Genomic DNA, 54,546 nt, shown 5'->3' on the forward strand with positions numbered 1-54,546 from the left:
CGTGCGGCTCCTTCTTGCCGCTGGCGCTGCGCCGGACACCGAAAGCGGGCACGGCCGGGAGGGCACGCCCCTCTGCGCTGCGGCGGCCTGGGGACATACCGACGTCGTGCAAGAGCTTCTCGCCCACGACGCAGACCCGAACCTTCGCGAAGACCGAGGAACCGGCTACTCACCCCTGGACTGGGCGCTACGAGGCGACCACTCACAGACAGCCAATCTGCTCTTGGCCGCTGGCGCCTACTCCGCCGCCGCTGACATCTGAAACGCGCCCTAGTGCTGCCGCCGACACGTCGACTCCCACGCCACGCCAGACGAACGGTCGGCGCCCCTGGGCCGCCAATGAGCGTAGGGGTCCCGGATGGCGGCCCTGTGCGGGAATGCTCACCGGACGGGTCCTGCCGCGCACAGGCCATCTGAGCTGTGGCGTCCCGTATGAGGTTCCTTGGTCCCGATGGCGCAGACCGGGCACCGCTAACGGACTGGACCTCAATTGCGGTTGAGGTTTTAGGGTGTGGGTCATGCCAAGTGCCGAGATGGGAACGCGTTTATCCATGGGTCGCGATACTTTCGGCCACCAGGGATTCGGCGCGATGAGGTTGCGCGATGGAACCGCCGACGGCACCGACCGTGACCCGGTGGCGGTCGTCCACGCCGCCCTTGATGCGGGCGTCACGATGGTGGACACCGCAGATGCCTACCAGAATGAAGAGCTGGTCGGCCGGGCAATCCGAGGGCGCCGTGATGAGGTGCTGCTGGCCAGCAAATTCGGGTTGGTATGGCGAGGTGAACTCGCCGGTGGCTTCGACGTACGGGCTGACCGGTCGTACGTGCGGCAGGCGAGCGAGGCGAGCCTGCGACGGCTCGGTGTCGACGTCATCGACCTCTATTACCTGCACCATCGCAGTGAAACGGTCCCGATCGAGGAGACCGTCGAAGCCATGGCCGAACTGGTCAACCAGGGGAAGATACGCGCCCTTGGCCTGTCCAACGTGACGGCGGACGACCTACGCCGCGCACACGCCGTCCACCCGATCGCGGCGCTACAGGAGCAGTGGTCACTGGTGCAGAGCGACATCGAGCAGGAGCTGCTGCCTACCGCGGTTGACCTCGGGGTGGTCATCGTGGCCCACTCCCCAAACGGTCATGGACTCCTCCACCAGCCTCCGAGCACAGCCGACGAGCAAGTAGCGAGCGGCCTACGCGCCGCACTGGGCGAAATCGCCAGTAGACACGACACTACGAGCGGGCAAGTCGCACTGGCCTGGGTGCACCACCGGCAGCAGGCACACGGTGTGCCGGTCATCCCGATCCCGGGGACCACCAGCGTCCGCCACCTGCGTTCCAACGTCGCCGCGGCCGACCTAAGCCTGTCCGACGACGACCTGCGCCGGCTCGATACCCTCCGAGCTGCGTCGTGAACCGCACACCGTGTCCGGTAGCGGATCGTCTTAAGGGGCGGGTTGGACGGGCTTCATGCTCAACATCGCCAGGCTCCCAACTCACCGGGAACCCAGCCGCGCTATCGCCCACGCTGCCCCGGACTGAATGAGGATGCAGTCCAATGTCGGCATTGAACATCCGGTCATGCCGCAGACAACGGGCGGGGCGGCTTCGATCGCCGCTCGTAGCACCATCGCCGACTACGTGCGGTAACCGAGAGCAGCGACAGTCAACCCGTGTTGGGACAGGTTATTGCCGTCCCGGTGGAGCCGATCTCGTCTGCCATAGCCGCGAAGGTGTAGCGCAGCATGTGTACGCATCCTCAGCACCCGGATTCCTGCGGGCTGGGCCAGGTGCTTACGCGGGTGCGAGGCGGTTTGCCGGTCCATCCGCACGCCGTTGGGTTCATTCAGCTCGTCCGGCTTGGCAGCGAAGTGCGATGGGTGGCCAGGGCGGTGGCGGTTTCGACGGCTGACACGGGCACCCCGCTGCGCAAGCCGCACGCTGGAGCAACGGACGGACGAGAACGCTGCCGACGCCAGACGGCGCGTCATGCAGTCCGGCCGGCTGCTGCGGATGCGCGCCGACGCCGCCGGCCTCCTGGACGACTTCAGCCACCAGGTACGAACCCGCTACCCGCACCCCGTCGCCTACCGCTGGAGCAGGGCACAGGTCCTGCTCTCAAACGGCGCCGACGGGTCGGCGTACTACGCCATCCTGGAAACGGCCGAGGTCCTGCTCTGCTATTGCGCGCTCGTCGCTCTGGCACTCGCTCAGGAAGCCGGCCTGCGGATCGGCGCGATCGCCGACCTCCGCAAGCGCCTGTCCCGCGGAGGCACGAACGGTCCCGGCTTCGGGGACTGGACGGCGATCCTCCAGGAAGTCGCGACAGGGAAGGCGTTCAGAAATCTGGACGACGGCGATCAGCTGACGGAGTTCCGTGACGCCTTCACCGGCACCGAGGTGATCGCGGCACGCCAAGGCCTGGCGCTTCGCCGCAACGACGAGGCGCACCTGCGCGGGGTCGAGGTCGAGGATCCGCCCGCCGCCATCGCCGACGCCCACGCCGACCTGACCACCCTCCTGCAACGGGCGTCGTTCCTCGCCGATCTTCCCCTCGTCCATGTCAATCGCATTCACTGGGACTCTCTCCGCAAGGTCGCACGGGTGGAGTTCGAGGAACTGACCGGAGACAACGTGCTGGTCCCGGTGCGGGAGCGGACCTACGGGTCTAGTGACCTGGAAGCCGGAAGCCTCTACCTGGCGACCGACGACGGCCGTCTGCATCTGCTTCGCCCGTTCCTTATCCGCCAGCGATGCGCGAAGTGTGCCGCGGCTGGGAGACCCTCCACATCGACAACTTGCCCCACATCGCCACCGTCCGATCAAGAGTCTAGAACGCGGCCACACCATTCAGGATCCACAACTGTGGGACGCCTTCGAGCATGTCGGGCTCGTCGAGCGGCCGGGCAGCTGAGCCCCAGCCGCCCGCCGGCGTTCCCTGAGACATGATCGATCCCTAGTCGACGACAACGAGAGCGGCAAGCGCACGCCACTGGGCGAAGGGCAGGCCGTCCTGCCAGTTGTCGGTCGTCGCCGTAGGCGTCGTCACCGGCGACCCATTAACAAGACAGTCCACCGGCCCACCGCGGGGCGCTACCCAGCGCGTCAGCTGCGGTTTCGCCGAAGCCAACGCTGTCGGGCGGGCGTCCCGGCCACATCCGGTGACGTCCTGCCGAGAGATTGTCACTTGGGCCCATCCGGCGAATCTGCGAATGCACTGTCATCGGCATGACAGCGCACGGCTCCAGGCGCTACCAACGCGCGACAGCGGCAGATAAGGACCGTGCAGAGCGAGCGCTCCACCAGCTAGAGGGCGGAGATGGAGGTGGGAGCTCGTTCTTGCCGAGCTAGCGCGCGTATCACGTTCAGGGAGCCGTGTCGCCAGGCCGCGAGGCTGCTCAGCAGGTGGATTGTCGCTTCAGTCGCTGTCTGCGGCATCGGTGGGGTCGGCAAGCCGAGGCTGACTGCTAGGTCGTCGGTGTGCACGACCAGCTCCATGACCCGGGTCAGCAGGAAGTCGTCGACTTCCAGGCCCCAGTCGCCGAGGTCCACGATGCGGTCGGGCGGTTGCGCTGTCACCGTGGCACCCAGGTCGGTCAATGCCGTATCGACCGCGTCCGCCAGTTCCCTGGGGCTCGTCGCTGTAGCTGTCTGCTCGCTGCGGCGCCGGATGTCGATGTTGTCGGCACTGTCCATGCCTGAAGTCAACGAGGCGTTGCCGGTGAAGTGCTCCAGCACCGAGATCGCCGATTTTCCTGGTGGCGCGGCGGCATCGGGGTCGGGCGAGTGCTCGGCCAGGTATCGGGCTAGTTGCGCCGCGGCGAGGAGGTAGTTGTACCAAGTCGTCTCCGGGTAGTTGCCCGCCCGCAGCGTCCGGTCCCAGTCCCGGAGGTATCCCGCCCAGGTCGAGGACAGGTCGGTGGTGAGCTTGTTCAGGTCCAGTAGAGCCATGTCGGTCACCCGTCGAGTCAAGGGGTCGATAAGCGGCGTGCTCGACCTCGACGAACCACCATGAACACGAAAAAGAGGGTTTCCACAGGCTCTGACCTGTGGAAACCCTCTCGCTGTCGGGACGGCCGGATTCGAACCGACGACCCCTTGACCCCCAGAGATCGGCAATGGGGTCTCGTTCGATCCGCTGCGCTGGCCGACAGTGCATAGACACCTTGTGCGGTCCCGTCAGGTGCCGTCGGTTGCTGTACTTCCCTGCTGTACTGGACTCTGGCTCGGATGCCTACTTGAAGAGTCCGACGACACTCACGACGGTCCCGACAACGAAGCTGAGAGTGGCCATCTTGGCCTGGCCTCCCGTCCAAAGTCCTTCGCTCTTCTGACGCCAACCGAGAGACCACCAGTCCCGCCCAAACTTCTGCCACTTGTGCTGGCGGAGGTGGCAGCCCAAGATCAGTCCGGTCGAGTTGTTCCGGCAGAACTCGACCAGACTGCCTCATCAGGGGGCAGCAAACCTTCCGCGTCAAAGGTGCGCACCAACGGTTTGATGCACATACCATGCCATGGCCGGTCCGTCAAGTTCTACCCAGCTCACCCACCTGCAGTGCTCGAACATGCATTACGTTGGGTACACAGTTGGCCTCACAAGGTCCAACCAATATCGACTTCCCGGCGTGAGTCTCCACGCCAAACGGCGGGAGGGAAGACCGGTTTGGACACCATCGCGCTCTTTCTTTCGCTGAGCGTGAACGCTAAATTTCACTCCGTGAGCAACGGACAGGCAGGCACGTGGAAGGCGGAATCGTGGCAGAAGGAGCAAATCAGCCGCGCGTACCTCCATGCCGTCGCCACGCGTGAAGGCTGCACCCTGGGTGACTGGGCCGTCGACATTGATGGAGTGGACACCACGCTGCGCCGCAAGGGCCGCATGGTCGACGTCCAGCTGAAATGCACTCAAAAGCTGCGCGAGCTGGATGGATCGTACGCCTTTGACCTCGACGTCAAGACATACGACAAGCTACGGGAAGCTGATCGATCAGCGCCCGGTTACCTCATAGTCATGGTGGTCCCGGAAGACCCACAGGACTGGATCCAACTGCACGCCGACAAATACATTCTATTGAAATGCACGTCCTACTATGCGTGCATCCAAGACAGGCCGGCCGTCAGCACTAAGTCGACAACGATTCATCTGCCGCATGCCAACAGGCTCAATAGCATGGCAATAAGATTGATGTTTGAGCATTCGAGGCGCCATGCTCTTGGCGAACGTACCGGTTTGGCGGCGTGATGAATCATGCGCAGCAACCGCCTTCAGTCGCCCTTACAGTCGGCCCTTCGGAGATAACCAGTTACCTGCATCGATCGGGATGGGTTCGTGCAGACGCCGGACGGGTTGCAGAGATTTGGCAACCATCCAGAGTCGCTGATGTCGATCCAGAGATAGAGTTGCTGGTACCTAGGATCGGGACGGCGCCCGATTTCGAGAAGCGGGTGAACATCCTCATCCAGGATCTTCAGGTCTACGAGCGTCGACCGAGCGAGCTAATCCGGGATGAGATCTGCCGCCAGTTTGTTGACGTGACCAACGTTAAAGCGACTCACGAGTACGACAGTTCCGTCTTTCCGCTAGACGCTAGTCAAAAATTGTTCTACTCAGCCAAAAAGATGGTAATAGCGGCTGCTGCGGCGACGTTGAAACGAAGAGGGTATTTCGGTAAGTCCGTCCCACTCAGAGCTAGGGAGCAGGCTCGTGCGGTCCTCGTTGGCCACACCAGGCCTGGCTCATATGTTGTTCCAGTCGTCAGTCGAGCACAGTTGCCCGACGTCTCGTGGGACGACAAAGCCCCGCGTCTTGTTGAGAACGTCGAGGAAGCCTCGTTCGATAGGAGAATGGTTGTAACGCTGGCTCGTTCCCTGACCGTGCTCCACGAACTCGTCGTTGCGCGTGAGGCGGAACCAACCAAGCGTGAGGTTCATGATGGAGTCGGAGAGGGGCTGTCGTACGAACTTTGCGACGGAGTCATTCGCTCGCTGAACGACCCGGTGATTGAAGAATTCAAGGTCGGCTTCGAATGGGCGCCGGCGATTGCTCGACCACCCGGCCTCGACACAAATATGGAGTTCCCGTCTGAGTCACTGGAGCGCATCCGCCGAATCGCTCGCGGTCTGCGCAAGGAGACCGAAGACCGGGAACAGGTTGTCTATGGTTGGGTCGAAGTTCTAGCAAGCAAGGCCGAGGACGTTGGTGGGTGGGTACGTGTCCACGCCATGGTTAATGGTCGTCATCGCGTGATTCGGATGACGCTTGATAGCGAGGACTACGAGAAGGCGCACGCGAGTCACAAGAAGTGCCCAGTGATTGTTCGAGGCGACCTCCATCTTGAAGCTGGGAAGCTGGCAACGATGGAGGTTCACTCCTTCGCCTTAGAGCAGTCAATCCCCGGCGTTTAGTGAGACACGAGTCCTCCAGCCATCCCGTCGGCCTTCGTCCGCACCCTGGTGGAGTGGATGGGGCCTGCCTGGCCAAGGTGGAGCACCCCACTGTCTGAACGACCTTGGCCAGGCAGGCCCCATCTGCTCGGCTGAGCCCGGACGAAGGTTGTCGGGATGGCGCCAACCATCCCAGAGCGCCCGAGCGCCCCCGCCGGAGGCACGCCCTGGTCGTCGCCTTCAACATCGAAGCCCCGGATCTGCCATCCACTCATGGCGGCCCGGGGCTTCTTCGTGTGTCGCGCCGCCGGCGGGGCTGCAACCGTTCGGGGTGCGCCCGTGCGCTTGCGCTAAGGGCGCGGGGTCCCCGATCGGCGACCCGTGTGGGTCGGCCCCTGGTCGGCGGCGCGAGCGGCCTGCGAAGCGGGCCGCCTTGATCACGTACAGAAAGTTCTCACAGAAGCCTTCACCCAACCGTCGCCACCCGACTGCTGCGCTCCGTCGACCGAGTCAGAGCAGCCATCCGTTGCCTGATCTGCGACGGCTCAGCGCGTTGATCGCGGTAGATTGCGCCCCGTGGTAGAAAATGGAGCATGGCTTGGGACTGGGTAGTACCGGTCGCTGCGAGCGGCTTTGGTGCGCTTGTTGGCGTCTCGGGCATCGTCGCATCCTTTAAAACAAGTGAGAAGAGTCGTCAGCATGCCGAGAACCTCGCAAAAGAGAGACATCGGCACGAGCTGGAGCTAGCAAAGCAGAAAAGCGAACACGACCTTCGTTTAGCTCGCGAGCAGCGACGGCAGGAACGACAATCCGTCGCTTATGCCGAGATCTTGAAAGAGGTCCAACGTGTTTCTTTCTGGGCAAATGCCAGTCACCCGAAGGAGGCGCTGGACAAGGATGACGCCCCCAAGCATCTTCACCTCGTAACCGACCCTGCTGCTGACGCACTGCTTCGAACGTATGGCTCCAATGAGGTAATCGACCTATTCGACACTTGGCGCACGAGCGTGCAGGATATCTTAAAGTCTTTCCATCTTTTGAAGATCGACCTCAACGCGGACCCTGTATCCAGACAGCTGAACGGAAAACAAACCTCGCAGGAATGGAGTCGGCTCTACAATGAGTTAGTGCCGGCCGAGAACGCAGCAAAAGACACATTGACCAAGCGAATACAGCAAGAGTTGCAAACAGTGGAGTAAAAGTTGCTCTTGATGGCGAATTATGATGCCCGTGACGGCTAGCCTTCCCTCTAGATCACCCGGACCTGTCGCAGATCACATGGCAAAGATTGCGCCAGCCTCTACAACTTTGAGCATTAGAGCCGTAGCCTGGCACGGTGAACCGTCTATCTGACCGAGCGGCTCAAGTTTCTGAGCGATGCCTGTCTGCGGCTCTCCCTCGTCGGTGGAAGCACGTGCAGGCCGTCGGAGCGAAGGCTGAGAGCCTCGGCCAACTCGTCGGCGATGACGCGGAACTGCTCGCTGCCGCTGGATGGCTGCATGACATCGGCTACGCCCCGAACATCGCTGACACCGGCTTCCATGCGCTGGACGGCGCTAGGTGGCTGCTCCGGCAGGGCTTCCAGCCACGTCTGGCAAGCCTGGTCGCCCACCACTCGTGCGCCTCTTACGAAGCTGAGGAACGGGGATTGAAGCCAGCACTCATGACGGAGTTCCCCCTCGAACAGTCACCGACGTCCGACGCTCTTTGGTTCGCCGACATGACTACGGGGCCTGACGGTCAAGACCTGACCGTGGGTGAGCGGCTGGCGGAGATCCGTGAGCGGTACGGCCCGGAGGATCTAGTGACGCGCTTCTGGGTGAAGGCGGAAGCGCCGCTGCTGGAAGCGATCCGTCGAACAGAAGAACGACTGACCGCTTAACCGATATACGGCTGCTGCCGGTTCTCAAAGCCGTGGTCGATCCGTAGCCGCATCGACGGGTGGATCGTGAGGTCGTCCAGTTCACCGTGTGCGACCCACTGCACCTCCGAGGACTCATCGCTCGGCGTCGGCTGGCCACTGACGTAGCGCCCTCGGAAGCAGATTGAGAACTGCTGCCGCACCTCGCCGTCGCTGTACTCGACCACGTGATGCGGGTTGGTGTAGATCCCGACGACGCTGGTCACCTCGATCTCTACACCGGTTTCCTCCCGTGTCTCACGGACGGCCGTCTCGGCAATGTACTCCCCAAAATCCTGAGCGCCACCCGGCAGCGCCCAGAGTCCGTTGTCGGTCCGTTGGATCAGGAGCAACCGGCCCTGTTCGTCCTGCACGAAGACGGTGACCGCAACAACGATGCTGTTCGGCTTCGGGGCGTTCGGGTCGTTAAAATGCTCGGTCCGGGCCATGGCCCTAGCCTCTCACTGCCGCCGGCTCAGTGCTCAGGCCAGACGGCTCGCTTCTTTCCGAGTACCTGCTTGAAGCTGGCGACGTAGTTGTCGAATAGTTCCCCTCCGCCGATGCGCCGGAGGTGCAACACCGGGGCGTAGGCGGCCGGCGTGCCGTAGAGGTGGGTGTTGACCAGCATCTCGTCGTCGAAGCGGTAGATGGAGTTGTAGAGGATCGTGTCGTGGTAGTAGATCCCGACGGTGTCCAGGTCTCGCAGGTCCTTGTAGAAGGCGAGTGCGTTCAGAATCTTGCTCGACATGGCCGCGCCGATGCCCTCGTCATCTCCCCGTTCGGCGATGTGCTTACCCTCCGGGTCACCGAATAGCAGCTCAATCTGGGCGCCCGCGAGCGCCTTCTCTCGGAGCGTTGGCACCCAGCGGTGGTTGAACTCGGGAAGGAACAGCCCGCCGTAGACCAGAACGCCGACCTGCCGGGTGGCCTTCTCCAGGAGCTGTTGCCACAGGTCGGTCGGGACGGCTCCGCGTCGCGGGTAGATATGGACGACCTCGGACTGACTGACCTGCACCGCTCGCTGAGTCGGCAAGGCTTTAGGCCACAGGTACGACTCGCTCTCGTCCAGCAACTCCGCGATGGTATGGCGGTAGCGGGGGTACGGGTTCCGGTCCTGGGTCATCCACCGCTCGACGGTCTTCGGGTCGACGCCGAGCCTGTCCGCCAGCACGGCGGGCGTGAGTCCCTTCGTCAGCATCCCGTTACGTAGGCGGTCGTTCGGCATCGCGACTCCTGCTCGTAGACAACGGGACGACTCTGGGGGACGACTCACCCTAACAAAGACGTCCCCAGTCGTCCATATCTCGTGGTGAAGTTGTCACTACTGATCGACGCATCCTGATTCCAGACGAGCTGCCGTCCAAGAAGGACGTAACTGGCCCGACGGTGCGGGCTCAGCTCACGAGATGAAGGAGTCAGTCATGGGACGTCTGCTGCTGGACACCTCGCGGGTGTCGTACGAGGTCGCGGTGAACCCGGTTCCGAAGCTGGACCAGTCGGGTCAGCAGAAGTTCGACCGGGAGACGAAGGCCCCGATGTGGGCGGTGCAGCTCTACGCCCTCGCGGACGGTAGCGCTGAGGTCATCAACGTGACCGTGGTCAGCCCGGTGATGCCGGCTGTCACGGTTCGTCAGCCGGTCGTGCCGGTGAACCTGGAGGCGCTGCCCTGGGTCAACGACCGCGACGGCAAGGTCCGCTCGGGTGTCGCGTTCCGGGCGTCGGCGCTGACCGCGATGGACACCGCCGCCGTCTAGGGCGGCGTTCCTGTCCGGCTCAACAGAAGCGAAGAGGTGGATACGGGGTCGCCGTTGATTGGCGTCGTCTGCGACCCCGCGTCCTGTCCAACAAGGTCCCTAGGTAGGGAGGACTTGTCGTGTCCAAGTCTAGCCAGAGGTCCCCGTTCGGCTGGTCGAACCGTGGGGGGCAAGTCACTGTCATCGAAGCGCCGGTTGCCCGCTCGTACCGTCGTCGGGCCACCATCGCGTTCTGGGTCGCCCTCGGTGTGGTCGGCCTGCTGGCCGCCACGGTGGCCTCTGAGTACATGCACCCGATCCTGGGTGGGCTGCTCGGCGTCGTCCTCGGCGCGGTGCTCGGCGCGGTGCTGTTCGCGCTAATCGTGGCGTGGCCCGTGTTGCGGGTGTTCTGGCACTGGCTGCCGGAGATCCTGCTTGGCCTGGCCGCTGTTTACGGCTGGACCACGCTGATGCAGTCGACCCCGCTGTGGGGCTCGCTGCTCATCGTCGCCCTGGTCGTCGGCCTCCCGGCCGCGATCAGTCCGATCCGCCGTCGGGTCATGGCCTGGATCTGGTGCCTGATCGTGCGGCACCGGCTGCGGTTGTGCTTCGCGGCGTTCATCGCCACGAACCGGCACGGTTCACTGCCGCTGATCCTGCTCGCCAAGCCGACCCCGGCCGGTGAACGGGTCTGGGTGTGGCTGCGCCCTGGCCTGTCTCTGCGGGATCTGGAGCAGGACGGGCAGGTGCAGAAGCTGGCTGTGGCGTGCTGGGCCAACGAGGTCCGTGTCATGCGCGCCGGCCGCAAGTACGCGGCGTTCATCCGGCTGGACATCACCCGTCGCGAGCCTCTGGCGCACACCGTTGTGTCGCCGCTGCCGGACTACGTCCCCACGGACATCCCGGCCAACGCCCCCACCTCACCGGGCATGCCGCCTGTCGGCCTCGACCTGCCCGACGTGCCGGACCGGCCGGCCACTGCATCACCCGATGCGCCCCGCCAGCGCAAGCCGCGCAACCCCACCACCACTACCGCGAGCCCGAACGGGTTCGACCCCTCCGACTACGCCTAACCACCGGGACGGCGCGGACCAAGCACCCCTGACGGGTCGAGCGTCCGCGCCCCTTCCCTCCCCCACCCGCTTTGACACGTAGGTGTCAACCGACCCCGGGAGCCATCCATGGACCTCACGGACACCATCGAACTGCCCCCGCAGCCAGACGCGCCGCAGACGGTGCCGGTCGGCGCGGGCCTGTCCATCTTCGACCCGGTCTTCCTCGGCATCGACGAGTTCGGCCACCCGGCCTACCTGCCGATGATCTACCGCAACATCCTCATCGGCGGTGAACCCGGCGCGGGCAAATCTTCGCTGCTCAACACCATCGTCGGACACGCCGCGCTGTGCCCGGACGTCAGGTTGTGCCTGCTCGACGGCAAGCAGGTCGAACTCGGTCTGTGGAAGGACGCCGCCGACGTGTTCGTCGGCCCCGACATCGACCACGCCATCCGCACCCTGCGCCGCGTCCAGACCGTGATGGACAACCGGTACGCGTTCCTGCTGTCGCACCGCCGCCGGAAGATCGGCCCGAACGACCTGTTCGGTCAGATCCTCGTGGCCTGCGACGAAATCGCCTACTTCTCCGCCACCGCCGGAGACAAGAAGGACCAGGACCTGTTCGCCGCGCTGCTGCGCGACATCGTCGCCCGTGGCCGCGCCGTCGGCATCATCGTCGCCGCCGCCACCCAGCGCCCGTCCTCGGACATCATCCCGCCGTCACTGCGGGACCTGTTCGCGTGGCGGTTCGCCGGCCGCTGCACCAACGACGTGTCGTCGGACATCGTGCTCGGGCACGGCTGGTACGCCCGCGGCTTCTCCTCCAACAGCATCGACCCGAACAACCAGGGCGAGGGCTACCTCATCGCCGAAGGCGGCACCCCCAACCGTGTGAAGGCCGCCTACATGACCGACGCCGACATCATCCGCGTCGCCGACTACGCCACCTGGACCCGCCGCCGCAGCGGCCTCGTCGCCCCCGCCGACCTGCGGACAGCGGCATGAGCACCACGACCGCCACCCCGACCCGCGTCCTGGACCTCGTGCTCGTCGGGACCGGCGAAGACATCGCCGCCCTGACCGCCATCGCCCGCCACGCGGGCGCCCTGGTCTTCCGCTCCGCACCCGCTCTTGTCAGCGACGGCAGGCAACGGGTGATTCTCCGGCTCCACCTGCACCACCGATAGAAGACGGCCGACGAACCGGGACCAGCCCTGAGAAGCAACCCCGGCTCGCCGACCCAACCACCGCCCACGAAAGGACGTGGCCGCCATGAACCCTACCCAAAAACAGCCCACCACCCCCGGCGCGCTGGCCGACCTGACCCCGGCCGACACCCTGCGCTGCGCCGCCCGCTACCTCGAAATCCGAGGCTGGACCCAGGGCACCTACTACGCCTCGACCGAGGACAACCCCTACCCGCCGGCCTGCGTGTCCGGCGCCATCGGCATGGCCGCACACGGCCACCGCCTGTCCATCCCTCACCACTGCACGACGCGCGGCGGAGCCCGCGACTACACCCACGCCATCGACGCCCTGGCCGCCTACCTCGACTTCCACCAGCCCCAGCCACGGGCCACCGAGGACGACGACCCCACCTGCCCACTGGCCTGGAATGACCTCCCCGGGCAGACCGCCGAGCAGGTCATCTCCACACTGCGCGACGCGGCCGATGACTACGACTGGACGCACGCCACCGAGGACGACCTCGAAACCTACGCCGAACACGAGTACAGCCAGGAACGGCTGCCGACCCGTGCCGGTTTCCTCGTCTGGCGGGCTGCCCGATGAGCACCGTCTCCGCTCTGCCGACCGGCAACGTTCACGCCGTCCTCGACCGCGCCGCCCTCTACCTGGGCCGCTACGGCTGGACCCCGACCGGCCTCTACGACGCCCACGACGCCTGCCCCGCCAAGTGCGCCTGCCACCGCACCGGCACCTACCCGGCGTCGATCCTCGGCGCGATCCGGGCCGCCGTGTTCGGCCGGCCCCGCTGGTACCTAACCGGCATCACCGACGCCGACCAGCACGCCTACAGCGCCGCCGTCGAGTGGTTCAACACCTACCTCATCGCCGTCGGCCACGCCGGCCTTCACGCCCCGGTCTTCGACTGGGAAACCCTGCCCGGCCGCAAACCGGCCGACGTCATCGAGGCGCTGTGCGCCGCCGCCATCGCCTACCGCCGACACACCATCCGGAGGGCCGCATGAGCACCGCCGCCCACACCCCCGACGTGACACGTACGTGTCAAAACGACATCTCCACTGCCGCGCTGATCAGTGCGCTTGAGTCCGCCTGGGCCGCGATCCGCGCCCAGCACTCCGAGGTTCCGGCCGCTGTTCTCGTGGTCGGCTCGGGCTCTCCCACCAAGCCCAGTCAGGGCATGAAGTGGGGCCACTTCGCCGCCCTGCGCTGGCAAGCCGGCGAACAGCAACTGCCCGAAATCCTCATCTCCGGTGAAGGGCTCTCCCGCGAACCGGAAGCCGTGTTCACCACGCTCCTGCACGAAGCAACCCACGCCCTCGCCGACGTGCGAGGCGTCCAAGACACCTCACGGCAGGGCCGCTGGCACAACAAGAAGTTCGCCACCCTCGCCGCCGAACTCGGCCTGGCAACGACCAAGGACGACAAGCTCGGCTACTCACCCTGCACCCTGACCGACCTCACCCGCGCCCGCTACCGGACGACCATCGCCGGTCTCACTGAGGCGCTGCGGTTCTACCGCCACCCCGAACCGACCGGGGAAGGCAAAACCCGCACGAACAACAACAACGGCGTCTCGTGCGAGTGCGAGTGCCCCCGCAAGCTGCGCATCTCCACCGCCGCCTTCGAGGAAGGCCCGATCGTCTGCGCGGTCTGCTCGGCGGCGTTCCTGCCCGAGGACATCGACCGCGACACCTACGAACACCCCATCTTCGCCACCGGCAGCCCTGCCGGCGACGACGACCAGGACCAGGCCGACGACTCGGAGGACCCGATGGTCTTTTACGACCCGACCGGCGCCCACTACGGCCTGCCGACCTACCCCTACAAATTCGCCCCCGGCGACCTGCTGACGCGCCGGCAACTCCGTGCCCGCGACCTGCGGCCCGGTGGCCAAGACCCCGCCGCGCAGATTCTCTGGCGTCGCGGCAAGCGCGTCGCCTACCTCTACCGGCTCGACCTCGCCGTCCCGAAGCGGACCGCGACTCCCGCCCAGTTGGCGGCCATCGACAAGGCGCTCACCGCCCGGCGCACCTGCCCCGACTGCGGCCAGGTCAAGCCCTACTACATCCCCCGCCGTACCGGCTCCTGCTTCGACTGCACCCCTGGAGGTTCCCTGTGACCACGACGACTCCTGTCACCTACACCCACCCGAGTGTCCTGGCCGGTATCGCTGCCGGCGCTGACTGGGCCGATCCCACCATGGATCCCACCCTCATCGACTGGACGACCCGGCAGGCCCACGCCGCCATCCCGTTCACCGTCATTGACGGTCGACCCGTCAACCCCTGCCAGCAGACCACCGTCCGCTACGGCCGCAACGAACTCGGCCACTGGGGCGAACAGCTCTGCGCCGACGCCCTCGTCTCCCTTACCGACACCAGCGGTCACCGCTGGATCCTCCTGATCGAACGCGCCGACGGCCACGGTTGGGCACTGCCCGGCGGATACGTCGACCCCGGCGAAACCCCCGGCCACGCTGCCGCCCGTGAACTGGCCGAAGAAACCGGCCTCACGATCCCCCACGCCACCTGGGCTATCCAGCCGCCGCGCTACGTGCCCGACCCGCGCGCCTCCGACGAGGCATGGATGGTCACCGTCCTTGCCCGCACCTACCTCGGCACCTACCCCACCGACGCCTTCCCGGCCATCGCCCACGCCGACGACGCGGCACAAGCCGCCTGGGTCCGCGCCGACACCTACGACGCGCTCGCCACCCACCTGCCCTGCTGCGACATCTTCGCCGCCCACCGACCCCTACTCGCCTCGGCCCTCAACCCGGCCGACCACTAATCCGAAAGGACACGACATGCGCTACTACGTCACCTTCACCCACACCACCGCCAACGGCGACACCCTCGAATTCTTCGAGTACCAGCCCGCCAGCCCCATCGCCGGCTACGACGACATCGACAAGCTCACCACCATGATTCGCGGCTGGGGCCGCACCAACGTCACCGTCATCGCCTTCTCCCCCCTCGCTGACCCCGCCCCCACCTCGCAGGCGGCGTCATGACGACGCCTACGCCTACGCCCAAGTCCCCGTTCATCGCACGTCTCCAGGACGGCGTCCTGGTCCTCATCGTGCTGCTCGTCGGCGCCATGGCCGGAGCAGCCTCCTTCAACCACGTCCACGACTGGACCATCAGCAACAGCCCGACCGGAACCGCTGACTGGTTCGGCTGGGCCAACGCGGTCATCACCGAACTCATCCCGATCGCCGCAATGATCGTCATCATCCGCCGCCGCAAAACTGGCGGCCCGATCGGCTACCCGATGTTCCTGCTCATCGCCGCCGTCGGACTGTCCCTGACCGCACAGTTGGCCGTCGCCAAGCCGACCGTCTTCGGCTGGATGGTCTCCGCGCTGCCCGCGCTGGCCTTCTTCGCCCTGTCCAAGCTCGTCTTCACCGCAACCCGGCCCACCAACCACGTCCCGGCACCCGAGCCGGCCACCTCCGCCCCGGCGTCGTCACCCGACACCACCGCCGACGCGAAGGTCAGCCCGGCAGCCGCGACCACCACGGCCACCGCACCCATCGAAGAGATCACAACCGACGAGCCCGCGATTCCGGCGAAGAAAACCACCCCCGCGATCGCAGCACCACAGACCACTCCGACCGAGGACACCCCGGCCACGGCGACCCCGCCGGCTGCACCCGCCAATCCAGCGGTCAAGCCCGCCCCGGCAATGCTGTCCAACGCCCGCATCGTCGCCACGGCCCACGAGAAAGCCCACGGTGAACCCATCACCCCAGGCCAACTCGCCGTGCGACTGCGCGTCCCCACCCAAACGGCCGCCGACATCCTGACGGCCCTCACCACCCAACCGACCATCAACGACAAGCACCACAACGGCACCGCTGTTGGAGCCACCGCGTGACCTCCTCGACGCTGCCTCTCGCGCCCGAAACCACCACGGTTTCGGGCACGGGAGCCTCCGCTGTAGCAGGAAACGACTACTGGCCCTGGGCTACACCGACCCGCACCACCCGCAACCCCGCCGCCGACGGGTGGGTACGCGGCCACGACCCCCGCACCGTCGCATCCGGCCGTGCCCGCGCCCAAGACCCCGACTACCCCGAATGGCTCGGCCACGTCCGCGCCGCCTCAGCGTGCAAGCACCCCATCCGCCTCGCCGGGCAGATCCACGTCAACGACGCCGACGGCAACCGCATGGCCACCGTCGACACCGAGGACATGCCCGACGGGGCGATCTACACCCCCTGCGGCAACCGCCGCGCCAACGTCTGCCCGTCCTGCGCGGAGCTGTACCGCCGCGACACCTACCACCTCATCAAAGCTGGGCTGCAAGGCGACCGGTGGGGACTGCCGCCGCTCAACGAGCACATCGCAATCTTCCTGACCGCCACCGCCCCATCGTTCGGGCCAGTGCACCACCGGGTCGTGAAGGTGCACTCCGCGGACTGCCGGAAGAAGGACGGCTGCACCTGCCGGCCCTCGGTCTGCCACCCCTTCGGCCGCACCTGCCCGCACGGTGTGGAGCTGCGCTGCGGGCAACGCCACAAAGCCGCAGAGGCAAACCTCGGGCAGCCGTTGTGCCTGGACTGCTACGACCATGCCGGCCAGGTCGTGTGGAACCACGAAGCACCTGAGCTGTGGCGCCGCACCATCCAGCAAGCCGACCGGGAGCTACGCCGTCTCGGCCGGGCACACGGCGTTGACCTGCGTCGCCGCTACATCAAGGTCTACGAATTCCAGGTACGCGGCGTCATCCACTACCACGCCCTGATCCGCCTCGACGGCTACAACCCCGACTGCCCTGAGGCGATCGTGCCGCCGCCCCGCGTCATCACCCGGGACGTGTTCGAGGCTGCCGTCCGCGCCGCGTTCGTGAAGACCTCCTACACCTCCGCACCGCACCCCGCCAACGGGCGGCAGGGCTGGCACATCGCGTGGGGTGACAAGGGCCTGGACCTCAAGCACGTCAACGCACCCGGCCACGAAGTCAACCTCGCGCAAATCACGGGCTACATCGCCAAGTACGTCACCAAGAGCACCGAGGTAACCGGCCTGAGTCTGCGCCGCGTCGACGACCTCTCCGTGGAAGTCCACGGCGACCCGGGCACGCACCTCGGCCGGCTGATCCGGGCGTGTTGGGACCTTGGGGAGCACCCCGACTACGCCCGGCTGCGGCGGTGGGCGCACCAGTTCGGCTACGGCGGACACATCGCCACCAAGAGCCGCGCCTTCTCCGTCACCCTCGGCTTCCTCCGGTTGCAGCGCACCATCTGGCGTCGCACCGAAGGCCACCCGCACACCTGGGACGACGAGCAGACCGAACGCGTCATTTACGAACTCGGCTACCAGGCAACCGGCTGGATCACCACCGGCGACGCCCTGCTCGCCAACACCGCCGCCGCCATGGCCCGCGCACAACACCTCGCCGGCATCGACGCCCTGGCCGACGAACTCGCCGCCGCTCGCGCGATTCAACCCCTGGCCGCTTGACACGTACGTGTCAACACCAGTGAAGCCGTTCCTTGACAACTCCACAGCGCACGCAACACCCACCACCCAACCGACCCGGAAGGAGCGCCATGCCCACACGCCCCCGCCCCCTGGTCGCGGTCCGACTCATTGGCCCGACCGCTGCCGTCACCGTCCACGCCGCGACCATCGCGGCCCAACTCACCGCCTACTACGGCCGTGAACGGGTCACCTGCCGCACCAGCACCCGACCCGCCGGCTACAGCGGCGAAAGCCGTACCTACATCACCATCACTTCGAAGGAGGCACCACATGGCTAGGAGCGCGGCTCCGATCGTTCCGAAGTGGCATTCCCCGGCAGAGGTCGCCGCGATCCTCGGCTACGGCTTGTCCAAGGTGAAGATGAAGATTGCCACCGGGGAACTGCGCTCGGTAAAGGACGGCAAGTATCGCCGCATCCTGCCGGAGTGGATCGATGAATACATCCAGACCCAGATCGATCGCCAGGACGCGGCCTGATGTCCGGCAAACGGGCCAACGGCGAAGGCTCCATCTTCCCGTACCGCAACGGGTTCGCCGCCTACGTCTGGGTCACCAAGCCCGATGGCAAACGGGACCGCAAATACGTCTACGGAAAGACCCGCGACGAGGTCCACGACAAGTGGGTGAAGCTGCACCAGCAAGCCAAGGCCGGCCCGGTCGCCACCAACGTCCCCACGGTGGCGAGTTACATGACCTACTGGCTCGCCGAGGTCGTAGAGCCGAACCTGGCCCCGCTGACCTACGCCACGTACGAGACGCTGAGCCGGCTGTACATCGTGCCCGGCATCGGCGCCAAGCGGCTCGACGGGCGGCTGTCGGTACGAGACGTTCAGACCTGGCTCAACAAGGTCGCAAAGACCTGCCAGTGCTGTGCTCAAGGGAAAGACGACCGTCGGCCACCGAAGAGCCGCAAATGCTGCGCGGTTGGCCGATGCTGCCAGGACTTGCCCGCGGCTCGCACCGTCAAGGGAATCCGCGCTGTCCTCCGCTCGGCGCTCTCTCAGGCCGAAGTGGAGGAACTGGTCGCAAAGAACGTCGCAGCCTTGGTGAAGCTCCCACCGATCCGCAGCCGCAAGGGCAAATCGTGGAGCAGTGAGGAAGCTCGGGCGTTCCTGGAAGCGTCCCGCGACGACGACGATTACCTCTACGCGGCCTACGTCCTGGTCCTCGTGCTCGGCTTACGTAAGGGAGAAGTTCTCGGCCTCACCTGGGAGCACATCAACTGGGACGGCTGGCAGGAACCCTGCATCACCCACGGCGAGAAGTTCTGCGAGCACTGCCGCGACAACCACGACATCAGCCTCGTCATCGACAAGCAGCTCCAGCGGGTACGCGGCCAACTGCTGCACCGGGCCACCAAGACCGAAGAGTCCGACGCTCCCCTACCGCTGCCAGCCATCTGCGTCGCCGCACTGCGGCACCGTCACCAACAACAGCAGGCCGCACGAGAGAAGGCCGGCGACGCCTGGCACGACACCGGCATGATCTTCACGACCCGCTACGGACTACCGGTCGAACCCCGCAACTTCAACCGCTCCTACGACAGCCGCATAGCCCGCGCCGGCATTCGGAAGATCACCGTTCACGACGCCCGACGCACCTGCGGTTCGCTGCTGGTCGACCTGGACGTGCACCCCCGGGTCGCGATGGCGATCCTGCGGCACGCGGACTTCTCGATCACGATGGAGATCTACAGCCAGGTCTCGTCCAAGACGACCCGCGAAGCCCTGCGGAGGCTCGGCGAAAGCCTCGATCAATGAGCCGTTGCTGTACTTCGCTGCTGTACAAGATCAGAAATGGCCATCCGGAAGAATCCGAATGGCCTCTGACCTGCGTCGGGACGGCCGGATTCGAACCGACGACCCCTTGACCCCCAGTCAAGTGCGCTACCAAGCTGCGCCACGTCCCGCCCCCGCGTGGTTTCCCCCGCGGCAGCCGGTACAGCTTAGCGCAGCAGCTCCGGCTCGTCCGCACAGGCCCCACCGGCATCGCGACGAAGCCGAACCATCCCACAGGGAGCCACCGCACAACCCCTAAAGCGTCCTAGGAGGGTGGGGTTGGATAACGAAATGCCGGATGGGCAGGGGCGCCCATCCGGCATTTGGCAGAACCGGATCGCGTCAGCCGTGCGCCTTGCCTCGGCCGCCGGGGCCGAGCTTCTTGCGCGGGCGGACCGAGATCTCGATCGGGCTGCCCTCGTACCCGAATTCCTCGCGGAGCTTGCGCTCGACGAAGCGCTGGTAGCCGGCGTCCAGCGGACCGGTGGTGAAGAGCACGAACCGGGGCGGCGCCACACCGGCCTGCGTCGCGAACAGGATCCGCGGCGCCCGCCCACCACGCACCGGGTGCGGGGTGGCCTGCACCAGCGCGGTCAGCCACTGGTTGAGGTGCGCGGTCGGCACCCGGGTTTCCCAGCTGGCCAGCGCCTTGTTCAGTGCCGGTGCCAGCTTGTCCACGGCGCGGCCGGTCATCGCCGACAGGTTCAGCCTGATCGCCCAGGGGATGCGGCGCAACTCCCGGTCGATTTCCTTGTCCAGGTAGTACCGACGGTCGGCGTCGACCAGGTCCCACTTGTTGAACGCGATGACCAGCGCGCGGCCCGACTCGGTCACCATCGACAGGATCCGCTGGTCCTGCTCGCTGATCGGTTCGCTGGAGTCCAGCAGCACCACGGCCACCTCGGCGGCCTCGATCGCGCCGGCGGTACGCAGGCTGGCGTAGTACTCGGTGCCGCTGGCCTTGCCGACCCGCTTGCGCAGACCGGCCGTGTCGACGAGTTGCCAGGTCTGACCGCCGATCTCGACCAGGCTGTCCACCGGGTCCACAGTGGTGCCCGCCACCGAGTCGACGACCGCCCGCTCCTCGCCGGAGAACCGGTTGAGCAGGCTGGACTTGCCGACGTTCGGCCGCCCGACCAGCGCCACCCGGCGCGGTCCGCGCGGACGGTTCTCCACGATCGCCGGTGCCTCCGGCAGCGCGGCGAGGATTGCGTCCAGCAGGTCGCCGGAGCCGCGTCCGTGCAGCGCGGAGACCGGGAACGGCTCACCGAGGCCGAGTGACCACAGCGAGGTGGCCTCCATCTCGATGGAGTTGTTGTCGGCCTTGTTGGCCACCAGGATCACCGGCTTGGCGCTGCGCCGCAGCATCTTCACCGCTGCCTCGTCCACGTCGGTGGAGCCCACCATCGCGTCGACCACGAAGAGCACCACGTCGGCGGTGACGACCGCCGTCTCGGCCTGCGCCGCGATGGCCGCGGCCCGGTCCTTCGCGTCCGGTTCCCAACCACCGGTGTCCACCACTGTGAACGCCCGGCCGTTCCACTGCGCGTCGTACGGGACCCGGTCGCGGGTCACGCCAGGGACGTCCTCGACGACCGCCTGCCGGCGACCGATGATCCGGTTGACCAACGTCGACTTGCCCACGTTGGGGCGACCGACCACGGCCACCACCGGCTGCGGGCCGCTCGGTTCCTCGACGGCGACCTCAGGCTCCCGCAGCTCGACCCACCCAGCACCCTCGCTCATGCCGCTCCTCCGCTTCGCTCCGGAGCGTCCTGAGACACAACCGCACTGATCCCGATGATTCGCTCGCTGCGCTCGCTCATGCCACGCCCCGCTCGGTGAGCATCTCGCGCAGCCGCGCCACGACCTCGTCGATGCCCAGCTCGGTGGTGTCCAGCACCACCGCGTCGGGCGCCTGGGCCAGCGGGTTGACCTTGCGGGTCGAGTCGAGGCGGTCCCGCCGGGCCAGATCCGCGGCCGTGGCCGCCACGTCGGCGGCGTCCTCGGCGCTGCGCCGGGCGGCACGGGCCGCCTCGGAGGCGGTCAGGAAGACCTTCAGGTCAGCGTCCGGCGCGACGACCGAGCCGATGTCGCGACCCTCGACCACCATCCGACGAGCGTTGGCGATCATCTCGCGTTGCCGGGCGACGAGCAGCTCGCGGACAGCCGGCACGGCGGCGACGGCGGATACCGCCCCGGTCACCTCCGGGCCCCGGATATCCGCGTCCACGCCCACGCCGTCGACGGTCACGGCGTACCCCTGCGGGTGGGTGCCGATGTGCAGCTTGACCTCGCTGGCGACCTTGGCCACCGACGCGGCGTCGGCGAGGTCCACGCCGGAGCGCAACACGGCAAACGTGATCGCCCGGTACATCGCCCCGGTGTCCAGGTAGCGCGCACCGATCGCGACGGCGAGCCGCCGCGACACGGTGGACTTACCCGAGCCGGACGGCCCGTCCACAGCGACCACACATCGCCCGGTCCGTACGTTTTCCTCCACCGTGTCCTCCTCAGCCCGTACCTCACGGATCGCCCGGTGATCTGGCGCCGCAAGCGGTTGTCAATCGTCATCAATCATGCCCGGGCCCATTGGCGGACCCGCGCGCGACGCCGCCGGAGGCGACCCACGCCACCCGGGCGGCCGCGTCCCGGCCATCGGTGGAGCCTACCGGCTGCCGTACCCCGAACTCGGGGGTCAGTCACCCACCACGTTGAACAGGGCGGCGACCTCGGCGTTGGTCAGCCGCCGGATCCGTCCGGTCCGCAGGTCACCGAGCCGAATCGGCCCGATCGAGGTACGGACCAGCCGGGTGACCGGGTGACCGACCTCATCCATCAGCCGCCGGACGATGTGCTTGCGCCCCTCGTGCAGGCTCAGTTCCACCTGGGCGGATTTGCCGAGAGTGTCGACCACCTTGAACGAGTCGACTTTGACCGGCCCGTCCTCCAGCTCGACGCCGGCCAGCAGCCGCTTGCTCAGGTTGCGCGGGATCGGCCCGACCACCTCGGCGAGGTACGTCTTGAGCACCTGGTACGAGGGGTGCATGAGCTTGTGCGCGAGGGTGCCGTCGTTGGTGAGCAGCAGCAGGCCCTCACTGTCCGCGTCGAGCCGACCGACGTGGTAGACCCGCTGCTCCAGCCGGGCGCCGATGAAGTCGGCCAGCTCGTTACGTCCCTTTTCGTCCGCCATGGTGGTAACCACCCCACGCGGCTTGTTCATCGCCACGTAGACCAGGCGAATGTCGACCTGGAGGCGCTCCCCGTCCACGTGGATCACGGAGGTGGCCGGGTCGACCTTGTCACCGAGCTTGGCGACCCGCCCGTCCACCGTGACCCGGCGGCGGAAGATCAGGTCTTCGCAGGCACGCCGGGAACCCACGCCGGCGGCGGCGAGCACCTTCTGCAGGCGCTCAGCCCCCTCGTAGACGGGCGCGTCGGCTTTGGGGGAACGGTTATCGGGTCGCATCAGCAAGCTCTTCTACGTCGTCGGGCAGGAAGGGTGCGAGGGGCGGCAGCTCGTCGACAGTGTTCAGCCCGAGCTTCTCCAGGAACAACGTGGTGGTCCGGTAGAGGAACGCCCCGCTGTCCGTTTCGGTGCCGCACTCCTCGATGAGGCCACGGGTGACCAGCGTACGGATGACCCCGTCGCAGTTCACACCCCGGATGGCTGAGATTCGCGAACGGGTCACCGGCTGCTTGTACGCAACCACGGCGAGCGTCTCCAGCGCCGCCTGGGTCAGCCGCACGGACTGCCCGTCCAACACGAACCGCTCAACGTACGTAGCGTATTCCGGCCGGGTGTACAGCCGCCACCCGCCGGCCGCCCGGCGCAGCTCGAACCCGTGCCCGGCCGCTGTGTAACCGGCGGCGATCTCGTCGAGCATCGGCCCGACCCGTTCGGCGGGTTGCTCCAGCACCTGCGCCAGCACCAGCTCGCTGACCGGCTCGTCGACGACCAGCAGGATCGCCTCCAACGCGCCGCGCAACTCGGGGTCGGACAGCTCGGGCGCGGGCTCCGGCGCGACAGGCGCCCGCCGCCGCCCCGCCAGCTGCCGCCGGGGTACGCCCCCAGCGCCACCCGACTCCCCCACCGTGGCGTCCGTCACCCCACCGAGGTCCGGCCCCACCCCGTCCGGGGTCGCCTCACCGCGATCTGGCTCACCCTGGCCCACCTCGTCCGAGGCCACCTCAACGGGATCGGACCCACCCGGGGCCACCTCGGCAGGCTCTGGCCCGCCGGCAGCGACCTCGACAGGGCCTGGCCCGTCTGCGGCCACCTCGACAGGGCCTGCTCCACCCGGGCTCACGCCGTCTGGGCCCCGCTCATCCGGGTCACCCTGCGCGGAAGCCGACGCGACCACGTCCGACTCGGCGAAGTTGGCGGCAGCGTCGGATTCCGGTCGGGGCGCTGCCGCTTTGGGTTCTTCGGTCTCCGGTGGTGCGGCTGACTCGTCCGGCTCCGTGGGGGTGTCGGTGGCGGACGGGCGGGGGCGGTCCCACGGGGGCACCCAGGCGGCGGCCTGGTCGGCCAGCGAGTCCCGACGTTGCTCGTCACTCATCCCGCGCACCCTCCGTCGTTCCCGTCCCGTCCGACCCGCCGGCCTCCCGCGTCGGCACAGGGTCAGCCCCCGCCGGCCCAGGTTCTGCCCCCACCGGCTCAGGCGCACTCCCCGCAGGCTCGGCCCCCGCAGGCTCAGCCCTCGCCGGCTCAAGCTCAGCCCCCGCCAGTTCAGGTTCAGGCCCAGGTGACTCCGGGTCGGCCGGGGTGCCGGCGTACTCGTCGACGTGCAGCTCGGTGTCGGCGTCGACCGGGCCGGTCCAGCGCACTGTCAGCTCCTCCAGGGCCTGCTCCTGCACGAACGACACCAGGCCCTCCCGGTACAGCTCCAGCAACGCGAGGAACCGGGCCACCACCTCCAGGGTGGCCTCGCAGTCCGCGCAGAGCAGCGAAAACGTGGCGGTGCCGGCCCGGCGCAGCCGGGCGGCGAGGATCGCCGCGTGTTCCCGGACACTGACCCGGACCATGTGCACGTGGGCGATGGAGACCTCCGGCACCGGCTTCGGGGTCATCGCCTTCACGGCCAGCTTCAGCAGCCGCTGGGGGCCGATGCCGAGCACCAGATCGGGCAGCGCCTCGGCGTAGCGGGCCTCCAGGCTGACCGCACGCGGATAGCGTCGGCCGCCCACGGCCTCCAGCTCGGCGATGTGCGCCGCCGCCTCCTTGTACGCCTTGTACTGCAACAGCCGGGCGAAGAGCAGGTCCCGTGCCTCCAGCAGGGCGAGGTCGGCCTCGTCCTCCACCTCGGCGGCGGGCAGCAGCCGGGCCGCCTTCAGGTCGAGCAGGGTCGCGGCGATGAGCAGGAACTCGCTGGCCTCGTCCAGGTCCCAGTTGTCGCCCATCGCCCTGATGTAGGCGATGAACTCGTCGGTGACCGTGTGCAGGGCCACCTCGGTGACGTCGAGTTTGTGCTTGCCGATCAGTTGCAGCAGCAGGTCGAACGGGCCGGTGAAGTTGGCCAGCCGCACCGTGAAGCCGGTGGCAGCCGGGTCAGCGGGCTGCACACCGTCGACCACTGCCGCGTCGGCGGTCTGGGGCGGGTCGAGGGGTGGCGCGGTCACCGGACGACCGTAGTCCACGAGGCGGGCAATGGGCGTTCCGGCTACCGCTCCGACTGGGCGGCGATCACCTCGCGGGCCAGTTGACGGTAGTTACGTGCCCCGGAGGAGGCCGGGTCCATCGTCGTGATGGGGGCACCGGCCACGGTGGACTCGGGGAACTTCACCGTCTTGGTGATGACCGTCTGGTAGACCTTGTCGCCGAACGCCTCCACCACCCGTTGGAGGACCTGGCGGCAGTGCGTGGTGCGGCTGTCGTACATGGTGGCGAGGATGCCTTCGAGCTCCAGGTCGAAGTTGAGTCGCTCGCGCACCTTGTCGATGGTGTCCAGCAGCAGTGCCACACCGCGCAGGCTGAAGAACTCGCACTCCAGAGGGATGAGCACGCCGTGCGCGACGGTCAGCGCGTTGATCGCCAGCAGGCCGAGTGACGGCTGGCAGTCGATCAGGATGTAGTCGTACTCCTTGCGGACCGTGCGCAGGACCCGGGCGAGGGCCATCTCCCGGGCGACCTCGTTGACGAGCTGGATCTCGGCGGCGGAGAGGTCGATGTTGGCCGGCAGCAGGTGCAACCCCGCGACGTCGGTCTTGATGACGACGTCCTCGGCGATGATGTCGTCCTGCATGAGCAGGTTGTAGATGGACAGGTCGAGGTTGTGCGGGTTGACGCCCAGGCCCACCGAGAGCGCGCCCTGCGGGTCGAAGTCGACGAGCAGCACCTTGCGGCCGTACTCCGCGAGCGCGGCGCCCAGGTTGATGGTGGTGGTCGTCTTACCGACGCCACCCTTCTGGTTGGCCATCGCGATGATGCGCGCGGGGCCGTGCCGATCGGTGGGCATCGGCTCCGGGATGGGCTTGCGCATCGTGTAGGCAGCCGGGTCCGCAGGACCCAGGTCCGCGCCGAGCGTGGCCTGCTGCTCGCGGAGCTCCGACGTCCAGGTCTCGGCACGGTCACCGTTGCCAGCCATGTGCTCGTTGCCCCCTCCCGACGACCCACCCGGCGTCGGAGCCGTCCGACGTCCTTCGCGGCGCCGCTGCGCACCCCGGTCGTGTCGCTCCAGGAGGTCCGCGCCGATGCCGACTGTACGCCACCGACCAGCAGGGGGTTCGGCACCGGCCCGGCGTGTCGGCGTCGACAGCGACCGGTTCAACCCTGGGCGCGGGGATGCGCGGTCGCGTACACCTCGCGCAACCGCTCCACGGTGACCAACGTGTAGACCTGGGTGGTGGTCACCGACGCGTGGCCGAGCAGCTCCTGGACCACCCGGACGTCGGCGCCGCCGTCGAGCAGATGGGTGGCGTAGGAGTGGCGCAGGGTGTGCGGGGAGACCGCTGCCGGCCCGTCGACGGGCAGCCCGGCCCGGTCGGCGGCGCGGCGCAGGATGCCCCAGGCGCCCTGGCGGGACAACGCGCCGCCGCGGGCGTTGAGGAACACCGCCGGGGTGCCGCGGCCGGCGGCGGCCAGCCCGGGACGGGCCCGGACCAGGTAGGCGCGCACGGCGTCGACGGCGTACCCGCCGATGGGCACCAGCCGCACCCGGCCGCCCTTGCCGCGCAGCAGCGCCGTGCCGTCGTCGGTGTCGAGGTCGTCCACGGCGGCGCCGACCGCTTCGGAGATGCGCGCGCCGGTGCCGTACAGGAACTCCAGCAGCGCCCGGTCGCGCAGCGCGAGGGGCGCGTCGTCGCCGGTCGCGGTGATCGGGCCGGCGGTCTCCAACAGCCGGACCACGTCGTCGACAGGGAGCGCCCGGGGCAGCCGCCGGGGCGGCGTGGGCGGGCGGACGTCGCGGCTCGGGTCGACGCCGGCCAGGCCCTCGCGCAAGGCGAAGCGGTGCAGGCCCCGCACCGCGCTGGCCGCGCGGGCGGCGGAGGAGACGGCGAGGGGCGGGTGCGCGTCGTCGCCGGCGCGCAGCCGCGCCAGGTGCGACTCGACGAGGCCGGCGCCGACCGACGCGAGGTCGGTGACGCCGGCATCGGCCAGGGTGGCGAGATAGCGGTCCAGATCCCGACGGTACGAGGCGAGCGTGTTCGCGGAGAGGCCACGTTCGACGGTCAGGTGGTCGAGGTAACCGCGAACGGCACGGCGCAGCGCCGGCGTGGGTGCGGTGCCCACGCCGGCGGAGTCCGTGCCGCTGGTCAGCCCGCCACCGTTCAGGCCAGTGCGTCGGCCAGCGGGAGCACGTCCATGCCGTGCGCCTCGGCGACCGGGCCGTAGGTGACCTGCCCGGCGTGGGTGTTGAGGCCCAGCGCCAGCGCCGGGTCGTTGCGCAGCGCGTCGCGCCAGCCCTGGTTGGCCAGCTCGAGGGCGTACGGCAGTGTGACGTTGGTCAGCGCGTACGTGCTGGTGTTCGGCACCGCGCCGGGCATGTTCGCGACGCAGTAGAAGATCGACTCGTGCACCTTGTAGACCGGGTCGGCGTGCGTGGTGGGGCGCGAGTCCTCGAAGCAGCCGCCCTGGTCGATGGCGATGTCGACGAGCACGCTGCCCGGCTTCATCCGGGAGACCAGCTCGTTGGAGATCAGCGTCGGGGCCTTCGTGCCGGGCACCAGCACCGCGCCGATGACCAGGTCGGCGTCGAGCACGGCGCGCTCGACCTCGTAGGCGTTGGACGCGACGGTCTGCAGGTGGCCCCGGTAGATGGCGTCGGCCTGCCGCAGCCGGGCGACGTTCTTGTCCAGCAGCAGCACCTCGGACTGTAGGCCCAGTGCGATGGCGGCGGCGTTCATGCCGGAGACGCCGGCGCCGATGACCACGGTCTTGGCCGCGTACACGCCGGAGACACCGCCGGGCAGCACACCGCGCCCGCCGCCGGTGCGCATCATGTAGAAGGCGCCCATCTGCGGGGCGAGCCGGCCGGCCACCTCGGACATCGGGGCGAGCAGCGGCAGCGACCGGTCGGGCAGCTCGACGGTCTCGTACGCGATGCCGGTGACCCGGCGGTCGATGAGCGCGTCGGTGCACTCCTTGGAGGCGGCCAGGTGCAGGTAAGTGAAGAGCACCTGCCCCTCGCGCATCCGGTGGTACTCCTCGGCGATCGGCTCCTTGACCTTGAGCACCAGCTCGGCGGTCTCCCACACCTCGTCGGCGGTGGTGAGGATCGTCGCGCCGGCGGCGGCGAACTCCTCGTCGGTGATGCTGGAGCCAACCCCGGCGCCGGACTCGACGAAGACCTGGTGGCCGCTGCGGGTGAACTCGTTGACACCCGCTGGCGTGATCGCCACGCGGTACTCGTGGTTCTTGACCTCGCGTGGGATTCCGACCTTCACGATGCAGACACCTCTCTTCGGGGCTGCTCTCCCCCGACTGCTCGGTGCCACGACGGCCCCTTTGCCATCGCGGTACACCGGTCCTGCGGCGGCAGTCTAGGCGCGCCCGGCGCCGCCGCGAGCCAGCACAGTGGCATCCGGTGCCCGGGTGTCCTGACGATGTGTCAGGGCACCGCCGGGATTCAGCGGTCGAGCGTCACCTCAGCCGACAGGACAGTGTTTCACCATTATCGTCCCATCTGCCGGGCGGCGGTGCGGACAGCCGGCGAGTGGATCACTAGTGTGTCCGCCCATGACCACTCCTCCTTACCAGCCCGGTTACCCCCAGCCGGGGTACCCCCAGGGCGTCTCCGACAAGAGCAAGATCGTCGCGGGCGTCCTCGGCATCCTGCTCGGCACCTTCGGTGCCGGTCGGTTCTACACCGGACACACCAAGATCGCCGTTCTTCAGCTCGTCGTGAGCCTGGTGACCTGCGGCCTCGGCGCTTTCTGGGGCCTCATCGACGGCATCCTCATCCTGGTCAACGGCGGCACGGACGCGCAGGGCCGTCCGCTGCGCGACTCCTAGAGCAGACAGCGAAAGGGGCCCCGCGGCTGACCGCGGGGCCCCTTTTCGTGCGTACTCCCCCACCGGGCTGGACCGGCGGCGACGCTCAGCGCGGCAGCGGCGCGTCCGCCCGACGCAGAGACGTGAAGCCGGTGTCCCGGGCGCGGGCCGCGGCCAGCAGCCCGGCCACCGCGGACGCGTTGGTGATCTCACCGGCCAGGACCATGGCGACCGCCTCGTCCAGGTCGATCCGGACGACCTGGAGGTCGGCCTCCTCGTCGTGGCGCTCGTGCCGCTCGTCGGCCGGCACGTCGGCGAGGTCGCGGGCCAGGAACACCCGCACGATCTCGTTGGTGAACCCCGGCGAGCTGTGCAGGTCCACCAGCACGTCGACCCGCGCGGCGGTGAGGTCGGCCTCCTCGGCCAACTCCCGTAGCGCGGCCACCGGCAACTCCTCGCCGGAGACGTCCATCAGACCGGCCGGCAGCTCCCACAGGTGCCGCCCGACCGGGTGCCGGTACTGCCGGATCAACACCACCTGGCCGGCGTCGTCGAGCGCCACCACTGCCACCGCCCCGACGTGCCGGACGAGGTCCCGCAGCCCGGTCCCACCGCCCGGCATGGTCACCTCCTCGGTGACCACGTCGAAGATCCGCCCCCGGTACCGCTCCTCCCGGGAACGCACCTCGTAGCGGTGCTCAAGGTTGCTCACGCCGCCGCCTCGCTGCGCCCGACAACGCTGCTGGTTCGCTCGCTCACGAGGCCGACGACGCCTTCGTCGCGGCGCCGTTGCGGGCGGCCTTACGCGTCGTCGGGGCCTCCGCCGCCGCGTCCAGATCGACCGGAAGCTGGTCGGCCTGCGAGTACGCCACCGCCGCCTTGACGAACGAGGCGAACAGCGGGTGCGGGCGGGTCGGGCGGCTCTTCAACTCGGGGTGCGCCTGGGTGGCCACGAAGAACGGGTGCAGACTCCGGTCCAGTTCGATGAACTCGACCAGCCGGCCGTCCGGCGAGGTGCCGGAGATGTGCAGGCCCGCCTTCGTCAGCGCGTCCCGGTAGGCGTTGTTCACCTCGTACCGGTGCCGGTGCCGCTCGCTGATCTCGGTGCTGCCGTACGCCTCGGCGACGATCGAGCCCTCGGTCAACGTCGCCGGGTACGCGCCCAGCCGCATGGTGCCGCCCAGGTCACCCCGACCGGCGACGATGTCCTCCTGGTCGGCCATCGTGGCGATGACCGGGTGCGCCGCCTGCTCGTCGAACTCCAACGAGTTGGCGCCGTCCAGGTCGGCCAGGTGCCGGGCCACCTCGATGGTCATGCACTGCAGACCGAGGCAGAGGCCCAGCAGCGGGATGCCGGCCTCACGGGCGTACCGGGCGGTGCCGATCTTGCCCTCGATGCCGCGGACGCCGAAGCCGCCGGGGATGAGGATGCCGTCCACGCCGGCCAACGCCGCCGCGGCGCCGGCCGGGGTGACGCACTCGTCGCTGGGCACCCAGCGCAACTGCACCCGGGCCCGGTGGCCGAAGCCCGCCGCCCGGATCGCCTCACTCACCGACAGGTACGCGTCAGGCAGGTCGACGTACTTGCCGACCACAGCGACGGTGACTGTGTGCCGGGGGCGGTGCACCCGCTCCAGCAGGTCGTCCCAGCTGGCCCAGTCCACGTCCCGGAAGGAGAGGCCGAGCCGGCGCACCACGTACGCGTCGAGCCCCTCCCGGTGCAGCACCTTCGGGATGTCGTAGATGCTCGGGGCGTCCGGTGCGGCGACGACCGCCTCGGCGTCCACGTCGCAGTAGAGCGACAGCTTCTCCTTGAGCTTCACCGGGATCTCCCGGTCACAGCGGAGCACTATCGCGTCCGGCTGGATACCGATGTTGCGCAGCTGCGCCACCGAGTGCTGCGTCGGCTTGGTCTTCAGCTCACCCGAGGGCGCCAGGTACGGCACCAACGAGACGTGCAGGTAGAAGCAGTTGTCGCGCCCCAGGTCGTGGCGGACCTGACGGATCGCCTCCAGAAACGGCAGCGACTCGATGTCGCCGACGGTGCCACCGACCTCGGTGATCACCACGTCGGGGACCTGGCCGTCCTCGTCCGGGTCGGCCATCGCCAGGATCCGCGACTTGATCTCGTTGGTGATGTGCGGGATGACCTGGACGGTGTCGCCCAGGTACTCGCCGCGCCGCTCCTTGGCGATCACGTCGGAGTAGATCTGACCGGTGGTGACGTTCGCCTTACCGGACAGCGCCCGGTCGAGGAACCGCTCGTAGTGCCCGACGTCGAGGTCGGTCTCGGCGCCGTCCTCGGTGACGAAGACCTCACCGTGCTGGAACGGGTTCATCGTTCCCGGGTCGACGTTCAGGTAGGGGTCGAGCTTCTGCATCACCACGCGCAACCCGCGCGCTGTCAGCAGGTTGCCGAGGCTGGAGGCGGTGAGGCCCTTACCCAGCGAGGAGGCGACGCCCCCGGTGACGAAAATGTGCCTGGTCGTCCGTGCTGATGGGGCCAAGGCCTGCTCCCGTGTCGTCTGTCGCGGTCATGCAGACCGCCGTGCTTGATCAGCAAAGTGATCACGCGATCCACGGGATTCGACGGTAACACCTCCCGGGCGGGTACCCGCAGGCCGCACCCCGCCTGCGACACCTCCGGGCCATCCGGACGAGGCCCGCCGCTCAGGACGCGGCAACCTCCGTCGATGACCGGGAGGCCTGCCGGGGCGCTACGGGCACCGTCGGCGCGGCGTCCGGCGTCGACCCGCTCGCTGTCGGCTCGGCCGGTTCGTCGGCGTCCCCGCGGGGCTCGCCCGGGGTGTCCGACGGCGGTTGGGCGACCTTCGCCGGTGCGCTCGGGGTCGGGCCGGTGATCGGACGGGGATGCACGGCGCCCAGTGGCCCACCGCCGCCGGTCGGACCGTCGCCCCCACCGACCGGGCCGACCCCGCCGGACCCCGAGTCGTCGTCGGCGCCGTTGGCCCGGGAGCGGCCCGCCACCGGGCGGGTCCGGTCCGCGGCGTGCCCGAGCACCCGCAGCGACGCCAGGGCGGCCATCGGCACCACCAGGGCGGCGGCGGCACCCATCACGTCCAGGGCCGCGCCGTCGAGCACACCACCGAGCACCGCGGCGACCACGGTGCCGGCCAGCGCGGCCCGGACCGCCGGGTAGATGCCGAACAGCCGCATCAGCCCACCCCACGGCTGCAACAGGGCGAACCACACCAGCAACCCGCCGGCCAGCGCCAGCACCGTCAGCGGGCTGTTGACCAACGTCTCGAAGTTCTCCGTGCTGGAGCGGTGCACGGCGAACCCGCCGGTGCCGTCACCGAGCGCGGAGAGGAACCGGCCCAGGCTGCCCCGCTCCGCCGCAGGGCGGCGCAGGTCCACCACGGCGAACCCGATACCGACCGCCAGTGCGGCCATGGCGGCCCAGGCCAGCCGGCTGATCGTCAACCAGCCACCGGCGCTGATCACGGCGGCGACGCTCACCCCGGCGGTGAGCGCTATCGCGCCGACCGGGTCGGCGCCCAGGTACGGGCTGCCGACCACCACCACGGCGAGGCCACCCACCGCCACCATCACCGCTGGCCGCCAGCCCCGGGGCACCCGTTGGGCGAACCAGCCGCCGGTGACCAACGCACCGGCGAGGAACACTCCCAACCCCACAGTGCTCAGCCCGGCGTACCGGCCGCCCTGCAACGCGGAGTAGCCGACCACGCTGTTGAGCTGGAGGCGGGCCCCGGTGAGCACGTCCAGCCCCACCACGAGCGTGGTGAGGCCGGCCACCGCGCCGAGCGGCCCGAGGGTGTTCGCGTACCCGGGGGCGAACCGCACCGCCGCGGTGCCGGCGGCCACCAGCAGCGCGGTAACCCCGGCGAAGATCCACCCAGGGTGCTCACCGCGCCACCAGGGCACCGCGTCGGTCAGCAGCGCCGCCGGCACCGTCAACGCCGCGGCGACCAGCAGCAGCTCCATCACCGCCACGACCCGCCCGGAGACGGGCGTCGGGCCGGCCGGGCCGGCGTGCGGACGGGCCCGGCGCAGCAGCGGCAGGATCGCGAGGGCCAGCAGCACCTGCACCCCGGCGAGCACCGCGAAGAACACCCCCGAGACGGAACGCTGGCCGGCCGCCTCCCGGTCGGCGTTCGCCGGAGCGTCGATGGCCTCGGTCAGGTCGGCGGGACGGCCGCCGGTGCTGACCGCCGGACGGCCGAGGAAGAGCCGCTCCGGCATGGGCCGGCCCAACGCGGCGAGGGCGGTCGGCGCGAGGTCGACAAGTTGCAGGTACCCGTCCCGGCCGGTGCTGGCCGAGGTGAGCCACCCCCGCTCCCAGCCCGGCCCGTCGGCGACCGCCACGTGCAGCCGGGCCGGCTGGGTGGTGTCGGAGATCCCTGCGACCAGCACCAACGACCGTGGGGGTCGCGCCGCCAGCACCCGGGCCAGCTCGGCGTCCGCCGCGCGGGCCTCCTCGGCGCGGGTGGCCGGGTCGGTCCCCTTGACAGTGCCGAGGTCGACGATGCTCAGTACACACGAGCCGAGTAGCGGCCGCGGGTCGGTCGGCAGCCCCGAGGCGTACCGGTCGACGCGGCCGAACGGTCGGGCGGCGGCCACTGCCGCGCCCGGACCCACGGCCACGGAGCACCGCACCGACTCGGACAACGAGCCGGGCATCGCGCCCCAGGGCAACCGCTGCTGGTTGTACTGGACCACGCTCTCCTGGTCGGGCAGGTTCGCGCCGATGCCGTCCGGTTGTTCCACTGTCACCGCCGCCGACGGGCAACCGTCGACAGACCGGCTGCCGTTCCACGCGGCGAAGCTGCCCGCGCCCAGTGTCAACCAGCCGTCCACCGGGCAGGTGGGCCGGTGCGCGGAACGCACCGACAGTGAGCCGATCGAGCCGTCCTGGGCCATCCGCCACAGCGTCGGGGTGCTCTGCGGATCCACGTCATCCCAGCGCAGCCCGGCGATCCCGGCGAGCACCACGAAGTCGGCGGTGCGTTGCGGGGTGCCCTGGGGTGGGCGGGCGGCGAGCGCGGTGACGCCCAGCGCCACGACGAGCACTGTCAGCAGGGCGGGGGCGATTCGGCGCAACATCACCGGTGTCCCGTTCTCGGGGCGTCGGAGCCCGGGGCGGCCGCCGGACCGCCGGGGTTCCCGGCCAGCTCGGCGTAGAGGGCGGCAAGCGTGGCGACGGTGTCCGCCTCGGTCGGCCACGTCGCCGCCCGTTCGGCGCCACGCCGGCCCAACTCCGCCCGCGCCGCCGGGTCGTCCAGCAACGCGCGTACGGCCGCGTCGACAGCGTCCACATCACCGGCGGGGACCAGCGTGGCCGCGTCGCCGACCAGGTCCGGGAGCCCGCCGACAGCGGTGGCCACCAGTGGCACGCCAGCGCGCAGCGCCTCCTGGGCGAAGAGCTGCCGCGCCTCCCAGTCGCTGGTCACCACCGCCAGATCGGCGCCGGCGAGCAGGTCGGCCACGTCGGTGCGGTGCCCCAGCAGGGTCACCGGGGCACGGGCGGCGGAGGTCCGCGCGGCGAGCGGCAGATACGCCGGCCCGCTGCCCGCGATCACCACGACCGGCGGTGGGGTACGCGTACGCCAGCGGGCCGCCGCGTCGATCAGCACGTCGTAGCGCTTCTGCGGGTGCAACCGACCGACCGAGACGATCAGCGGCTGGTCCGGGCGGACGCCGAACTCGGCGCGGACGGCCGCCGGGCGTCGACGCGGCGCGGGCAGCGCCGGCGCGGCGACCGGGGCCAGCCGGGCGTCGGCGGCACCCACCTCGGCGGCCCGTCGCACCAGGTCATCGGAGGCGCCGAGCGCCACCCGGACGCCCCGGGCGACAACCCGTTCGACGAGCCGGGACACCCCGCCCCGCAGCCCCCCGGCGAGCACCGCGTTGTGCCAGGTGACGATCACCGGGGCGGCCGGGCGGGCCAGCACCGCGACCAACCCGGCCCGCAGACCGTGCGCGTGCACCACGTCGACGTGAGCGGCGGCCAGCGCCCGGCGCAGCGCGAGCACCGCCCGCGCGTCGGCCGGCGTCGGGCTGGCCGGGATCTCCACCGGCTCGAACCGTGCACCCGCGCCGGTGAAGTCGAACTGCTCCTGAGTGGCGGCGGGCCCGCAGACCAGGACCGTGGTGCCGCCCGCGACGAGGCCACGGGCCACCGAACGGACGTGTTGGCCGACCCCGCCGGTGCTGGACGCGAGCACCAACGCGACGGTGCCCGACCAGCCGGCAGGCAGAGCTGGCTCAGTCATCGCGTCGCCGTCTCCTTCCCGTCGCCCCGCTGCGCGGAGCCCGCGCCCGGTGTCGGCGCACCGCCGGACGGCCCCCGCCGGCCCAGACGCCGCAGCACCCCGGCGAGCAGTGGCTGTACGTCCCGCCGGTCGACGAACCAGACCACGGCGAGGAACACAACCCCAACCAGAACCCCGGACAGCATGCCCTGACCGAACGCCGCCGCCGTCGTCGGGGTGCCGCCGTCCAGCTGGTCGAGCCAACGGCTGAGGCCGAACCCGGCGAGCCCGGCGAGCACACCGGCGAGGCCACCGGACGCCCCGGCCCGGGCCGCTCCCGCGAGGGCGGGACGGCCGGCGCTGCGCGACACCGCCAGGAGCAGCAGGGCGCCGAGCACCAGCATCCCCACCGAGTTCGCGGACGTCACAGCGAGCACCCGGTCCCGCAAAGGCAGCACCGCGCCGAGCAGCAGGACGACGGCCGGCACCACCAGGAAACCGACCGCCGTGGCGAGCGTCGCCGCCCGGGTCTCACCCCTGGCGTAGAGCGCCCGGGTGAGCACCGCGAAGAGGCCGTAGCCGACCAGGCCGGGGGCGTACCCGATGATCGCGGCGGCGGCGGTCGACGCGGTGTCCGACGGGAAGAAGAAGTGTCCGACCGGCCCGGCGGTCCCGATCAACGCGGCCGTGCCGAGGCAACTGAACAGGAGCACACCACGGACGGCCGGCGCCAGGGTCGTGCGGTAGGTGCGCTCGTCCCCGGCGGCCCGCGCCGCCGCCAGGGTCGGGTAGGCGGCGATGGCCAGCGGCACCGCCAGCACCGCCCACGGCAACAGGTAGACGGTCTGCGCCAGGTTGTAGACGCCCGGGTTGCTCCGCGCGCCGGCGGTGACCTGGTTCAGGCTGACGATCAGAGCGATCTGCTGGGTGGTGACGGTGACCGCGCCGGCCACCGCCAACCCGCCGACCCGGGCCCGCGCGTCGGTGGGGAACCCGAAGCCGGGCCGCAACCCGAGGTGCAACCGGCGGACCGGGATCAGCAACGACAACGACAGCACCACCACGCCGAGGGTGGTGCCGCCGGAGAGCAGCAACTCACCGCCGGGGCTCACCCCGCCGACGGTGGCGTAGCGGCCCTGTGTGACGGTGAACCCGAGGTACACGATGATGACGGTGAGGCTGGACAGCAGCGGGGCGAGCACCGGCCAGGCGAAACGGCGATGTGCCTGGAGCACCCCGGTGAGCACGATGCCGACCCCGTACAGCGGCAGTTGCGGCGCGAAGACCCGCAGCATCCGCACGCCGCTCTGCTGCTGGGCGGTGGTCAGGTGGTGGCCCAGCGACTCGACCACCGGGCCGGCGAGCAGCACCACGAGCAGCGCCAGCGGGACCAGCAGGGCCAGCGTCCAGGTCAGCAACGCACCGGTGGTCCGGGCCACGGCTGTCCGGTCGCCCGCCGCGACCGCGCCGGCGAGCAGGGGTACGACGAGGCTGGCCAGCGCTCCCCCGGCGACGATCTCGAAGATGAAGTTCGGCACCGCGTTGGCCACCACGTAGGTGCCACCGAGGTCGGTCGGCGCCAAGCTCCAGGTGAACACGGCGGTGCGGCCGAAGCCGGCGAGTCGGCTGGCCACGGTGAGGACGGCGATGAGCGCGGCTGCCCCGGCCAGCCGGCCGGCGCCGGCGAGGGGTGCCGGTCTGTTCACGTCAGTCGGCGCGTCGGCCCAGTGCGTCGAGTTCGCGGAGCCCCGGGGTCCGCTGGATCACCGCAGTGAAGCTGACCTTCTCGCTGGCGGCGGTGAGCCCGGCCAGGACGGCGAGCAGACCGGCCCGGCCGAGCGGGCCGGTCCGGGCGGCGAGCGCGACACCGAGCACCGCCCCGAGCGCGTTCGCGCCGCTGTCGCCGAGCATCACGTCCTCGGCCAGGTCGTCGCGGAGCAGGCCGGCGGCGGCGCCGGCCGCGCCCGCGGCGATCCCGCCCTGCGGGCCGCCGGTCAGCGGCGCGGCGAGCAGCAGCCCGGACTTGAGGGCGCGGCCCGGCCGCAGGTCGAGCAGGTTGAGCAGGTTGGCCGTGCCGGCGATCACGCCGGCACCGAGCAGCACGTCGACACCCCGGCCGAACGCGCCGTGCCGCTGCCGGCGCGGGTGCGCGGCGACCCGGGGGTCGGCGGCGAGCAGCGCGGCGGCACCCACTCCGGCGGCACCCACCCCGACGACCTTGACCAGACCGGCGGTGACCCGCCCCTCACGTAGCGCGGCGAGGTGACCGGCGAAGCCCTTGGCCGCCTTCTGCTCCGGCCGCGCGCCGACCACGTCGTCGTACAGGCCGACGCCGCCCGCCCCGAGACCGGCGACCAGGGCGGCCCCACCGGCGGCGCCGCCGGTGGCACCGAACGCGCCGGCGGCGGCCGCGCCGGCGGCGAGCGCCGGCCCGGCGGCCAGGCTGACCGTGCGGCCACGGAAGTTGGTGCGCTCCAACGCGGGCCCGGCCGGCGAGGTGCGCACCTCACGCAGCGCGTAGCGGGCCGCCGCGGCACCCGCGCCGGCGATCAACAGCCGGCCCAGGGCGCTCACGCCGTCACCTCGCGGGCTCGGTCACGCGCCACCTGGTCGGATCCGGACACGGGGGTACGTCGTTCGCTCACTGGGGCAGTCTAGGCAACAGGCCGGAGGCGGCGTTGTCGCCGACGCCGTACTGCCCGGCCTTCTTCTCGGTGAGCTGCTGCACCAGGGCAAGGGTTGTGACCACCTGGCCCTGCACGGTGTTGGCGTTGTCGACCGTGGAGATGGTCTGGGCGAGCACCGGGTCGCCGCGCACCACGCCGACCAGGTTGCCGCCGACGGAACCGTTGCCGGCCACCACGATCGCCCCGGTGCGGTCGAACTGCTCGGCGATCTTGACCACCGACTCGTCCCGCTTGTCGGAGTCCTTGTCGACGTACGGCTGACCGCTGACCACGACGACCGCCTCCGCCGAGGCGGTGACCTTGTTGCTGTCGGTGGTCAGGTAGCCGGCGTTGTTGTAGGCGGCGAGCACCGCCCGACGGTCGGCGTCACTGACCGGCGCGACGCCCTGGGGCCGGTCCAGCAGGACACTGGCCAGCAGCGCGCTGGAGGTTTCCACGCCGTGCCCGTTGCCCGGCAGGCCGGTGGTCTGCGCGGTCGGGCGGGCGGCGGTGACGGCCAACTCCAGCAGGTTGGAGTTGTTGTCCGGGTTGATGAACTTGTCCTGCAGGTCGACCTGGCCGGTGATGGTGGCCCCGGCCTGCTGAAGCTTCTTGAGCACGTTCTCGGTGTGGTCACGCCCGTTGGGCAGGCTGAGAACCGCTACCCGACGCGCGGTGAGGGTGCCCGGCAGGAGGATCTGGGAGGTCTCCTCGGCGAACTCCTCTTCCAGCGCGAGTTGCTTCTCCATGTTGCTGACCGTCTGACGCCACTGCTGGTTGTCCTTGCGTAGCCCGGTGACCTGCTCCTTGAGCGAGTCGGCGACCGGGCCGTTGAGGGCGGCTGTGCCGACCACCAGGCCGATCGCCAGAGCCAGGAAGACCGCGGTGAGGGACACCACGTGGTAGCGGAAGTTGATCACGCTTGCAGCCTCTTGATCGGTCGGGAACTAGAAAAGCCGGTACAGCTGGAACACGAAATTGTCCCACCACTCGGCGACCACGCCCAGGTACGCCTTCCCGACTGTCGACACGGCCACCGCGGACGCCATCGCCGCGATCGCCGACAGCACCAGCAGCAGCAGCGACGAGCCGGAGATGCTCTGCCGGTAGAGCCGGCTCACCCCCTTGGCGTCGACAAGCTTGCCGCCGACCTTCAGCCGGGTCAGGAACGTCGAGGCCATCCCGCCGCGGCCCTTGTCGAGAAACTCGACGAGGGTGGCGTGGGTGCCGACCGCGACCAGCAGCGAGGCGCCCTTTTCGTCGGCGAGCAGCATGGCCAGGTCCTCGCTGGTCGCCGCGGCCGGGAAGGTGATCGCCGGCACACCCAGGCCGTTGACCCGGGGCAGGCCGGGCGCGCGCCCGTCCGGGTACGCGTGCACGATCACCTCGGCGCCGCAGCGCAGCACGTCGTCGGTGACCGAATCCATGTCCCCGATGATCATGTCGGGGGTGTAGCCAGCCTCGACCAGGGCGTCCGCGCCGCCGTCGACGCCGATGAGCACCGGCTTGAACTCCCGGATGTACGGGCGCAGCACGTCCAGGTCGGCCTTGTAGTCGTAGCCGCGCACCACGATCAGACAGTGCCGACCCTGCATCTGGGTCTCGATGTCCGGCACCCCGACACCGTCGAGCAGCAGGTCGCGTTCCTGACGCAGGTAGTCCATCGTGTTGGCGGCGAACGCCTCCAACTGCACCGACAGACCCTCCCGGGCGTCCGCCATCGCCTTGCCGACCGACTCGGCGTCCTGAAGGCTGCCGTGGGCCACCGGCTCGTCACCGGCGAAGACCGTGTTGCCCTCGATGCGCACCTGGTCGCCCTCGCGGATGCGCTCGAAGACGCCCTCGCCCAGGTCGTCGAGGAGCGGAATGCCGGCGGCGATCAACACCTCCGGGCCGAGGTTCGGGTAACGGCCGGAGACCGAGGGCTTGGCGTTGAGCACCGCCGCGACCCCGACGGCGACGAGCGAGTCGGCCGCCACCCGGTCCAGGTCGACGTGGTCGATGACCGCGATGTCACCGGGGCGCAGCCGACCGACCAGGCGTTTCGTCCGGCGATCAAGGCGCGCGGTGCCGAGGACTCTGCCCGGTTCGGAGTTCCGGTTCCGGCGCAACGTGGGTAGACGCATCGTGACCATCCTGGCATGTGAGGCAGGCTTTTCTGTCGCGACATGCCTGAGCAGGGCCGCCTACCCAGGGAAGCACACACCGGCACAAGCCGGTGTGCTTGCGCTCACAATACGCGGCGTCACAACCGCCTTTCCTTGGCGGCCACTGCCAAAAGCTCCTCGGCGTGGGCGATACCCAGATCTGAATCGGGCAAACCCGCCAGCATGCGCGCCAACTCCCGAGCCCGCTCGGTGTCCTCCACCACCCGCACCCCGCTTGTCGTCACCGCGCCGCCGGTGTCCTTCGCCACCACCAGGTGCCGGTCGGCGAACGCGGCCACCTGCGGCAGGTGCGTGACCACCAGCACCTGATGGCTGCGGGCCAGTCGGGCCAGCCGGCGGCCGATCTCCACCGCCGCCTGCCCGCCGACCCCCGCGTCGACCTCGTCGAAGACCAACGTCGGCGGGCCACCGGAGCCGGCGAACACGACCTCGATGGCGAGCATCACCCGGGACAGCTCACCGCCGGAGGCGCCGCGCTGCAACGGCAGCGACGGCGCGCCGGGGTGGGCCAGCAACCGCAGCTCCACCTCGTCACCGCCGTCCGACGTGACACCCACCTCGACGCCGTTGACCGCAAGCGTCGGCTCGGCACGCCCGGCCGGACGGGGCAGCACCGCCACCTCGATCCGCGCGTGCGGCATCGCCAGCCCGGCCAGCTCGACGGTGACCTGGTCGGCGAAGCGGATCGCCGCCTCCTGCCGGGAGGTCGACACCCGCCCGGCCAGGTCGGCCACCTCCACGGCGAGCCGCTGGCCCTCCCGCTCCAACTCGTCGAGCACGTCGTCGGACATGTCCAGGTCGGACAGTCGGGTGCGCGCCCGATCGGCCCAGGCGATCACCCCGTCGACGTCGTCGGCGTACTTGCGGGTCAACGCGCGCAGCGCCGCCCGCCGCTCATAGACGTGCTGCAACCGGGCCGGGTCCGCGTCCAGCGTCGCCAGGTACGCCGACAGCTCCGCGGACACGTCGGTGACCAGCGTGGCCGCCTCCTCCAGGCGGGCCGCCAGCTCACCGAGCGCCGGATCGGTGCCGGACTGCGCCTCCAGGGTCCGCCGGGCGGTGCCGAGCAGCGCCGCCGCGTCCGGGGTCTCCTCGGCGGCCTCCGCACCACCGGCCACGCACTGCTGGGCGATCTGCGCGGCCGTGCGCAGGCCCTCGGCGTGCTCCAACCGCTGCGCCTCGGTCTTCAGCTCGTCGTCCTCACCGGGCTGCGGATCGACCCGGGTGATCTCGTCGAGGCCCAACCGCAGCAGGTCGGCCTCCTGGTTGCGCTCGCGGGCGTTGCGCCGACGGTCGGCCAGGTCGTCGACGACCCGACGCCATCCCGTGTACGCCTCGCGCAGCGCGTCGAGCAGCTTCTCGTGCGCGGGGCCGGCGAACCGGTCCAGTGCGGCCCGCTGCTCGGCCGGGCGCAACAACCGCAGCTGGTCGGACTGACCGTGCACCGCGACCGCCTGCTCGCCGACCTCACCGAGCATCGACACCGGCATGCTCCGGCCGCCGACGTGCGCGCGCGAACGCCCCTCCACCGTCACAGTGCGGCTCAACAGCACCGAGCCGTCCTCGTCGGGCTCGCCGCCGGCCTCGATGATCCGCGCGTGCACGGCGTCGGCGACCCGCCCGTGCAGCCGCAGCCGCCCCTCCACCACCGCACGACCGGGTTGGGCGCGGACCCGCCCGGCGTCGGCCCGGCCGCCGAAGAGCAGGCCGAGGCCGGTGACCACCATCGTCTTGCCCGCACCGGTCTCGCCGGTGATGACGTTCATGCCGCCGGTCAACGGCAGCGTGGTGTCTTCGATGACGCCCAGCCCGGTGATGCGCAGCTCTTCCAGCACAGCCACCGACAGTAGACGCGAGGCCCGACACTTGACCAGCCGACGGGCCCGGGTACGGCCCGTACCCGGCCGACGTACAGTTCTGCCCCGTGTTGGACGTGATCGGCCTGACCTCGGCTGAGGAGGAGCTCTACCGCTGCCTGCTCCAGCTCACCACGGCCCGCATCGACGAGTTGGCCGGCCGCCTGCACCGACCCCGTGAGCAGGTCGTCGCCCAGGTCGAGGCACTGCGCGGCAAGGGCCTCGTGCAGCGCAGCGACAACGACCCGGATGCCCCGCTGCGCCCGACCGCCCCGGACGTCGCCCTCGGCGGGACGCTGCTGCGGCGTCAGGAGGACCTGGAGTCGGCCCGCCGACTGGTCACCCAACTGGCCGAGGAGTACCGCTCCGGACTGCGCCGACACCACGTCGACCACCTGGTCGAGGTGATCACCGGCGCCCGGGTTCTTCGGGACCGCCTGCGCGACCTGCAGAACTCGGCGCGTACCGAGGTGCTCTGGTTCTGCCGGGCCAATCCCCTCGCCATGGCCGGCCCGGAGAATGTCGAGGAGTTCGACGCGCTGGCCCGTGGGGTGAGCTACCGGGCCATCTACGAGCGTGACCTGCTGCTGGAGCCGGGCGCGTTGGCCGACCTGGCCAAGGGGGTCGCCGCCGGGGAGCAGGCCCGCGTCCTGGACCGGCTGCCGGTCCGACTGGCCATCGTGGACGCCCGCACGGCCATCTGCCCGCTGGTGCCCGACCGCGACGGCGGCGAACCGAGCGCCGCCGTGATCGGCCGCAGCCAACTGCTCGACGCGCTGCTCGCCCTCTTCGAGAGCCACTGGCGGGTAGCCACCCGACTGCGCCTCGACGACCCCCTCGCCGTCGCGGCCCCCGAGACTCGACGGCCGGAACCCGCCGACCAGCCGGGCGACGGCTACCAGCCCGACGCCGACGAGGCCCGGCTGCTGTCGCTGTTCGTGGCGGGCGTACCGGACAAGTCCATCGCCTCACAGCTCGGGGTGAGCCGACGGACAGTGCAACGGCGCATCGCCGACCTGATGGCCGCCGCCGGCGTGGACACCCGGCCCGGGTTGGCGTTCCAGGTGGCCCGACGCGGCTGGCTCTGACGCGTCAGGGTCCGCCGTCGACCGACGGCGGACCCTGAACCGGCGGGGCGGGACGGCCAGGCCGCCCCGCCCGCCCGATCAGCGCAGCCCGTACGCCTGGAGCACCGTCTGGTCGACGGTGTTCCCGGCCCGGTCGGCGGCGTGCACCCGCAGCGACACCGTTCCGCGCCCCGCCGGCACCGTCGCGGTGTACCGGGTGCCCGACCCCGTGGTCGGCGCGTTGCGCCAGGTGACGCCCCCGTCGAAGGAGACCTGCACCCGGACGCCGGCACCCCTCGGCGCCGGCACCCCGGCCGGCTGCCGCAGGGTCAGCCCGAGCTGGTGCGGCCGGTTGCCGCGTACCGTGCCGCGCAGGTCGGCCGGCACCCGGTAGTCCACCTGGAGCAGCGACAACGCCGTGGCGGCGTCGCCCGCCGGTCGGGCCGAGGTGAACTCCCAGGCCGTGTCGGTCCGCGTGCCGTAACGCCACTCGGCCGAGGACCGCTGGGTGCTCACGTCCAGGCGGTAGCGGGCGCCCCCGGCGGTCGTGGGCACCGACGCCCAGCCGTCGGAGAGGTCCGCGATCTGCTGCCCGTTGCGGCTGACCCGTACCGTGACGGTGTCCGACTCCTCGCTCTCGCCGGCCACGCTGTAGTGCCCCTGGGCGTCGACGAACTCGGGCACCCGCAACTCCAGGTTGTCACCGGTGCGGGTGGGCACCGGCGCCCCACGGGCCGGGACGGCCGGGCGGAGCACCGGCGCGTGCCAGGTCTCGGTCACCCGGTCGTCGGCCGCGTAGCGCCGGGGCTGCTGGGTCAGACCACCGGCCAACTGCCCCCACTGCATGAACATCTGCTTGTGCAGCACCCGTTGCTGCCACCAGGAGTCCCCGGCGCTGACGAACTCCTGCCGGGTGGTGCCGTTGCGGACCATGCGCTGATCGTCGTTCCAGGCGTACTCCTGCCACGGACGCCAGCCGAACCGCTCCTCGGTGGCCCAACCCGCACCCATGTCGCCGTAGCTCGCTGTCACCTCGGCGGTGTTCTTCGCGGTCACCGTGTGCACGACACGCTCCGGCACCCGACCCTTCGACACCTGCCAGACGTCGTACAGGTACGGGCTGTCCACTGTCAGCGTCAGGTCCAGCGTCGCCCGACCCTTGCGCGCCGCCGCGGTCAGCCGCTGCCCGTCGTCGTACGCGACCACCATCGACGGAATCGGCAGCCGCTCTCCGGTGGGCCGCCAGACCGTCCACGCGCTCTGGTCCTCCGGCCGGACGACCAGCACCGCGGCGGCGCCGGCCGCCGCGGCGGCGGACACCTGCTCCTCCTCCGAGCGGTTCGGGTCGGCGCCGAGCAGCACGGCGGTGCCCCGCACCCGGGTCAGCTCGGCGGGGGTGCCGGTGCCGGCCCAGACCAGCGGCAGCTTCCGCCGACCGGTCGGCGCCGGCGACGTGCCCAGCAGGTTGATGTCCGACGGACCGGACACCCCGCTGATCGTCGCGTCCACCATGGGCGCGACGAGCTGCCACCGCGAGGCGAACTCGAACTCGCCCTGGCGCACCTGGCGGGTCGGTGTGACGTTGACCTGCTGAACGGTGCTGTAGGCCATCACGCCGTGGTCGATCTGCCGGCCATTGCCCAGCACCCGATGGACGTAGTAGCTGAGCGTGGCCCGCTGCTCGCTGGGCTTCGGCGTCTCGATCCGCACCGGCGTGCCCTTGCGCGCGTCGAGCACCACTGTCAGGTCCCGGTCGACTGTCACCTCCGGCTCGATGATCTGGGTCATCTGCTCGTCCAAGGGAACGCCGTGCGTCACCAGCGCGGTCAGCACGTACGTGCCCTCCTCGACCTCCAGGGTGCCCTCGCCACCCCACAGGCCCCAGAAGTCCGACTCGGGCTGCTCACCGAAGACTGTCAACCCCGGCGAGAGGCCCGGCTGACCCTGCCGGTCCAGCAGCTTGATGGTGAGGTGGTGCACGGGACCGCTGACGGTGAACGCGACAGCGGTGCGCACCGCGACGCCGTCCGCGCCTGTCGCCACCAGCCAGCCACTGTGCACACCCCGGTCCAACTTCGCCGGGTCCGCCCGCAGCGGCACGGCGACGCTGCCGCCGGCCGGCACTGTCACCTCGACGCCGCCGACCGCGACCCCGTCGGTCTCGGCCGCCCGGGTGTCCAGGTTGCGCAGCTCCAGGGCCAACCGCAGGGTCTGCGGGGCCGTGCCGCCGTTGGTGTACGTCACGGTCCGCTCGACCGCGGCACCGCCGGTGGAGATCCGACCGAAGTCTGCGGTGGCCGAGGCGTACACCCGCTGGCCGAGCGCCCGGGCCACGTCGACCCGACCACCGCCCTGCTCGAAGACGGTCAGCGCCGGGTTCGCCTTCGTGGTGCTGACCAGCGCGTCCTTGAGCTTCCCGGCCGGCCAGTCGGGGTGTTTCTGGGCGAGGATCGCCGCCGCTCCGGCCACGTGCGGCGTGGCCATCGAGGTGCCGGACGCGGTCGTGTACGCGTCGTCCACCGGCGTACCCATGGCGGTGCCGGCGGCCCGAGCGGCGACGATGCCGACGCCCGGCGCGGTGATCTCGGGCTTGAGGCCGTTGTCGCCGAGGCGCGGGCCCCGGCTGGAGAACTCCGCCAGGTTGTCGGCACGGTCCACAGCGCCGACGGTGAGCGCCGCCGCGGCCGCGCCGGGCGCGCCGACGGTACGCGCGGCGCCCGAGTTGCCGGCGGCGACAACGAACAGCGCACCGGTCTCAGCGGTCAGGTCGTTCACCGCCTGGCTCATCGGGTCGGTGCCGTCGGTCGGGTCGCCGCCGAGGCTCATGCTGACCACCTTCGCGCCGGAGTGGGCGGCCCACTCCATGCCCGCGATGATGGACGAGTCGTAGCCGGAGCCACCGTCGTCGAGCACCTTGCCGACCAGCAACCGCGCGCCCGGGGCGACGCCCTTGCGCAACCCGTCGGACGCCGCCCCGGTGCCGGCGATGGTGGCGGCCACGTGGGTGCCGTGGCCGTGCCCGTCGCGGGCGCTGCCGCTGCCGGAGAAGTCCTGCGCCTCGACGATCCGACCGGCCAGGTCGGGGTGGGTGGCGTCGACGCCGGTGTCGAGCACCGCCACCTTCACGCCGGCACCGTCGCGCCCGGCCGCCCAGGCCGTCGGGGCGCCGATCTGCGGCACGGAGTGCTCCAGCGCCGGGCGGACTCTCCCGTCCAACCAGATACGGGCGATGCCAGCACCCAGCCGGGGCGCGGCGGCAGTCGTGGTCCGGCTGGCCGGCGTACCGGCGAGCGTGGTCCACAGGTTGCCGAGGGCCCCCTTGCCGACCCGCAGCGCCGCGCCGTTGATGCTCTCCAACGGCCGGGCGTCGGTGGCACCGGCAAGCGGCTTGACCCGCCCGGCCGCCTGCTCCTGGTAGCGCACGATCAGTGGCAACGCGCCCTGCGCGGCGTCGCCGTATCCGTCGGCGGCCAACTCCTGCACGTCGAACAGGTTGGCGTCGAGGACCCCGCTCGAAACGTAGGGCAGGGCGTCGCTGGGCAGCACCCGCAGCCGGCCGTCGACCTCCACTGTCTGGAAGATGACGCGCTCGCGCCCGGGTCCCGGGCGGACGGTGGCGGCGACCCGGCCCGGCGCCGCGGGCGCGAGCTCGACCTGGTCGCCGGTGATCAGGGTGATGCGGACGGGTGCGTGCTGGGCGGGCGTGCCCGACGTCGGGCCGGTGGGCCGGGCGGGCGGGTCGGCGGACGCCGGTGCGGCGACGCCGACCACCAACGCGCCGACCGCGCCGACGGCGAGCCAGCGTGGGGACCAGTGCATGCGATGGGCTCCTCTACTCCTTAAGGCCCACCATCCGTAGACGAGGGCCGATCGGAGTCTGCGTCGGAGCGTGTCACCAGGTCACTAGTCGCCCACCGCCGCAGCGGCGACATGTCGCCAGGTGGACAACCCACGTCCACCGACAGTGTGTGCCACGGTCACCGGCGGCTGCCGCGCCAACCGTGCACCGGGAGGGCGAACTTGGCCACCAGCCGATCGGTGAACGGGCGGGGGCGCAACCGCACGATGCGCACCGGCAGGGCGCCCCGGCGCACCGTCACCCGCGCGCCAGGCGGCAGGTCGTAGACGCGCCGACCATCGCAGGAGAGCACGGCGAGGGTGGTGAACGGATCGACGGTGATCACGAAGGTGGACGTCGGGGCCGTCACCAACGGGCGGCTGAACAACGCGTGCGCGCTGATCGGCACCAGCAGCAGCGCCTCCACCTCCGGCCAGACCACCGGCCCGCCACCGGAGAACGCGTACGCGGTGGAGCCGGTGGGGGTGGCACAGACGACACCGTCGCAGCCGTAGCGCGACAGCGGCCGGCCGTCCACGTCGACGAGCAGCTCGAGCATCTGGGCCCGCTCGCCCTTCTCGATGCTGATCTCGTTGAGCGCCCAGGACTCGATGGTCGGCCCACCGTCGAACTCGGCCGTGACGTCGAGGGTCAGCCGCTCGTCGACCGTGTAGTTACGGCCGACGACGTCCCGGACGGCGGTGTCCAGGTCATCGATCTCCGCCTCCGCCAGGAAGCCCACCTTGCCGAGGTTGATGCCGAGCAGCGGCGCCTTCGCAGGCCGGGCCAGCTCGGCGGCGCGCAGGAAGGTGCCGTCCCCACCGAGCGCGAAGACGATCTCGGCGCCCTCGGCGGCCTGCGGGCCGGCGACCGGCACCACGCCAGGCAGGTCGAGGTCGTCGGCCTCGTCGGCGACCACCCGTACCTCGAAACCGGCGTCGATCAGGTCGGCGGCGACCGACCGGGCGTGCTCCGTGCTGCGCCGACGACCGGTGTGGGTCACCAGCAGCGCGGTCCGGCTCATCGGGCCACCCGCCCACGCCGGACCGGGCGGCGTCGCACCACCGACGCCGACACCTCGGCACGGCCGCGTGTCACCGCGTGGCCCGTTGCGGCGCCCTCACTGCGCGCGTTCACCCTGCGACCTCCTCCGCCGCCACGTCCGGCACCTCGCCGGCCGTCGTCGAGCCATCCGGCCCGGCCGCCACCACGGCCCGCACCCGCTCCGGGTCGGCCGCCGGTGCGCCCCGGCGCAACCATACGAAGAACTCCACGTTGCCGCTCGGCCCTGGCAGCGGGCTGGCCGCCACGTCGGCCAGCCCGAGACCGAGCCGCGCGGCCGCCGCAGCCACATCCAGCACCGCTTCGGCGCGCAGCTCCGGATCACGGACCACACCGCCGGCGCCGACCCGGTCCTTGCCGACCTCGAACTGCGGCTTGACCATCAACGCCAGGTCACCGTCGTCGCGGGTGCAGCCGGCCAACGCCGGCAGCACCAGCCGCAACGAGATGAACGACAGATCCGCCACAGTGAGGTCGACCTGGCCACCGATCGCGTCAGCATCGAGGGTACGGACATTCGTGCGCTCCAGGACGCGGACCCGCTCGTTCGTGCGCAGCGGCCAGGCGAGCTGCCCGTAGCCGACGTCCACGGCCACCACCTCGGCCGCGTCGGCGCGCAGCAGCACGTCGGTGAACCCACCTGTCGACGCTCCCGCGTCCAGGCAACGCCGCCCGGCCACGTGCAGCCCACCGGGGGCGAACGCGGCCAGCGCGCCGGCGAGCTTGTGCCCACCCCGGGAGACGTACTCCTCGGCCGGGTCCGCACCGGTCACCAGGAGCGGGTCGGCGGGGTCGACCATCGCGGCCGCCTTGCGGGCGACCACGCCCCGCAGTTGGACCCGGCCGGCCTCCACCAACGCGGCGGCCTGCTCACGGGAGCGGGCCAGACCGCGGCGGACGAGTTCGGCGTCCAGCCGGTTACGACGTGCCATGCGTGTGGTTCTCCGGTCTGCTCAGGCCTGGTCGTCCCGCTCAGGTCTGGTCGATGGTGGCGAGGGTTTCCCGCAGCGTCTCGTAGGCCGCCTCGTACTGGGCGATCTGGTCGGCCGGAGCGAGCGTCGCCGCGTTGGCGATGGCCCGCACGGCGGCGTCCACCGCCGGATGCCGTGTCTCGTCGTCCCCGAGATCCGGCGGCGGCCCGGGGCGGACACCCACCGGCGGACCGGGCCGGGCCGGGGAAGAGCCGCCAGCCGGCGGACCGGGCCGGGTCGGGAAGGACCCGCCGGCCGGCGGACCGGGCCGGGTCGGGAAGGACCCGCCGGCCGGCGGACCGGGCCGGGTCATTCGGCGTCGTCCGGCCGCTGCCTGCGAATCGCCGCCTTCTTGGCCGGCATCACGGCCGGCGTCGGGACGTCCTCGTCGGCCGTCGGGCTGATCGTCGCCGGCGGCTTCGTGGCGATGGCCTTCTTCGCCACGGCCTTCTTGGCGATGGCCTTCTTCGCCACGGCCTTCTTGGCCACCGGCGCGGAGACCGGGGCACCGGCCGAGGCGTCGGACGGCACGAGACCGGCGCCGGGCCGCGCGGCGACGGTCGGGTCGGGTTGTGGCCTGGGGCCGGCGGGCGGCGCGTCCGCCGACTCGGTGGACCGCGCCTCCCGCAGCTGCCGTTCCAGGTCGTGCACCCGCCGGGTCAGCTCGGCCACCTCGTCGGCGGTGGCCAGACCGACAGCGCCGAGAGCCCGGTCGACCTCGAAGCGGACCAGCTTGGTCAGCGCCTCCCGGTTGGCGGCGCCGGTGGTGACCAGTTCCTCGCCGAGGGCCTGGAGTTGGGCGGCGGTCGCGCCGCCGGAGCCGACGAGGCGACGTGCCACGTCCTGGGCCTTCTTCCGGGGCGCCTCCGCAAGGCCCATGGCCAGCTCGAGGTAGGCGCGCCACGCGTCCTGCATGCCTGAGTCCTTCCACGGGGCGGGGTGTGCAGGTGTCACGCTACCGGGCACCCCCGACCGACCCGTGCGGTACGGTGCCGAGGACGGCGTGGCGATCAGCGAGGGGGAGATGTGGCCAGCGTGGACGAGTGCCGGCAGGCGTTGCAGGAGCTGGCCGCCCGGTTGGATCGCAACGCCGAGACGGTACGCGAACGGATCGACCTGGACCGGACGCTGGCCTGCCGAATCACCGACCTGGACACCGCGTTCCACGGCCGGATCACCGGCGGCCGACTGGTCGAGCTGACCGACGGCGACGACCCCAAGGCCAAGATCGCGCTGAGCACGTCCAGCGACGACCTGCTCGCCCTGGTCCGCGGCGACCTGGACGTCACCAGCGCGGTGACCTCCCGCCGGGTGTCGATCAAGGCCAACCCGTTCGACCTGCTCAAGCTGCGCAAGCTGCTCTGACGACCGTTCGGCTCACGCCGCCGCGGTCAGACCGAAACTCTCCACCGCGTGGGCCGCGTCCGGGCCCACCGGGCGGATCTTCGGCAGCGCCGGCACGGGCGCCGACCAGGCCACCGCGCAGAGCGCCGCCAGGGCGTCCAGCGGTCGACCGGCCCCGGCCAGCTCCAGCGTGCCGTCCCGGTCGGTCACGGACCAGCCGCCAGCGTCCGCAAGGCCCGGGACCCGCACGGCGGCAGCCGGGTCGAAGAGCCCCGCCAGGTCTCTCGCGACGTACGTGGGACGTCGCCGCGGCTCGGCGGCCAGCAGCTCCGGTACACCGCTGACGCCGGTGAGCACGAGCAGGCTGTCCAGCCCGGCCCGGCGCGCGCCCTCGATGTCGGTGTCCAGCCGGTCACCCACCACCAGGCTCCGCCCACCGCCACTGCGCTTGGCGGCGGTCTCGAACAACGCCGGCTCCGGCTTGCCGACCACCACGTCGGGGTCCCGCTCCAGTGCCGTACGCAGCACGGCGACCAGCGACCCGTTGCCGGGCAGCGGTCCCCGCCCACTGGGCAGGGTCCGATCGGTGTTGGTGGCGATCCAGATCGCACCCGCCCGTACCGCCACCGACGCTTCGGCCAGCTCGGCCCAGCCGACCTGCGGGCCGTACCCCTGCACGACCGCCGCCGGCTTCTCATCGGCCTGGGTGACCGGGTTCAGGCCGACCGCTCGCAGCTCCGCGCGCAGCGCCTCCGCGCCGACCACCAGCACCGACGCGCCGGCGGGCAGCCGGTCGCGCAACAACTCGGCCGAGGCGGCCGCGGAGGTGAGGACCTCCTCCGGCCGGGCCGGCACTCCCATCCCGGTCAGCAGGTCCGCGACCTCGCTGGACCGGCGGGACGCGTTGTTGGTGGCGTACGCCACCGCCCGTCCCTCCGCGTGCAGCCGGGCCACCGCGTCGACGGCGCCGGGGATCGGCCGGTCGATCAGGTAGATCACGCCGTCCAGGTCGAAGACGACCAGGGTGTACCCGTCGACCAGCCGCTCCCCCACGCCCGCGCTCACCGCTGCGTCGACCCCGACTCGTCATCCCGGGCCGGCACGGTCCCGTCGCCGTTCGCCGCGTCCCCGTCCGTCACGCCGCTGTCGCCAGTGGTGGCCGCGTCGGCGTTGCCGCTTCCGGTGGGGTGACGGTCCTCGTCCTCGTCGTCGAAGCCTTCGTCGTCAGCGGGAGGGCCGACAGCGTCGTCCTCCTCGTCGTCGTCGAAGTCCTCGTCATCGTCATCGTCGTCGTCGTCGTCATCGTCGTCATCGTCGTCATCGTCGTCATCGTCGTCATCGTCGTCATCGTCGTCGTCGTCGTCGTCATCGTCGTCGTCGTCGTCGACATCGTCGTCGTCGTCGTCGTTCGTGTCGGTGGCCAGGTCAGCGTCGGGTCGGGCCGGCACCGCACCGGGAGCGCCCGGGCCAGCGGCGATCTCCTCGGCGGCCTCGTCCTCCTCGTCACCCTCGATGACCACGCCGTCGAGTTCGAGCAACCGCTCGGCGGCGTCGGTCTCGCCCTCGGTGTCCACGTCGGCAGCGCGGGAGAACCATTCGCGGGCCTCCTCGCGCCGACCCACAGCGAGCAGCGCGTCGGCGTACGCGTAGCGCAGTCGGGCCGTCCACGGCACGGTGGCCTCGTTGGTGAGGTCCGGAACCTGGAGCATCGCGACCGCGGCGTCCTTCTGCCCGAGGTCACCCCGCGCGCCGGCGGCGACGATCAGCAGTTCGATCGCCACGGCCTGGTCCAGCTTCTCCCGGTCCGCGCCACGGAACAGGTCAATGGCCCGCTCCGGCCGGCCGAGAGCCCGCTCGCAGTCCGCGAGCACGGCCAGGTGGCTCTGCAATCCGCTCATCCGGTGGTACGTGCGCAGCTCGGCGATCGCCGACTGCCACTCCCCCGCGCGGTACGCGGCCAGGCCGACCGCCTCGCGGACAGCGGAGATGCGCGACGCGAGCCGCCGGGCGGCCAGCGCGTGCGCCAACGCCTCGGCCGGGTCCTCGTCGATCAGCTGCCCAGTGGCGACCAGGTGCCGGGCCACCGTCTCGGCGACCGGCTTGTTCAGCGAGAGCAGCTCAGCGCGGACGTCCTTGTCGAGGTCGGTCGCGACAATGTCGTCCGGCAGCGCCGGGGCCGAGCTACGCCCGCCCTCGGACGACTCGGAGCCACCCGCGCGGTCATCGCGACGGAACTCCCCCTCGCGACGCGGCCGCTCGTCGGACCGGAAACCCCCGGTACGCTCTCCGCCCCGGTAGCCGCCCTCGCGGTCACCGCCCCGGAAACCACCCTCACGGGGCGCGCTGGAACGCGAACCGTCGCGGTCACCGCCCCGGAAACCGCCCTCACGACGGTCGCCGCCCCGGAAGCCACCCTCACGGGGAGCGCCGGAACGCGAGCCATCACGGTCGCCGCCCCGGAAGCCACCCTCACGGGGAGCGCCGGAACGCGAGCCATCACGGTCGCCGCCCCGGAAACCGCCGTCACGGGGCGCGCTGGAACGCGAGCCATCCCGATCGCCGCCACGGAAGCCACCTTCGCGCGGCGGGCCCGAGCGAGTGCGGTCACCGCCCTGGTAACCGCCCTCACGACGGTCACCACCACGGAAACCACCATCGCGGTCACCACCGCGGAAGCCACCCTCACGGGGAGCGCCCGAGCGCGAACCGTCCCGGTCACCGCCCCGGAAGCCACCCTCACGGGGCGCGCTGGAACGCGAGCTGTCACGGTCGCCGCCCCGGAAGCCACCTTCGCGACGGTCACCGCCGCGGAAACCACCGTCGCGGTCGCCACCACGGAAGCCACCCTCGCGCGGCGGGCCCGAGCGAGTCCGGTCCCCACCCTGGTAACCGCCCTCACGACGGTCACCACCACGGAAACCACCTTCACGGGGGGCGCTGGAACGCGAGCCATCGCGGTCACCACCACGGAAACCACCCTCACGGGGAGCGCCCGAGCGCGAACCGTCACGGTCACCGCCCCGGAAGCCGCCTTCGCGACGGTCACCGCCGCGGAAGCCACCGTCGCGGTCACCACCGCGGAAACCGCCCTCACGGGGAGCGCTCGAACGCGAGCCATCCCGATCGCCGCCACGGAAACCGCCCTCACGGGGGGCGCTGGAACGCGAGCTGTCTCGGTCGCCGCCACGGAAGCCACCGTCGCGGTCGCCACCGCGGAAGCCGCCTTCGCGACGGTCACCGCCCCGGAAACCACCGTCGCGGTCACCACCGCGGAAGCCGCCCTCACGGGGAGCGCTCGAACGTGAGCCATCTCGATCGCCGCCACGGAAGCCACCCTCGCGACGGTCGCCACCACGGAAACCGCCGTCGCGGTCACCGCCACGGAAACCACCCTCGCGCGGCGGGCCGGAGCGAGTGCGGTCACCACCCTGGTAACCGCCCTCACGACGGTCGCCGCCACGGAAGCCACCCTCACGGGGAGCGCCCGAGCGCGAACCGTCACGGTCGCCGCCCCGGAAACCACCCTCACGACGGTCGCCGCCACGGAAACCGCCATCGCGGTCACCGCCACGGAAGCCACCCTCACGGGGAGCGCTGGAACGAGAACCGTCGCGGTCGCCGCCACGGTAGCCACCCTCGCGGGGAGCACCGGACCGGAAACCGCCCTCACGCGGAGCGCTGGAACGCGACCCGTCACGGTCGCCGCCACGGTAGCCACCTTCGCGCGGAGCGCTGGAACGCGACCCGTCACGGTCGCCACCACGGTAGCCACCCTCGCGCGGAGCGCTGGAACGCGACCCGTCACGGTCGCCACCACGGTAGCCACCCTCGCGCGGAGCGCTGGAACGCGAGCCGTCGCGGTCGCCGCCACGGAAACCACCCTCGCGCGGAGCGCTGGAACGCGAGCCGTCGCGGTCGCCGCCACGGAAACCACCCTCGCGGCGGTCGCCGCCGCGGTAGCCGCCCTCACGGGGGGCGCTGGAGCGCGAGCTGTCCCGGTCACCAGAACGGGAGCCAGAGTCGCGGCCGCCGGCGTATCCGCCTCGGGCGCCGCCGCTGTCACGGTCTCCCCGGTGCGGGGGCCGGCCTTGGTCATCGCGGCGCGGGCCGCGGTCGCTTCCGCCCGCACCGTCAGTACGGTCTTCGTAACGACGGGGACGGTCTCCGCCCTGCGGTCCTGAACTCACAGGTACATCCTTCCTGATTGCGCCACCAATGGCGCTACGCAGTCGAGGGCCGACCCTGATGGGGCGGCCCTCGACTGGAAGATTGTCCGGCGGCGTCCTACTCTCCCACACCCTCACGAGTGCAGTACCATCGGCGCTGGAGGGCTTAGCTTCCGGGTTCGGAATGTAACCGG

Annotated in this window: 52 protein-coding genes, 1 tRNA gene and 1 rRNA gene (1 of these 54 cut by a window edge); 25 read left to right on the plus strand and 29 right to left on the minus strand. The window is 70.5% G+C overall.

Going from position 1 to position 54,546, the window contains the following annotated elements; genetic code table 11:
* The 3 genes from AB0C19_RS25265 to AB0C19_RS25275 all read left to right on the plus strand — a co-directional run.
* Window positions 1-262: the 3' portion of an ankyrin repeat domain-containing protein gene (locus tag AB0C19_RS25265; protein WP_357189274.1), read on the plus strand. 170 nt of this gene lie to the left of the window's left edge; the window shows 262 of its 432 coding nt (coding positions 171-432); the start codon falls outside the window, past its left edge; its stop codon occupies window positions 260-262.
* A gap of 256 nt (window positions 263-518) precedes the next feature.
* Window positions 519-1,418: an aldo/keto reductase gene (locus AB0C19_RS25270; RefSeq protein WP_238687174.1), complete on the plus strand. Its 900-nt coding sequence runs from the start codon at window positions 519-521 to the stop codon at window positions 1,416-1,418.
* Between the two features lie 574 nt (window positions 1,419-1,992).
* The gene (locus AB0C19_RS25275) at window positions 1,993-2,952 is read left to right on the plus strand and encodes a hypothetical protein (protein ID WP_357189276.1); all 960 of its coding nucleotides are present in this window, start codon (window positions 1,993-1,995) and stop codon (window positions 2,950-2,952) included.
* A gap of 357 nt (window positions 2,953-3,309) precedes the next feature.
* Here AB0C19_RS25275 and AB0C19_RS25280 read toward each other — a convergent pair whose 3' ends face one another.
* Window positions 3,310-3,954, minus strand: coding sequence for a maleylpyruvate isomerase N-terminal domain-containing protein (locus tag AB0C19_RS25280; RefSeq protein WP_357189357.1), 645 nt, complete (start codon window positions 3,952-3,954; stop codon window positions 3,310-3,312).
* Between the two features lie 766 nt (window positions 3,955-4,720).
* Here AB0C19_RS25280 and AB0C19_RS25285 point away from each other — a divergent pair.
* The 4 genes from AB0C19_RS25285 to AB0C19_RS25300 all read left to right on the plus strand — a co-directional run bounded on the left by AB0C19_RS25285 (window position 4,721) and on the right by AB0C19_RS25300 (window position 8,269).
* Window positions 4,721-5,245 (plus strand): DUF4365 domain-containing protein, encoded by a 525-nt coding sequence (locus tag AB0C19_RS25285; RefSeq protein WP_357189278.1) that lies wholly within the window; start codon window positions 4,721-4,723, stop codon window positions 5,243-5,245.
* Window positions 5,246-5,448: 203 nt separating this feature from the next.
* Window positions 5,449-6,408 (plus strand): hypothetical protein, encoded by a 960-nt coding sequence (locus AB0C19_RS25290; protein WP_357189280.1) that lies wholly within the window; start codon window positions 5,449-5,451, stop codon window positions 6,406-6,408.
* A 572-nt stretch (window positions 6,409-6,980) separates the two neighbouring features.
* Window positions 6,981-7,586, plus strand: coding sequence for a hypothetical protein (locus AB0C19_RS25295; RefSeq protein ID WP_357189282.1), 606 nt, complete (start codon window positions 6,981-6,983; stop codon window positions 7,584-7,586).
* 215 nt (window positions 7,587-7,801) lie between these two features.
* Window positions 7,802-8,269 (plus strand): HD domain-containing protein, encoded by a 468-nt coding sequence (locus AB0C19_RS25300; protein ID WP_357189284.1) that lies wholly within the window; start codon window positions 7,802-7,804, stop codon window positions 8,267-8,269.
* Here the strand turns inward: AB0C19_RS25300 and AB0C19_RS25305 are convergent.
* Together AB0C19_RS25305 and AB0C19_RS25310 are read right to left on the minus strand one after the other, a co-directional pair.
* Window positions 8,266-8,736 carry an NUDIX domain-containing protein gene (locus tag AB0C19_RS25305; protein WP_357189286.1) on the minus strand — a complete coding sequence of 157 codons (471 nt, stop codon included), beginning with the start codon at window positions 8,734-8,736 and terminating at the stop codon, window positions 8,266-8,268. The genes AB0C19_RS25300 and AB0C19_RS25305 overlap by 4 nt on opposite strands.
* A gap of 26 nt (window positions 8,737-8,762) precedes the next feature.
* Window positions 8,763-9,512, minus strand: coding sequence for a helix-turn-helix transcriptional regulator (locus AB0C19_RS25310; protein ID WP_357189288.1), 750 nt, complete (start codon window positions 9,510-9,512; stop codon window positions 8,763-8,765).
* 196 nt (window positions 9,513-9,708) lie between these two features.
* On the opposite strand from AB0C19_RS25310, the gene AB0C19_RS25315 reads away from it, so the two are divergent.
* The 14 genes from AB0C19_RS25315 to AB0C19_RS25380 all read left to right on the plus strand — a co-directional run bounded on the left by AB0C19_RS25315 (window position 9,709) and on the right by AB0C19_RS25380 (window position 19,530).
* Complete coding sequence (locus AB0C19_RS25315; protein WP_110564209.1) at window positions 9,709-10,041, plus strand: hypothetical protein; 333 nt, start codon at window positions 9,709-9,711, stop codon at window positions 10,039-10,041.
* Between the two features lie 119 nt (window positions 10,042-10,160).
* Complete coding sequence (locus AB0C19_RS25320) at window positions 10,161-11,093, plus strand: hypothetical protein (RefSeq protein WP_357189290.1); 933 nt, start codon at window positions 10,161-10,163, stop codon at window positions 11,091-11,093.
* A 108-nt stretch (window positions 11,094-11,201) separates the two neighbouring features.
* Window positions 11,202-12,080, plus strand: coding sequence for an FtsK/SpoIIIE domain-containing protein (locus AB0C19_RS25325; protein WP_141908912.1), 879 nt, complete (start codon window positions 11,202-11,204; stop codon window positions 12,078-12,080).
* Window positions 12,077-12,262 carry a hypothetical protein gene (locus AB0C19_RS25330; protein WP_179778451.1) on the plus strand — a complete coding sequence of 62 codons (186 nt, stop codon included), beginning with the start codon at window positions 12,077-12,079 and terminating at the stop codon, window positions 12,260-12,262. The genes AB0C19_RS25325 and AB0C19_RS25330 overlap by 4 nt, the downstream gene beginning before the upstream one ends.
* Window positions 12,263-12,347: 85 nt before the next feature.
* Window positions 12,348-12,866: a hypothetical protein gene (locus AB0C19_RS25335; protein WP_357189293.1), complete on the plus strand. Its 519-nt coding sequence runs from the start codon at window positions 12,348-12,350 to the stop codon at window positions 12,864-12,866.
* Window positions 12,863-13,285, plus strand: a complete 423-nt coding sequence (locus tag AB0C19_RS25340; protein WP_357189295.1) for a hypothetical protein — start codon at window positions 12,863-12,865, stop codon at window positions 13,283-13,285. Before AB0C19_RS25335 ends, AB0C19_RS25340 begins: the two co-directional genes overlap by 4 nt.
* A 767-nt stretch (window positions 13,286-14,052) precedes the next feature.
* Window positions 14,053-14,400, plus strand: a complete 348-nt coding sequence (locus AB0C19_RS25345) for an RRQRL motif-containing zinc-binding protein (protein ID WP_357189358.1) — start codon at window positions 14,053-14,055, stop codon at window positions 14,398-14,400.
* Window positions 14,397-15,071 carry an NUDIX hydrolase gene (locus tag AB0C19_RS25350; RefSeq protein WP_357189297.1) on the plus strand — a complete coding sequence of 225 codons (675 nt, stop codon included), beginning with the start codon at window positions 14,397-14,399 and terminating at the stop codon, window positions 15,069-15,071. The genes AB0C19_RS25345 and AB0C19_RS25350 overlap by 4 nt, the downstream gene beginning before the upstream one ends.
* A 16-nt stretch (window positions 15,072-15,087) precedes the next feature.
* Window positions 15,088-15,294 carry a hypothetical protein gene (locus tag AB0C19_RS25355; RefSeq protein ID WP_357189299.1) on the plus strand — a complete coding sequence of 69 codons (207 nt, stop codon included), beginning with the start codon at window positions 15,088-15,090 and terminating at the stop codon, window positions 15,292-15,294.
* Window positions 15,291-16,160: a hypothetical protein gene (locus AB0C19_RS25360; protein ID WP_357189301.1), complete on the plus strand. Its 870-nt coding sequence runs from the start codon at window positions 15,291-15,293 to the stop codon at window positions 16,158-16,160. The genes AB0C19_RS25355 and AB0C19_RS25360 overlap by 4 nt, the downstream gene beginning before the upstream one ends.
* On the plus strand, window positions 16,157-17,749 hold the full coding sequence (locus tag AB0C19_RS25365) for a replication initiator (RefSeq protein ID WP_357189303.1): 1,593 nt from the start codon (window positions 16,157-16,159) through the stop codon (window positions 17,747-17,749). The genes AB0C19_RS25360 and AB0C19_RS25365 overlap by 4 nt, the downstream gene beginning before the upstream one ends.
* Window positions 17,750-17,838: 89 nt before the next feature.
* Window positions 17,839-18,048, plus strand: coding sequence for a hypothetical protein (locus tag AB0C19_RS25370; protein WP_357189305.1), 210 nt, complete (start codon window positions 17,839-17,841; stop codon window positions 18,046-18,048).
* Window positions 18,041-18,247, plus strand: a complete 207-nt coding sequence (locus AB0C19_RS25375; RefSeq protein ID WP_357189307.1) for a helix-turn-helix domain-containing protein — start codon at window positions 18,041-18,043, stop codon at window positions 18,245-18,247. The genes AB0C19_RS25370 and AB0C19_RS25375 overlap by 8 nt, the downstream gene beginning before the upstream one ends.
* Window positions 18,247-19,530, plus strand: a complete 1,284-nt coding sequence (locus tag AB0C19_RS25380) for a tyrosine-type recombinase/integrase (RefSeq protein WP_357189309.1) — start codon at window positions 18,247-18,249, stop codon at window positions 19,528-19,530. The genes AB0C19_RS25375 and AB0C19_RS25380 overlap by 1 nt, the downstream gene beginning before the upstream one ends.
* A 75-nt stretch (window positions 19,531-19,605) precedes the next feature.
* On the opposite strand, the gene AB0C19_RS25385 is transcribed toward AB0C19_RS25380, so the two are convergent.
* From AB0C19_RS25385 to ald, 9 genes are all read right to left on the minus strand, one after another.
* Window positions 19,606-19,679, minus strand: a tRNA-Pro gene (locus AB0C19_RS25385).
* A 211-nt stretch (window positions 19,680-19,890) separates the two neighbouring features.
* The gene (gene der, locus AB0C19_RS25390) at window positions 19,891-21,294 is read right to left on the minus strand and encodes a ribosome biogenesis GTPase Der (protein ID WP_357189311.1); all 1,404 of its coding nucleotides are present in this window, start codon (window positions 21,292-21,294) and stop codon (window positions 19,891-19,893) included.
* A gap of 76 nt (window positions 21,295-21,370) precedes the next feature.
* Complete coding sequence (cmk, locus tag AB0C19_RS25395; RefSeq protein WP_357189313.1) at window positions 21,371-22,051, minus strand: (d)CMP kinase; 681 nt, start codon at window positions 22,049-22,051, stop codon at window positions 21,371-21,373.
* 195 nt (window positions 22,052-22,246) lie between these two features.
* On the minus strand, window positions 22,247-23,017 hold the full coding sequence (locus AB0C19_RS25400; RefSeq protein ID WP_210784817.1) for a pseudouridine synthase: 771 nt from the start codon (window positions 23,015-23,017) through the stop codon (window positions 22,247-22,249).
* On the minus strand, window positions 23,004-24,110 hold the full coding sequence (gene scpB, locus AB0C19_RS25405; protein WP_357189316.1) for an SMC-Scp complex subunit ScpB: 1,107 nt from the start codon (window positions 24,108-24,110) through the stop codon (window positions 23,004-23,006). Before scpB ends, AB0C19_RS25400 begins: the two co-directional genes overlap by 14 nt.
* The gene (locus tag AB0C19_RS25410; protein ID WP_357189318.1) at window positions 24,103-25,170 is read right to left on the minus strand and encodes a segregation/condensation protein A; all 1,068 of its coding nucleotides are present in this window, start codon (window positions 25,168-25,170) and stop codon (window positions 24,103-24,105) included. The genes scpB and AB0C19_RS25410 overlap by 8 nt, the downstream gene beginning before the upstream one ends.
* A gap of 41 nt (window positions 25,171-25,211) precedes the next feature.
* A complete protein-coding gene (locus tag AB0C19_RS25415) occupies window positions 25,212-26,135 on the minus strand; it encodes an AAA family ATPase (protein ID WP_030487987.1) in 924 nt (307 codons plus the stop codon).
* Between the two features lie 179 nt (window positions 26,136-26,314).
* Window positions 26,315-27,280: a site-specific tyrosine recombinase XerD gene (locus tag AB0C19_RS25420; protein ID WP_357189320.1), complete on the minus strand. Its 966-nt coding sequence runs from the start codon at window positions 27,278-27,280 to the stop codon at window positions 26,315-26,317.
* 38 nt (window positions 27,281-27,318) lie between these two features.
* Window positions 27,319-28,434 carry an alanine dehydrogenase gene (gene ald, locus AB0C19_RS25425; protein WP_357189322.1) on the minus strand — a complete coding sequence of 372 codons (1,116 nt, stop codon included), beginning with the start codon at window positions 28,432-28,434 and terminating at the stop codon, window positions 27,319-27,321.
* 292 nt (window positions 28,435-28,726) lie between these two features.
* Here ald and AB0C19_RS25430 point away from each other — a divergent pair, with 292 nt between their 5' ends.
* Window positions 28,727-29,002 (plus strand): TM2 domain-containing protein, encoded by a 276-nt coding sequence (locus AB0C19_RS25430; protein ID WP_357189324.1) that lies wholly within the window; start codon window positions 28,727-28,729, stop codon window positions 29,000-29,002.
* 85 nt (window positions 29,003-29,087) lie between these two features.
* On the opposite strand, the gene AB0C19_RS25435 is transcribed toward AB0C19_RS25430, so the two are convergent.
* The 9 genes from AB0C19_RS25435 to recN form a co-directional block, all read right to left on the minus strand.
* The gene (locus tag AB0C19_RS25435) at window positions 29,088-29,693 is read right to left on the minus strand and encodes an NUDIX hydrolase (RefSeq protein WP_357189326.1); all 606 of its coding nucleotides are present in this window, start codon (window positions 29,691-29,693) and stop codon (window positions 29,088-29,090) included.
* 43 nt (window positions 29,694-29,736) lie between these two features.
* Complete coding sequence (locus AB0C19_RS25440; protein ID WP_091407255.1) at window positions 29,737-31,488, minus strand: CTP synthase; 1,752 nt, start codon at window positions 31,486-31,488, stop codon at window positions 29,737-29,739.
* Window positions 31,489-31,651: 163 nt separating this feature from the next.
* Complete coding sequence (locus AB0C19_RS25445; protein WP_357189329.1) at window positions 31,652-34,066, minus strand: hypothetical protein; 2,415 nt, start codon at window positions 34,064-34,066, stop codon at window positions 31,652-31,654.
* A complete protein-coding gene (locus AB0C19_RS25450) occupies window positions 34,066-35,235 on the minus strand; it encodes a glycosyltransferase family 4 protein (protein ID WP_357189331.1) in 1,170 nt (389 codons plus the stop codon). Before AB0C19_RS25450 ends, AB0C19_RS25445 begins: the two co-directional genes overlap by 1 nt.
* Complete coding sequence (locus AB0C19_RS25455) at window positions 35,232-36,920, minus strand: lipid II flippase MurJ (RefSeq protein WP_357189333.1); 1,689 nt, start codon at window positions 36,918-36,920, stop codon at window positions 35,232-35,234. Before AB0C19_RS25455 ends, AB0C19_RS25450 begins: the two co-directional genes overlap by 4 nt.
* Before the next feature lies 1 nt (window position 36,921).
* The gene (locus tag AB0C19_RS25460) at window positions 36,922-37,788 is read right to left on the minus strand and encodes a hypothetical protein (RefSeq protein WP_357189335.1); all 867 of its coding nucleotides are present in this window, start codon (window positions 37,786-37,788) and stop codon (window positions 36,922-36,924) included.
* Window positions 37,789-37,855: 67 nt separating this feature from the next.
* Entirely contained in the window at window positions 37,856-38,800 is a 945-nt protein-coding gene (locus AB0C19_RS25465; protein WP_124854822.1) for a copper transporter, read from the minus strand.
* Window positions 38,801-38,827: 27 nt separating this feature from the next.
* Window positions 38,828-40,006, minus strand: a complete 1,179-nt coding sequence (steA, locus tag AB0C19_RS25470) for a putative cytokinetic ring protein SteA (protein ID WP_091407271.1) — start codon at window positions 40,004-40,006, stop codon at window positions 38,828-38,830.
* A gap of 119 nt (window positions 40,007-40,125) precedes the next feature.
* On the minus strand, window positions 40,126-41,883 hold the full coding sequence (gene recN, locus AB0C19_RS25475) for a DNA repair protein RecN (protein WP_357189360.1): 1,758 nt from the start codon (window positions 41,881-41,883) through the stop codon (window positions 40,126-40,128).
* A gap of 89 nt (window positions 41,884-41,972) precedes the next feature.
* Here recN and AB0C19_RS25480 point away from each other — a divergent pair, with 89 nt between their 5' ends.
* Window positions 41,973-42,992, plus strand: a complete 1,020-nt coding sequence (locus tag AB0C19_RS25480; protein ID WP_357189338.1) for a helix-turn-helix domain-containing protein — start codon at window positions 41,973-41,975, stop codon at window positions 42,990-42,992.
* 78 nt (window positions 42,993-43,070) lie between these two features.
* Here AB0C19_RS25480 and AB0C19_RS25485 read toward each other — a convergent pair whose 3' ends face one another.
* From AB0C19_RS25485 to AB0C19_RS25505, 5 genes are all read right to left on the minus strand, one after another.
* On the minus strand, window positions 43,071-46,790 hold the full coding sequence (locus tag AB0C19_RS25485; protein ID WP_357189340.1) for a S8 family serine peptidase: 3,720 nt from the start codon (window positions 46,788-46,790) through the stop codon (window positions 43,071-43,073).
* A 158-nt stretch (window positions 46,791-46,948) separates the two neighbouring features.
* Entirely contained in the window at window positions 46,949-47,833 is an 885-nt protein-coding gene (locus tag AB0C19_RS25490; RefSeq protein WP_196927235.1) for an NAD kinase, read from the minus strand.
* A 109-nt stretch (window positions 47,834-47,942) separates the two neighbouring features.
* Window positions 47,943-48,803 carry a TlyA family RNA methyltransferase gene (locus AB0C19_RS25495; protein WP_357189343.1) on the minus strand — a complete coding sequence of 287 codons (861 nt, stop codon included), beginning with the start codon at window positions 48,801-48,803 and terminating at the stop codon, window positions 47,943-47,945.
* Between the two features lie 40 nt (window positions 48,804-48,843).
* Complete coding sequence (locus AB0C19_RS25500; protein ID WP_357189345.1) at window positions 48,844-49,026, minus strand: hypothetical protein; 183 nt, start codon at window positions 49,024-49,026, stop codon at window positions 48,844-48,846.
* Window positions 49,027-49,151: 125 nt separating this feature from the next.
* On the minus strand, window positions 49,152-49,757 hold the full coding sequence (locus AB0C19_RS25505; protein ID WP_357189347.1) for a hypothetical protein: 606 nt from the start codon (window positions 49,755-49,757) through the stop codon (window positions 49,152-49,154).
* Between the two features lie 111 nt (window positions 49,758-49,868).
* On the opposite strand from AB0C19_RS25505, the gene AB0C19_RS25510 reads away from it, so the two are divergent.
* On the plus strand, window positions 49,869-50,207 hold the full coding sequence (locus AB0C19_RS25510; protein ID WP_088947517.1) for an SCP2 sterol-binding domain-containing protein: 339 nt from the start codon (window positions 49,869-49,871) through the stop codon (window positions 50,205-50,207).
* Between the two features lie 12 nt (window positions 50,208-50,219).
* Here the strand turns inward: AB0C19_RS25510 and AB0C19_RS25515 are convergent, their stop codons facing one another.
* On the minus strand, window positions 50,220-51,251 hold the full coding sequence (locus AB0C19_RS25515; protein ID WP_357189349.1) for an HAD-IIA family hydrolase: 1,032 nt from the start codon (window positions 51,249-51,251) through the stop codon (window positions 50,220-50,222).
* On the minus strand, window positions 51,248-52,270 hold the full coding sequence (locus AB0C19_RS25520; protein ID WP_357189351.1) for a hypothetical protein: 1,023 nt from the start codon (window positions 52,268-52,270) through the stop codon (window positions 51,248-51,250). The genes AB0C19_RS25515 and AB0C19_RS25520 overlap by 4 nt, the downstream gene beginning before the upstream one ends.
* Here AB0C19_RS25520 and AB0C19_RS25525 point away from each other — a divergent pair.
* Window positions 52,259-53,491, plus strand: coding sequence for a hypothetical protein (locus tag AB0C19_RS25525; RefSeq protein WP_357189353.1), 1,233 nt, complete (start codon window positions 52,259-52,261; stop codon window positions 53,489-53,491). The genes AB0C19_RS25520 and AB0C19_RS25525 overlap by 12 nt on opposite strands.
* Before the next feature lie 966 nt (window positions 53,492-54,457).
* Here the strand turns inward: AB0C19_RS25525 and rrf are convergent.
* Window positions 54,458-54,546: ribosomal RNA gene (gene rrf, locus AB0C19_RS25530) — 5S ribosomal RNA — on the minus strand; the annotation flags it as partial.

The sequence above is a fragment of the Micromonospora sp. NPDC048842 genome, from assembly GCF_040649935.1.
GTDB lineage: Bacteria > Actinomycetota > Actinomycetes > Mycobacteriales > Micromonosporaceae > Micromonospora > Micromonospora hortensis.

Bases quoted from the DNA above. Each gene is read 5' to 3' on its own strand.
- AB0C19_RS25490 (WP_196927235.1), bottom strand. From the start codon at position 47,833: ATGAGCCGGACCGCGCTGCTGGTGACCCACACCGGTCGTCGGCGCAGC.
- AB0C19_RS25315 (WP_110564209.1), top strand. From the start codon at position 9,709: ATGGGACGTCTGCTGCTGGACACCTCGCGGGTGTCGTACGAGGTCGCG.
- AB0C19_RS25275 (WP_357189276.1), top strand. From the start codon at position 1,993: ATGCAGTCCGGCCGGCTGCTGCGGATGCGCGCCGACGCCGCCGGCCTC.
- AB0C19_RS25400 (WP_210784817.1), bottom strand. From the start codon at position 23,017: ATGCGACCCGATAACCGTTCCCCCAAAGCCGACGCGCCCGTCTACGAG.
- AB0C19_RS25270 (WP_238687174.1), top strand. From the start codon at position 519: ATGCCAAGTGCCGAGATGGGAACGCGTTTATCCATGGGTCGCGATACT.
- AB0C19_RS25375 (WP_357189307.1), top strand. From the start codon at position 18,041: ATGGCTAGGAGCGCGGCTCCGATCGTTCCGAAGTGGCATTCCCCGGCA.
- AB0C19_RS25280 (WP_357189357.1), bottom strand. From the start codon at position 3,954: ATGGCTCTACTGGACCTGAACAAGCTCACCACCGACCTGTCCTCGACC.
- AB0C19_RS25345 (WP_357189358.1), top strand. From the start codon at position 14,053: ATGGTCTTTTACGACCCGACCGGCGCCCACTACGGCCTGCCGACCTAC.
- AB0C19_RS25340 (WP_357189295.1), top strand. From the start codon at position 12,863: ATGAGCACCGTCTCCGCTCTGCCGACCGGCAACGTTCACGCCGTCCTC.
- AB0C19_RS25310 (WP_357189288.1), bottom strand. From the start codon at position 9,512: ATGCCGAACGACCGCCTACGTAACGGGATGCTGACGAAGGGACTCACG.
- AB0C19_RS25325 (WP_141908912.1), top strand. From the start codon at position 11,202: ATGGACCTCACGGACACCATCGAACTGCCCCCGCAGCCAGACGCGCCG.
- AB0C19_RS25370 (WP_357189305.1), top strand. From the start codon at position 17,839: ATGCCCACACGCCCCCGCCCCCTGGTCGCGGTCCGACTCATTGGCCCG.
- AB0C19_RS25330 (WP_179778451.1), top strand. From the start codon at position 12,077: ATGAGCACCACGACCGCCACCCCGACCCGCGTCCTGGACCTCGTGCTC.
- AB0C19_RS25450 (WP_357189331.1), bottom strand. From the start codon at position 35,235: ATGACTGAGCCAGCTCTGCCTGCCGGCTGGTCGGGCACCGTCGCGTTG.
- AB0C19_RS25505 (WP_357189347.1), bottom strand. From the start codon at position 49,757: ATGCAGGACGCGTGGCGCGCCTACCTCGAGCTGGCCATGGGCCTTGCG.
- AB0C19_RS25305 (WP_357189286.1), bottom strand. From the start codon at position 8,736: ATGGCCCGGACCGAGCATTTTAACGACCCGAACGCCCCGAAGCCGAAC.
- steA (WP_091407271.1), bottom strand. From the start codon at position 40,006: ATGCGTCTACCCACGTTGCGCCGGAACCGGAACTCCGAACCGGGCAGA.
- der (WP_357189311.1), bottom strand. From the start codon at position 21,294: ATGAGCGAGGGTGCTGGGTGGGTCGAGCTGCGGGAGCCTGAGGTCGCC.
- AB0C19_RS25445 (WP_357189329.1), bottom strand. From the start codon at position 34,066: ATGTTGCGCCGAATCGCCCCCGCCCTGCTGACAGTGCTCGTCGTGGCG.
- AB0C19_RS25485 (WP_357189340.1), bottom strand. From the start codon at position 46,790: ATGCACTGGTCCCCACGCTGGCTCGCCGTCGGCGCGGTCGGCGCGTTG.
- AB0C19_RS25495 (WP_357189343.1), bottom strand. From the start codon at position 48,803: ATGGCACGTCGTAACCGGCTGGACGCCGAACTCGTCCGCCGCGGTCTG.
- AB0C19_RS25355 (WP_357189299.1), top strand. From the start codon at position 15,088: ATGCGCTACTACGTCACCTTCACCCACACCACCGCCAACGGCGACACC.
- AB0C19_RS25360 (WP_357189301.1), top strand. From the start codon at position 15,291: ATGACGACGCCTACGCCTACGCCCAAGTCCCCGTTCATCGCACGTCTC.
- AB0C19_RS25295 (WP_357189282.1), top strand. From the start codon at position 6,981: ATGGCTTGGGACTGGGTAGTACCGGTCGCTGCGAGCGGCTTTGGTGCG.
- AB0C19_RS25335 (WP_357189293.1), top strand. From the start codon at position 12,348: ATGAACCCTACCCAAAAACAGCCCACCACCCCCGGCGCGCTGGCCGAC.
- AB0C19_RS25415 (WP_030487987.1), bottom strand. From the start codon at position 26,135: ATGGCTGGCAACGGTGACCGTGCCGAGACCTGGACGTCGGAGCTCCGC.
- AB0C19_RS25430 (WP_357189324.1), top strand. From the start codon at position 28,727: ATGACCACTCCTCCTTACCAGCCCGGTTACCCCCAGCCGGGGTACCCC.
- AB0C19_RS25380 (WP_357189309.1), top strand. From the start codon at position 18,247: ATGTCCGGCAAACGGGCCAACGGCGAAGGCTCCATCTTCCCGTACCGC.
- scpB (WP_357189316.1), bottom strand. From the start codon at position 24,110: ATGAGTGACGAGCAACGTCGGGACTCGCTGGCCGACCAGGCCGCCGCC.